A 57,671-nucleotide genomic window follows, 5' to 3' on the forward strand; every position below is an offset into this window, starting at 1 on the left:
TGAACCGCGCTGCTTCAGCGCTGTGTTGTACGAAGGCCAGTTCCTGGTCTTATACGTCGTAGGGGACCAACTGCTCATAACATCCAGCTATCACGCTGGATTCACGAGATGAATCCCCTCAGGCGATTTGTGCAACAAAGCCCATGCAACCCGATCAACAGCTTGCGAATGTAGCGATCACCTTGCTTCGTGATCTTGCCCAGACGCTCCTTGCCACCGCTGGATTTGTTGATTGGGGTCAGTCCGAGCCAGGCCGCCAGATCGCGCCCGGTCCGGAACTGTTTTGCATCACCGATCGTTGCGACAATCGCTGATGCCGTGATCGGCCCAATGCCAGGCATGCGCATCAATCTACGCGCATCTGCATTCAGCAGAGCATGTTGCTCGATCATCTTCGAATAGCCGTCGATGCGCTCGTTCAGGCCGAGGAACTGATAGCACTGTATGCCGAGCATGCCGTTGGCGATCTCTGGCATGTCCGGGTGATCTCCTGCCAAATGACGCTTTGCAAATGCGGTGACCGCCTCAATTCCGATCGGCAGGATATGTCCAAACTCGCGCAGCAAGCTGCGGATCATATTGGCCATCTGCGTGCGTTGCCGGACGGCAAGATCCCGTGTCCGGTGGATTGAGAGAATGGCTTGCTGTTCCTCCGTCTTGATCTCGACGAAGCGCATGGTGGGGCGTCGAACGGCTTCGCAGATTGCCTCGGCATCAACGGCGTCGCTCTTACCGCGCTTCACGTAGGGTTTGACGTATCCGGCGGGCATGAGCTTCACGTCGTGACCCATTGTGCGCAGCTGACGACCCCAGTGATGGGACGAACCGCAGGTTTCCACACCAACCCTGCACGGTGGAAGCGTCTCAAAGAAACGGAGCAGTTTCGCTCGCTTGATGGCCTTGTTGAAGATAACCCGACCATTCTCCGAAATGCCATGCACTTGAAAAACATCCTTGGCCAAATCCAAGCCGACTGTCTTTACTGTCATTGGGTGGCTCCTTTCCTAGCAGTCGATGATAACTGCTCTTTGGCACATTCGATGCCGGTGGAGCAGGAGCCACCCACCTCATCCGCTTTAACGCACCCGCTGGCCCCGCCGTGCCACAGTGGATGTGTGGCTTGATGTTAAGACAAGCGAGCGGAGATGAGGCTCTGCCTCGGCTTTTTGTCCGGCGACTCGATCGCTTGTATGGCTGCCATGGCCAGAAACGCCCCAGCGTTCTGAACGTCTTCTCTCACAACTTTGATGGCCTCTCGAAAGTGCTGCAGGAACGGCACGGCCTCTTTAGCGAAGATATCCAGATCCTTACCAATCACGCGGCCGGCGCGTTCGGCGCCGACGCTGGCGAATATGGCGGAGGTGGAGGAGGGCGCGATGATGCCGTCAATGTCGGCACGGTTTTGTAGAAAAGCCGCGATGCCCTGTTTGATATCCTCACCGATCACATCGCTAGTGATACCCGGAACGACCTCGAAACTCGCATCGGTTCGCGAAATCACCTCTCTGGCGCCCTTGAGCATGTCCTGCGCGTAGTTCTGGTTCAGGGGCGGTGTCAGCATCGCTATGTTCTTGCGCCCCGAACCTATCAGGTCTTCTACCGCGAGGTGACCGAATGACGTGTTGTCGAAGTCGAAATAGGGGTGCAGGTCGCGCCATTTCGACCGCCCATAAGTGGCAAAGGGAAACTTGCGCTCAAGCAGGTGGGCAACGCGCGGGTCATCGACCTCGATACGGTTCAGGATAAGCGCATCCGCCGACCCGGTTTCCAGGATGTAGCGGACGGGTTGCATCGGATCTTCATCGGGAAAATAGGGAGTGACGATAAGGTGATAGCGGGTGTCCCGCAGCGCGTGCGCTATCGACGAAACAAGCTGTCCGGTATGATCCGTCACTTCATGGTCCGAGCAGAGAACAAGAGAAATTACGTTGGTTTTGCCAGTGCGCAGGCGCAGTCCTGCCCGGTTCGGAATGTAACCGATCTGGGCCGCGATGGCGCGCACCTTCTCTTTGGTCGCCGTCCCGATATCGGGCGCATCGTTGAGCGCGCGCGACACGGTGGGCACCGCCAGCCCCGAAAGCTCGGCAATGGTGCGCAATGTTGGTCGGCTTTTCCCGGATTCGGGCATTGAACAGCTGGCCTTTCTGCTGGTCCCGGCCTTTGCAACTTAGGTTTTGTGCGGCACAGCCCCAGCTTTGTCTCAGACAAATTAGTCCGCTCAGCTGTGAGTGTAAATCCGTTGCAAGAAGTTTCTAAATCGTTATAGTCACGATCTATATCGATTTAGATTGGGAGAAATCAATGAATCGCCTAGCAAAGATGCTTGCTGGAACAATCCTGGCGGGAGCTGGAACAGCCCATGCGGCCGATCTGGAAGTCACGCATTGGTGGACATCCGGGGGAGAGGCCGCTGCCGTTTCTGAATTTGCGAAAGCCTTTAACGAGAACACCGATCATAGCTGGGTTGATGGGGCTATTGCGGGCTCAGGTGGTACAGCGCGTCCGATCATCATCAGTCGCATCATTGGTGGCGATCCGATGGGAGCGACACAGTTGAACCACGGGCGTCAGGCGGAGGAGCTAATCGAGGCGGGGCTGCTGACCGACCTGACCGAACTGGCGGAGCAGGAGGGCTGGAAAGACTTGGTGAACCCGTCCTCGCTGCTGGAGGCTTGCACCTTCGAGGGACGCATTTACTGCGTGCCCGTCAATATTCATTCCTGGCAGTGGATCTGGCTCAGCCATGGGGCATATGAAAGCGCAGGTATTCCGGTTCCCGGCGATTGGAATGAATTTGTTGAAACCGCCCCCAAACTGCAGGAAGCGGGCATTGTGCCACTTGCGATGGGTCAGCAAAGCTGGCAGCAGAACGGTGCGTTCGGTGTCCTGGCGATAGCGATTGCTGGCGTCGATGCCTGGCGTAAAGTCGTCGTAGAGCGCGATGCGGATGCCGCGATGGGCCCGGAGTACCAGCAAGTCTTTGAAGCAATTGAGACGGCCCGCCAACTTGCCGCAGATTCAAATGTGCAAGACTGGAATCAGGCAACCAACATGGTCATCACCGGTAAGGCCGGGGCCCAGATCATGGGGGATTGGGCGCAGGGCGAATTCCAGATTGCTGAACAGGTGGCTGGAGAGGACTACACCTGCTTGCCCGGCCTTGGAATGAACGAGATTCTCGATACTGGCGGCGATGCCTTTTACTTCCCGGTCATCGACGATCCTGAAGTTCAAAAGGCGCAGATGGCACTGGCCTCGACATTGATCGCTCCCGAGGTTCAGGTAGCCTTCAATCTGAAGAAAGGGTCGCTGCCGGTACGCGGTGACATTGATTTGTCTGCCGCAAATGACTGCATGCAGAAGGGATTGGACATTCTCAAGGCCGGTGGTGTTCTGCCCTCGGGTGAGATGAATCTGACACCCGACACCCAGACCCAGATCGAAGACCTGATGGCCGAATTCTGGTCGACCGATATGTCCGCTGCGGATGCGCAAGCCCGCTACGCCGACGTCATCCGCTCCGCCGAATAAAGCGCAGTCACTCGCGCGCCTGTCCGGGGTCATTGCGGCCTCGGGCAGGTGAAATATGCGCAGAAGGAGTTCCATGGCAGACCTGTCCTCATACGAGCCACGCGGCAGTAAGCGCGCGAAGAGACCGGTGTCACTGTTCCGCAATCTCTCGGCCAAGATCGCCTCGATCCCGATGATCCTAACGGCTTTGGTGGTCTTTGTGGGGGGCACTGCCTGGACGGTGGTGCATTCCTTTACCTCCTCCAAACTTCTGCCAAAGCTGAACTTCGTCGGGCTGGATCAGTATGAGCGGCTTTGGACAACGCGTCGCTGGCTGGTGTCGATCGAGAACCTGGCGCTTTATGGTATCCTGTCTCTGGTTTTCACTTTGGTAATCGGCTTTACGCTGGCCGCGCTGCTGGATCGCAAGATCAGGGGCGAAAACATCTTCCGCACGATTTTCCTTTACCCTTTCGCGCTCAGCTTCATTGTGACCGGGTTGGCTTGGCAATGGATATTGAACCCTGATCTGGGTATGCAACATGTGGTGCGCGGGTTGGGCTGGGAAAGCTTCACCTTCAACCCGCTCAACGATCCCGACATCGTGATCTACGGCATTCTGATCGCAGGACTGTGGCAGGGCACGGGGCTGATCATGGTGATCATGCTGGCCGGGCTGCGTGGCATCGACGAAGACATCTGGAAGGCCGCGCGGGTCGACGGGATCGGCACGATCAAAACCTATATCGTGGTGATCATCCCGATGATGCGCCCGGTTTTTGTCACCGCGCTGGTTCTGATCATGAGCGGGATCATCAAGCTTTACGACCTGGTGGTCGCGCTGACCAATGGCGGGCCGGGCATCGCCTCGGAGGTGCCAGCGAAATACGTGATCCAGTACATGTTTCGCGCGCAGAATCTGGGGCAGGGCTTTGCCGCTTCGACAATGATGCTGGTTTCAGTGGCGATCATTCTGATCCCATGGGCCTATCTGGAATTCGGAGGGCGCAAACGTGGTTGACCTGACCTCCTCTCGCTATGTCGAGGGGCCGCGCGGCCCCAAGCCCCGGCGCAGCTTTAGCCGAGCGAATATCTTTCTCTATGGCACGTTGATCGTGGTGTCGGTCTACTATCTGCTGCCGCTCTATGTGATGGTGGTGACCTCGCTCAAGGGCATGCCGGAAATCCGGACCGGAAACATATTTTCGCCGCCGCTTGAGATCACCTTTCAACCTTGGGTCAAGGCCTGGGCGCAGGCCTGTACCGGCATCAATTGCGATGGGCTCAGCCGGGGCTTCTGGAATTCGGTCAAGATCCTGATCCCGTCGATTGTGCTGTCCATCGCGGTGGCCTCGGTCAATGGCTACGCATTGGCGCGGTGGAAATTCAAGGGCTCGGAAGTGTTCTTTACGATCCTGATCGTGGGTGCCTTCATTCCCTATCAGACGATGCTCTACCCGCTCGTGATCATTCTGCGCGAGATCGGGTTGATGGGCGACCTTTCGGGATTGGTCCTGGTGCATACGATCTTCGGCATGCCGATCCTGACACTGTTGTTTCGTAACTATTTCGCCTCAATCCCCGAAGATCTGCACAAGGCTGCACGGGTCGATGGCGCGGGGTTCTGGAGCATCTATTTCCGCATCATGTTGCCGATGTCCCTGCCGATCTTCGTGGTGGCGATCATCCTGCAAGTCACTGGTATATGGAATGATTTCCTGTTCGGTGTGATCTACACTAAGCCTGAAACCTACCCGATGACCGTGCAGCTCAACAACATCGTCAACTCGGTGCAGGGCGTGAAGGAATACAATGTCAACATGGCCGCAACCCTGCTGACCGGCCTTGTTCCACTCGTCATCTACTTTGTCTCCGGCAAGCTGTTCGTGCGTGGTATCGCCGCCGGTGCCGTGAAGGGATAAACATGCATTCTGTCGAAATTCGCGATCTGGATTTGAGCTTTGGCGCCATTGAGGTGCTCAAGGGTCTAAACCTGAATATTGAAGACGGAGAGTTCCTTGTTCTGCTCGGATCGTCGGGATGTGGGAAATCCACATTGCTGAACTGCATCGCCGGGTTGCTGGAAGTCACCGATGGCCAGATTTTCATCAAGGATCGCAACGTGACGTGGGAGGAACCCTCGGACAGAGGCATCGGCATGGTGTTCCAATCCTATGCGCTATATCCGCAGATGACGGTCGAGGGGAACCTGTCTTTCGGGCTGAAAAACGCGCGAATGTCCAAGGACGAGATTGCGAAGCGCGTGGCGCGGGCGGCCGAGATTTTGCAGATCGAACCGCTGCTCAAACGCAAACCCGCAGCTTTGTCGGGCGGGCAACGACAGCGCGTGGCCATTGGCCGGGCGCTTGTGCGGGATGCGGATGTATTCCTGTTCGACGAGCCGCTCAGCAATCTCGACGCCAAACTGCGCGCTGACCTGCGGGTCGAGATCAAGCGCCTGCATCAGCAGCTGAAAAACACGATCATCTATGTGACCCATGACCAGGTCGAAGCCCTGACGCTCGCCGACCGGATTGCGGTTATGAAGGGCGGCCAGATACAGCAATTGGCCTCGCCGACAGAGATCTATAACCGACCAGGCAACCGATATGTGGCTGACTTCGTCGGCTCGCCGGCGATGAATTTCATCGAAGGGCTGCTGATCGAGGATCGGTTCGAAGCCAGGGATCAGGTGCTGTCGCTTAGTGGCTACCCTTTTGCCAAGCAGCCCGGCGGCCCAGCCACTATGGGTATCCGGCCCGAACATGTGGCAACAGCCGCCGCCGCCGAATCTTTACCGTTCAACGCGGATGTCCCGGTTGAAGTCGTTGAGCCGATGGGATCGGACACCCTGGTCTGGACGCGCATTGCGGATGAGCCGTTCCGGGTTCGGCTTGATGGGCAGACCAGCATTCAGCCCGGCGACCGGTTGAAGGTCGGCATCGACCTGTCAAAAGCCTCGTTCTTTGACGCAGAAACCGAGGTGCGCCTTTGAAGGATATCGTCGGTGACAGATCCATTGACCTGACCGGGCCATGGCGGATGCATGACGCAGAGTGTGTGCACGATATCATGATCACGCTTCCGGGCGACGGGATCACCGCATTGCATGCTGCTGGTGCGATCCCTGAGCCGTATTTTGGCCGCAACGAATATGATCTGCGCTGGATCGCCGAGCGGGACTGGGTGTTCGAGCGGCGGTTTCATCTGGAAAACTCCGCATTTTATCTGTGTCTGTCCCAGGTCGACACCGTCGCCGAGATCACGCTGAACGGGACGCTGGTTTTGCAAACCGACAATGTGTTCAGGAGCTATCGCGTCGATGTGTCGGATGCAGCGCGTTCGGGTGAAAACACCCTGCAGATCACGATACGGTCCAGCGTGAAAGAGGGCGCGGCACGCCAAGGGGCGTTGCCTTATCCAGTGCCCAGCCATCCCCGGAATTGTCCGATCCCCAACGGTAACACGCTGCGCAAGGTGCAATGCGATTTTGGCTGGGACTGGAACATCGCGCTGGCCCCGTTCGGCATCTATGGCGAAATGCGGCTGGTGCCCAAGGACACACCCAGCTTTTCACAACTCCAGATCACTCAACGCCATGCTGAGCAGCACGTTACCCTGACCCTTGAGGCGCAGCTTGATGGGGCTGATGAGGCCGATGTGACCTTCGCCGGGGAAATGCAATCCCTCTCATCCGATGCTGCTGGCAGGATCACTGCGGAATTCGTCATCACCAACCCGGAGCTTTGGTGGCCGGCGGGGCTCGGCGCGCAAACCCTGCATGAGTTGACACTCACCTCCGGTCCCACGACCGAGACCCGCAAGATTGGGCTGCGGGAAATAGAACTCATCACCGAGCCAGATGAGATTGGCACCAGCTTCAAACTGCGCGTGAATGGCATTGACGTGTTCTGCCGCGGCGCGAACTGGATACCCGCAGACGCGTTGCCGGGCAGGATCACGCCCGAGAAGACCCGTGATCTGCTGCAATCGGCGGTCGACGCCAACATGAACATGCTGCGCGTCTGGGGCGGCGGACGGTACGAGCCGGCCAGCTTTTACGAGGCCTGCGACGAGTTGGGGCTGATGATCTGGCAGGACGCGATGTTCTCGTGCAACCTCTACCCGGCACATGATGCGTTCTTGAACGCTGTCTACAAAGAGCTCTCCGAACAAGCTGCCCGCCTATCAACCCATGCCTGTCTTGCGCTCTGGTGTGGTGACAATGAACTGGTTGGCGCGCTGGGGTGGTATGAGAAAAGCGTCAAGGATCGCGACCGGTATCTCGTTGCCTATGATCGGCTGAACCGTACGATTGAGCGCGCGATCAAGGACACGCTGGGCGAGGATGTAAACTGGTGGCCATCCTCCCCGTCTCTCGGACCGCTCAATTTCGGCGATGGCTGGCATGACGATCAGGCGGGCGACATGCATTTCTGGTCGGTCTGGCACGAGGGCCGCGATTTCGACCATTACCGAGATGTGGCGCCAAGGTTCTGTAGCGAGTTCGGGTTCCAATCCTACCCGTCGATGGATGTGATCCGCAGCTTCGCCACCGAGCGGGACTTTAACATCGCCTCGCCAGTTCTGGAAAGCCATCAGAAGAACGCAGGCGGCAATGCGCGGATCGCCGAGACCATGTTCCGCTATTTCCGGTTCCCCGAGGGGTTCGAGAACTTCGTCTATCTCAGTCAGGTTCAGCAGGGGCTGGCAATCAAGACCGCCGTGTCGCATTGGCGCGCGCAGAAACCGCGCTGCATGGGCACGCTCTATTGGCAATTGAACGACACGTGGCCGGTGGCGAGCTGGTCTTCGCTGGATTACGGCGGCGGCTGGAAGCTGTTGCATCACATGGCGCGCCGTTTCTATGCACCGGTCGTTGTGACCGTGGTGCCGACGAGTGATGGATACAATTTAGTGGCCGTCAACGATACGGCGGCGCCGGTGAATGTCAGCTTGTCCGTCGCGGCCCTCTGCCTTGATGGCTGCGAGCGACCGGTTGGCAAGGCCAGGGGCGGCATCGCGACAGATGCTGCGGCTAACCTATTGCAAATCCCAAGGACCGAGTTGGCGGCGGATGAACTCCTGATCTATCGCTTGACCTTGCCGGATGGGTCGGTGCAGACCGACCATCACGCGCCGCTGCCCTATAAGTCCTACGATCTGCGGCAAACGGGCCTGCACCTGAAAACACAGCGGGCAGGCGATCAGTTCGAGCTGACGCTGAGTGCCGACCAGCCGGCGTTTTTTGCCAGCGTAGAGGCGGATCAGCCTGGACGCTTTTCTGATAATGCTCTGCTGGTGCTGCCGGGTGCGCCACGGCACCTGATATTTACACCATCGATATCCGAGGCGGCTCCCCAATTCACCCTGCGCGATCTCCACTCGGCCACCTATGGCGAGACCCTAAAAGGATAACTCATGACCGCTTTCGGCTATCAGCTTTATAGTTCCCGGAACTTTCCGCCCCTCACAGCTACGCTGCCCTTGCTGGCTGGGCTTGGGTACGAAGAGATTGAGGGGTACGGGGCGCTATTTCAGGACGCGAACCTGCTGCGCGAGTTACGCGTAGCAATGGACCAAACTGGGTTGCGTATGCCAACCGCCCATTTCGGGGTGGACTTTGTCCGACAATCGCCGACCGAGGTAATCGACCTCTGCCGTCAGATCGGCATCGAGACGGTGTTTTTCCCGTTTCTGATGCCCGAGGACCGGCCGCGGGACCCGCAAGGTTGGGAGGCCTTCGGCAAATCCCTGTCCGAGGTTGGCAAGCCATTGCTGGACGCCGGATTGACCTTTGGCTGGCACAATCATGACTTTGAACTGGCCGATCTCGGCGTGCCGGAGACCCCGCTTGATCTGATTCTGCAAGCCTCGGACAATTTGCTGCTGGAACTGGATGTTGCATGGGTCGCGCAGGGCGGGCGCGATCCGCATGGCTATATCAACCGGTACGGGAACCGGATTCGCGCCGTGCATATCAAGGATATCGCTCCGGATGGTACCTGCGCAGACGAAGACGGTTGGGCCGATGTTGGCCACGGAACGCTGGACTGGGTCGGCCTCTACGCCGCCCTGCAAGAAACCGCAGCACAGCATTTCATCATGGAACACGACAACCCTTCCGATCATGTCCGTTTCGCAACGCGGTCGTTGGCGACCGCCAAGTCATTCGGGGAGGGTCGGTGATGGAGATACTGGGCGTAGGTATTATCGGCGCGGGGAACATTTCGGCTGCGTATCTTCGGCTGGCCCCGCTGTTCCGAGGCTTCACAATCCGTGCGATTGCCGATTTGGATATGAAAGCGGCCACCGCACGCGCGGTGGAGTTCGGGATCCGGGCGGAAACAGTCGACGCCTTGCTGACGGCAGACTATGTTGATGTCGTGGTAAATCTCACGATCCCGGCGGCGCATTTTGAGGTGACCAAAGCAATCCTCAAAGCGGGAAAACACGCATATTCGGAGAAGCCCATAGTTCTGACCAAATCCGAGGGCGAAGCCCTGTCTGCATTGGCCGCAGAGCGCAATCTGCGTGTCGGCGCGGCACCTGATACGTTTCTGGGTGGCAGTCACCAGCAGGCCAGACACCTGATTGATAGCGAGGCCATTGGCAGAGTCGTCTCGGGGTCAGCCTATGTGATGGGCCCAGGTATGGAGCATTGGCACCCCAATCCCGACTTTTTCTTCCTGCCCGGCGCAGGGCCGGTCCTTGATGTGGGGCCGTATTACATCACCAACCTGATAAATCTACTTGGTCCAGTGCGGCGGGTGGTAGCTCTGTCGCAGACGGCATTTACTGCGCGCACAATCACCTCGGAACCGCGCCGCGGGGAAACGGTACCTGTCAAGACGCCGACAACGCTCATGGCGTTGCTGGAATTCGAAAGCGGTGCCGTCATTACACTGGGTGCAAGCTGGGACGTGAAGGCGCATACTCATAGTAATATGGAACTCTACGGCAGCCATGGCTCGCTGCTTTTACCGGACCCGAACTTCTTTGGCGGTGCGCTGAGCATGGCGGGCGAAGATGGCCAGTTTCATTCCATTGACCCCTGGGGCCACCCGTTCGGGGTTCCCAACGAAGATGTCGAGGGTACCAAACCGCGCGCAAACTACCGTTGTGCAGGGCTGGCCGATATGATCGCCAGCCTCCAATCTGACACGCCCCATCGTTGCGCGCTTGAGCTAGCGGTGCATAGTGTTGATGTGATGACGGCAATCTTGAAGTCGGCAGAGAGTGGTGGATTCATCGATATGACTACAACCTGCCAGCGGCCTGCACCGCTGCCGCCAGAACTGGCTTCGAGGATCCTAGAGTTAGAAGGATATTCAGCAAGTTCTGTTTGATCTAATCGGCCTACTCGTCGAGATGTGGCGGGCAATGCAATTTTGAAAACCGGAAAAACGTTGCAGTTAATGGATTTTTTTTGGATGTTGAAACCCTGACGCGCGTTCCTTCGAAAGATCGAACCCGGAAGCGCTGCGTGCGAAGCAGTCAACATTTGTGAGACCGGGACGACATGTCGCTTGAGGAGCCCTTCACTGACCTCAAAATAGAAACGCAATCGTCCGGGTTCTACAAAGGATATAGCCTACCGATTGCCCTGGTCAGCAAACTGTCTGTGTCGCTGTTGGTCCTTTGGGCGCTGGTCTGGCCATTTTCGGCAAATGACACTTTGCGATCATGGAAGTCGGGGTTGTTGATTGAGTTCAACACATTCTACGATGTTTCGGTCGGCCTGTTTGCATTCTTCCTGTTGCTCATCGCGCTCATACCTGCAACCGGTCGAATGCGGCTTGGGGCTGAAGATGAACAGCCCGAATTCTCGAACTTCTCATGGTTTTCGATGATGTTTGGCGCGGGTCTGGGCGTGGGCCTGATGGTCTATGCAACGGCCGAGCCGCTGGGCCTGTGGGAAACAAACCCGCTGACCGTATCCGGTGAAGTTGCGCCCAGGAGCGAGGAGGCGATAGAGGGGGCCTACCGCTACACGTTTCTGCATACCGGCTTCCACGCCTGGGCCATCTACGTGGTCACCGGTCTCAGCCTGGCATATTACGCCTATACTCGCGACATGCCGCTCACGATCCGCGCAGCGTTGACCCCACTACTCGGAGAATATGCCAACGGGGTTGCAGGTCATGTCATCGATATCCTCGGCGTCGTGGCAACGATACTGGGCGTGGCTGTGACGATCGGGTATGGCGTGTCTCAACTGGTGGATGGTGCGTTTCTGATCACTGGCATGCAATGGCTTGTGGACAGTGCCGAAGCCACAGCGAACCCGTCGACCGCCGGGCTGATCGCTGCGCTGGCCCTGGTTATGATGATGTCGACACTGTCAGCTGTTTCCGGGGTAGGGCGCGGCGTCAAATACCTGTCAAATATCAACCTGGTTTTATCTTTGGTGTTGCTGGCGGTCTTTATTGTCTTCGGCTCGTTTTCTTTTGCAGTGACGACCTATGCTGCTGCTTTGGTGGATTACATCGCCAATTTCATCCCGCTGAGTTTTCAGGCTTACAGTCCGATGTCTAAGGCGGAATTCGCGTCCGTTCTGCCTGCCGAGGCGGTACCTTTTGTCGGGGAATTGTTCACGGGCGCAACAGATGCCTGGGGAACGAAAGAGACCTTTCTGGACGGGTTGAGCGCAGATGCCGCCAGTCTCTCCGACGAGACCAAAGCTGTGGCTTATGAGGCGGGCACACAGGGGCGGTTGTTTGAGTGGCAGGCCGGGTGGACGACATTCTACTGGGCGTGGTGGATCGCGTTTTCACCTTTTGTTGGTCTGTTTCTGGCGCGTATCTCCAAGGGACGCACAGTGCGCGAATTCATAATCGGGGCGGTCGTTGCGCCGTCCCTGGTGTGTTTTGCTTGGATGACGATTCTTGGGGGATCGGCCATCGATCTGGAGTTGAATGGAGGGGCCAATGGGGCAATCCTTGCCGCGTCCACGACCGCCACATTGTTCGTCACGCTGGGCGAAATGATCTCGGGTCATTTTTTGACGATCATAAGCATCATGTGTGTCCTGTTGACCATGACATTTCTGGTCACCTCGGCTGATTCCGGCATCCTGGTTATGAACACGATCATGTCCGGTGGATCAGAGGATACCGGCCTGGTGCATCGCGTCATTTGGGGCGTCTTGCTGACGCTGGTCATTGGGACACTGCTGATCGCTGGCGGCGGCGGGTTGGAGGCGCTGACAAACTCGATGATCATCGGCGCATTACCATTCAGCGTTGTTTTGCTGCTCATGTGCGTCTCGCTTGCCAAGGCGATGATCAACGACCTGCGCAGATCGAGTAACGAAGAGCATTCGGACACGTCGTCGAATTGATCGGGTATTGCCGAATTGTTAAGGTTGGCAGGGTTTTTCTTAATCTTTGACGTGTGCTTGTCTTAATCTGTTATCTCTAAGTCTGTTGGGACCGTCAAAGACCTAAGCTGCATCTCGTTCGCGATAACGGATACCTACCTTTGCGGCCACACTGAATAGCAAACGGTTCTAACGCCACGATCCCGCCAAGCAGGCATTGGCATGTTCGGACGTCGAGAGTGCAACGCACTCACAATACAGCCAAAAAAGGGCGCATGATGTTTGACGCACAGGTTTACGCACCGCTTTTTGAACCGATCCGGCTGGGGCCGGTCACTGCAAAGAACCGCTTTTACCAGGTGCCGCATTGTACCGGGCTGGGTCACGTGCGACCACGGGCCGAGGCCGCGCTGCGCCGCGTGAAGGCCGAAGGCGGCTGGGGTGTCGTCTCAACTCAGGAAACCGAGATTCATCCGACCTCGGATTTGTCGCCTTATGCCGAAGGCCGTCTGTGGGACGCGCGAGATGTTCCGGCATTGCGCTTGATGACTGACGCGGTTCACGAACATGGCGCGCTGGCTGCCATTCAACTGGTTCACAACGGCAATCACGCAACGAACCTGCTGTCACGCGCGCCGGTTCTGGCACCTTCGGACATGGCGATCAGCACGGCGCAGCCAAAACAGGCGCGCGCGATGGACAAGGCCGATATCCGTGCGCTTCGGCGCTGGCATAGAGACGCGGCGCTGCGCGCAAAAGAGGCCGGATTCGACATCGTCTATGTCTATGCCGGGCATGGGATGACGCTCGCACAGCACTTCCTGCTGCCGCATATGAACAGCCGCAGCGATGAGTATGGTGGATCATTGGAGAATCGCGTGCGCCTGACCCGCGAATTGTTGGAGGACACGCGCGATGCCGTCGGGGATACTTGCGCGGTCGCCCTCCGCTTTGCCATAGACGAGATGCAGGGCCCCGACGGGATGCAGGCCGCCGAGGAAGGCCGCGCTGTGGTCGAATTGTTGGCCGATCTGCCCGATATCTGGGACGTGAATGTCTCTGACTGGTCCAACGATTCCGCAACCACGCGCTTTCAGCCGCAGGACGGATACCAGAACGAATATCTGTCCTTCGTGAAGCAGATCACCAACAAGCCGGTTGTGGGTGTTGGGCGGCTGACATCGCCGGACATGATGGTTTCGATGCTGCGCAAGGGCATTGTCGATCTGATCGGCGCGGCACGCCCCTCGATTGCTGACCCGTTCATTCCCCGCAAGATTGAGGAAGGGCGCATTGACGAGATTCGCGAATGCATCGGCTGCAACATCTGCGCCGCCTCCGACGCGCTCGGCGTTCCGATCCGCTGCACCCAGAACCCGACAATGGGCGAGGAATGGCGGCGTGGCTGGCATCCCGAATACATTTCACCCCGCAAACGCGAGGCCGAAACACTGGTCGTCGGGGGTGGCCCGGCAGGTCTGGAATGCGCGCTGCAATTGGCGCGGCGCGGCTATGACGTTACGCTGGCCGAGGCAGGTCCTGAGTTCGGCGGCAGAGTCCTGCGTGAGAGCAGACTGCCGGGGCTCGCAGCCTGGTCACGGGTTGCGGATTATCGGCTGAACGAACTGCAGCAGCGCGCCAATGTTCAAATGTTCACCAACAGCGCGCTCGACGCCGCCCAAGTGGCTGAGCTTGGCATCCCGCACGTGTTCCTTGCGACCGGTTCGACATGGCGTTCTGACGGGTTGGGCCGCAACACGCGGCGGCGCCCGCCCCAGATCGCGCCATCGGCCAAGGTCTTTACACCAGACGACATCATGTCGGGCATTGTCCCTGACGGGCCTGTCATGATTTATGACAACGATCATATCTATATCGCTAGTGTCATCGCTGAAAAGCTGGCGCTGACGGGGCGCAAGGTGGTGTTCGTAACACCGGAAAGCCTTGTGTCGAGCTTTTCTGTCAACACACTGGAACAGCATCGCATTCAGGCTCGGTTGATTGAGCTGGACGTTGACGTTCGATGCAATCAAGTGCTGAAAATGGTGGGCGATCAAGGGGCAACCGTGGCCTGCGGTTTTTCGGCACGGCAAAGCGAGATTGACTGCGCCTCTGCCGTGCTTGTCACCGAGCGGCATCGAAACACCACGCTGTTCGAAGCGCTGCAGGGTACGGGTCTGGAAACCCTCGAACTTTTTGGCGACGCGGCGGCTCCGGGACTGATCGCGGATGCCGTCTTTGCCGGCCACCGCGCTGCGCGTGACTTTGAACGCCCTAAATCCGAGGCCGAGCAAGACTGGTTCCGCCGGGAAATCACTGATCTGCGGGAGGACGCGATATGACGGATACATTCGAGACCGGAAAAAACGCCCCTGACACAAGCCGTCGCCGTCGCGGCGGTGGCCGCGCCGCGCGTATCGCGCTGCAAGAGAGCACAACGGGCAACGAAGCAGTGCATGGCGGGCTGGCGGGCGGTCGTTATCGCCCATTGTCGCAGACGGATGTGGAGAACATTCACCGTTCCGCTCTGACCGTGCTGGAACAAACCGGGCTGGCTGATCACTTCCCTGAATTGCTGGACCTCGTTCTGCCGAAGGGCGCCGTTCTAAACGAACACGGCCGTCTGTGTTTTCCGCGCGCGTTGATGGAGGATGTCCTGTCAAACGCAGCCAAGGAGTACTATGTTTTCGCGCGCGGCGAGCGGGCGGGCAAGGACGACATGCACTGCACGGCCGAGAGCGTCTATTTCGCGAATTCCGGCACGGCTGTCACCACATTTGACGCGAAAACAAAGTCTTACCGGCCCTCCGATCTGCGGGATATCTATGACTTCACCCGGCTTGTCGACAAGCTGGACAACATCCACATGCTGGGGGCCACTGTGCTGGCCACCGACGTCCCTGACGATTTCACTCATGACATGAACATGGTCTATGCCATGCTCTCGGCCAGCCAGAAACCGGCCTGTATGGCCTTTCGTGATCGCAGTCACATTCCGCATGCCATCCGGATGTTTGATCTGGCATCCGGTGGCGAAGGTGCTTTCATGAAAAAACCTTCGGTGATCTTTGGCGGCTGCCCTATTGTCTCGCCTCTGCGGATCGGGCGGGAGAACATGGAAATCCTGATCGACACGGCTAAGTTGGGGCTAACCGTCGATCTGGCTGTGCCGCCTCAAGCGGGCGCTACTGCACCGGCGACCTTGGCGGGCACTCTGGTTCAGGCGGTTGCCGAAACTCTGGCCTGTGTCACCATCGCAAACCTGATCTCCCCTGGCTGCCCGGTTAGCTTTGCCGCTTGGCCCTTCATCACGGACCTGCGCAGCGGTTCTTTTACCGGTGGCAGCGGTGAACAGGCTTTGATCGGGGCAGCGGCGGTTCAGATGGGCAACTACTATGGCCTGCCCACATCGGTGGGCGCGGGAATGACCGACGCGAAACTACCTGATGCGCAATACGGGCTGGAAAAGGCGCTCACCTTCGCGCTGGCCGCCCATGCCGGAGCCAACCGGGTCTGCGAATTCGGCGGAATGCTGGGCAGCCTTATGGGGTGCAGCTTTGAAAGTATGGTCATCGACAACGAGGCCGGCGGTATGATCCTGCGCTCGCTGCGCGGTATCGAGGTGACAGATGAGACCATGGCTGTAGATATCATCCATAAATGCGCAATCGAGCCGGGGCATTTCCTGGGAAACCCGCACACGCTTCAGTTCATGAACTCTGAGTTCGTGTATCCGCAATTGATGGATCGCGAACGCACAGACACTTGGGAAAACCAGGGTCGGGTAGATTTGCTTGAGCGGGCAGGAGAGAGCGCCGACGCCATTCTAACGGATCATTTCCCGAATTATTTTGGATCGGCAGACCGGCAGATCCGCGAGGAGTTTCCCATTATCCTGAGTGCAGAAGAAATGCGAACCTTCAGAAGGTGAAGCGGGTTCTGAAAGTGTAGACTCCCGCTGCACGAAATAGATCAGGCAGGACATGCTGCTTTGCGGATGAACCTTCGCAGGTGTGGTAGAGCTTTTCGCTCTGGCATTCCTGCTATCCTATGCCCTGGCAACGCTGGCCTTGTCAGTGTGTGCAGTCCTATTCGCTAGAATCTCCGCCCTTGGCTCCGGCATTTGCCAACATGACCTAGTCACCGGAATCTAGAGTTCACGGCATAGGTTCTGCTGAGTTCGTTGGCAGACCCGTTTGACGGATGCGAGGATTTCGTCGGCGGACTTGACCCATTTAAAGGGTTTGGGGTTTTCATTGTGCGCCTCGATGAAGGCCGCGAGGTCGGCCTCCAGTTCCGCAGTGGAGCGATGCACGCCGCGTTGCAGTTGCTTTCGGATCAGTTCGGCGATCCAGCGCTCCACTTGGTTGATCCAACTCGCCGAGGTTGGGGTGAAGTGGACGTGCCAGTGCGCGCGGCGCGCGAGCCAAGCCTTGATCTTCGGCGTTTTGTGGGTCGCATAGCTGTCCATGACGATGTGCACGTCCAGTCCGGCTGGCATGGCTGTGTCGATCCGTTTGAGGAAATCCAGGAACTCGGTCGCCCGGTGGCGCTTGTAGCATTTCCCGATCACTGCGCCTGTTGCGATATCAAGCGCGGCAAACAGCGAAGGTGTCCCGTGTCGGAAATAGGTGTGGGTTCTGCGCTCGGCGACGCCCGGCGCCATCGGCAGCACCGGCTGCTCTCTGGCCAATTTCTGGATCTGGGATTTTTCGTCCACGCACAACACGATGGCCCGGTTCGGCGGCAACATGTAGAGGCCGACGATGTCCTGCACCTTGTCAACGAACAGCGGATCGGTGGAAAGTTTGAAGGTTTCGCTCCGATGTAGCCGCAGGCCAAAAGCGGTCCAGATCCGGCGGATCGTGGTGTGCGACAGACCTGTCTCGGCAACCATGGAACGGATCGACCAATGGGTGGCGTCCTTCGGGGTGGTGTTTAACGTTCGTTCGATCACCCTGGCCACCTGGGCGTCCGACACTGCGCGCGGCCGACCGGGGCGGTACTCGTCGGTGAGACCCTCGATCCGATCCTTCACGAAACGCCGACGCCACTTGCCAACCGTGTGCTCATGCATACCCAACTGGGCGCCAACTCCCTTACTTTGCAGCCCTTCCGCACAGAGCAGCATCATGCGGCACCGGTCCGAAAGCGATCGCGCCGCCTTTTGCTGCAGAACCTGTGCTTCCAGAAAGGTCCGCTCCTCATCGCTCAGAACCACCTCGTCCGCCACACGCCCCACCACCGCATCACCTCTTGATATCCTTCAGCGAAAGGATACGAACTATGGTTCCGGGTGAATAGAAAAGTGCTGGACACGGTGTCAGACTAGATGACCCTGGACAAAAAAAGGCACGCTGAAATGGTCCAGTTGATCATTCACCAAAAAGGATAATCGTCTGAAGTCACCAACCGTCATTGCCGCGCGCGATCTGCTAAAAAATGTCGATGGGCGTCGATGAAAGGTGGTGTGGCATGGGCAGACCTGACGAAGTTCTTGTATTTTGGTTTAATATTATTAAAAACAGCTTACGTAGAGAGACCTTATGCAAGGTGCGGCCGCAGTGAAATCCCAGACCCCAATCATGCAATTCGGCACGAGCCGTTTTTTGCAGGCTCATGCTGATTTGTTTGTCTCCGAAGCGCGGGCTGAGGGGCAGGATGTAGGGCCGATCTGTGTCGTGCAGTCGTCGGGGGATGCCAGTCGCGCTAAGCGTGTCCAGGCGCTGGCCACTCCGTTCATGGTCAGAATCGAAGGGCTGGAAAACGGCCTGCAACTGAAAAAGGACGTAGAGGTCAGCAGCATCACGAAGGGTTTGTCCACGGCCGAAGACTGGGCGGAGGTATCGCGCATCTTCGTGCATGAGGCCCAGATTGTTCTGTCCAACACTGGCGATGCCGGATTTTCGCCACAGCCTGCGGATGAGGGGGATGTTTTTGATCAGGCGATGTCTTACCCCGCCAAGTTAACACTGCTACTGCGCGCCCGTTTTGAGGCGGGCGGAGCACCGATTCAAATCATGCCGATGGAGCTGGTGTCGGGCAATGGTGAGGTCCTGAAGGCCCGGGTGGTGGAACTGGCCCAAACGGATTCGCCCGCTTTCATCAGATATCTTGAGGATGACGTCCTCTGGGTCAATTCGCTGGTCGACCGGATCGTGTCGCAACCACTTGAACCAGCTGGTGCTGTCGCAGAACCCTACGCTCTGTGGGCGATCGAGGATCAAGGCAGATTGGTCATGCCTTGCGTCCATCCAGCAGTGCAGGGCGTCGAATCGCTGGCCGATATCGAAGCGCTGAAATTGTTTGTATTGAATCTCGGCCATACCGTTTTGGCGGATCGCTGGCTGGCTGCGAGGGGTGCGACGTCAGTCATGGTGCGGCACCTCATGGATACACCTACGGAGCGCGAACACCTACAGACCGTCTACATGGCCGAAGTCCGGCCCGGTTTTAACGCAGCGGGCTTGGCAGAGGATTTTGCGGCATATGTGGCCACGACGCTTGAACGGTTCGCCAATCCGTTTCTGGACCATGCCATCGCCGATATCTCTCAAAACCATCGCATGAAGGTCGACCGGCGCATCGCAGCGTTTCTGAAATTTGCTCGGGACCATGGGGATAACTCCCCCAAGCCCATACTTGAAGACATCTGTGCCCGCTGGACGGATACCAACTGATGACATTTGCAACCAAACAGGTAGGGGCGACCGATCTTCAGGTTACGTCGGTTTCGCTTGGCGGGTCCAGCATCGGCAATATTGGGCGCGAGATCAGCGATGATGACGCGTTTGCGGTCCTGAATCACGCGTGGTCGCAAGGCATCCGCGATATCGATACGCCCCCCCCTATGGGCGCGGACGGTCGGAGGCCCGGATCGGTGCTTGGCTCAAGGGCAAGCCGCGTGACCACTATGTGCTGTCCTCGAAAGTGGGGCGCGTTTTGTCCCCCGGCGAGCCACTGGACGAGGTCGACGGGTTCATCAATCCCCTGCCCAACTCCGTGCGCTATGACTACACCGCCGACGGTATTTTGGAGAGTTTCGAAGGCAGCTGCGAACGCCTCGGCACCGCTGAGATCGAAATCCTTTTCGTCCATGATATCGGTGTCTTCACCCACGGGGTGGAGGCAAATGGGAACCGTTTCGACGACCTTATGGACTCTGGCATGCAGGCGCTCCATGACCTCAAGCAATCGGGCCGGTTCAAGGCGATCGGGTTGGGCGTGAATGAAACGCAAATCTGTCTGGATGTCATGGCGCGTGAGAAGTTGGACGTCATTCTTCTGGCTGGGCGCCTGACCCTTATGGACCGCGATGCCGGAGACGGCCTGTTGCAGGCCTGCGCCGAACAGGGCACAAGCCTTGTCCTGGGAGGTATCTTCAATTCCGGTATCCTTGCCACGGGCCTGAACCCGGCGCTTGGTTCAACTATGAACCGGCACCGGATTGCATCCTGACACGGGCTCGGGACTTGCAAGCGCGGGCCGGGGCGGTGGGCCTGACTCTCGCTGAAGCCGCCGTCCAATTCGCCCTGCGCCATCCGGCAGCATGTTCGGTCCTGATCGGCATCGGCAAGGTCAACTCGCTCCAGCGCAATCTGGACGCGGCTAGCCTTGACTTGTCAGACGACGCCCTGGCCTTCGTTTCGACCTAGGCCAGATGATCGTGCGCCTTGAGTGATCTGACCAGCGTCTGGGCCGACGTTGCCAAATGCCGTTTCGCAGCCTTTTCGGCGCGCATCACATCCCTGCTGCGCAGCGCCTCGATATAGTCCAGATGTTCATGAATCGCCGCCTCGTTGCGGGTGCGTTCATCCTCTTTGTTCCATTGAAAATGATAGTGGAAAATCAACGAGATGATCTTTTGGAATTCCCGCACGAACCGGTTATCCACCACGCTGTTCACGGTGAAATGAAATGTCTCGTCCAGCTTTGAGAAGTCGTGATAATCGGTCTCGATCCGTGACAATAGCCGCATATGGTCCTGTTCCAGCGCGGCTAGCTTGCCCCAGACCGCGTGATCCGCAGGTAAATGTATCAGATGGCGGACGGCGTTCAATTCAAGCACGCTGCGGAACTCGGATAGTTCAAGCGCAAAATTCTCGGTGAAACCTTCCAACAGCCACCCCCCGCGCGCGCGCCGTTTGACGATACCGTATCGGCTGAGCGATGACAGGAACTCCTGCAAGGTGTGGGTTGCAACATGAAAATCCTTGGCGATCTGGGCGACGTTTAAGACCGTGCCCGGCGGCACATCCATGCGCAGCACCCAGTCAAAGAAGCGGTTCTCCAACTCATCTATGCTCAGAAGGGTCGATGGCTCCTCCATATAGTCGGATGTCTTGACCGCCCTCTGAATGGTTTTCTCACGCCCATTCAGGAGGATAACCCCCGATTGCGACAGGCGATCCAGTACCCCGCGCACCACCGTTCGGCTGACTTGGAGGTCCCGCGCAATCGCATTCTCGGATGGAAGGGAATGGCCAATTTCCATATCTTTACAGGTGCGCAGCATCCTGTTGAAGGATTGAACAAATCTGACATTTGTGCGGGCCAAAGCGCGTCCTTCCTCACTAAGTGCTTTCCGGTTTATCGGGTTTTTACGGCATGTCTAGATTAATTAAAAACACTTGACCGCAAGAACGCTACTGCGATTGTATTAAATAATAAAAGACCGATATGGAGTCCGTGGGAGGAACATAGGTGGCAGGCAATGCACCAGAAAAGAGGCGTCAGCGACGCTTTCTGCCTGAGGGGTCGTCGCTGCATAAGCTGTCGGCGATTGCCACGCTTGTGGTGCTAGTCATCGCCTTCTCCTTTACCTCTCCCGCGTTCCTGAGCGTGAACAACGGCCTGACGATTTTACTGCAGACCTCAGTGATCGGATTGCTGGCGATTGGCCTGACGATGGTTATTATCACCGGTGGCATTGATCTGAGCGTGGGTTCGATCCTGGCGCTTGCAGGGGTGGTTGCCGGCCTGACGATCAAAATGGGCCTTCCGGTTGTGCCCGCCATGGGGCTTGGTGTTCTGACTGGGGCGGCCTGCGGTTTCGTCAATGGCATGGTGATCGCGAAGATGCGCATCACGCCCTTCGTCGCAACCCTTGGCATGATGCTGATTGCCCGGGGGATCGCGTTGCAACTGACAGGCGCGGCCCCGATCAGCCGACTAGGGGATGCCTTTGGTGTGCTGGGCAATGGCGCATTGTTTCGTATTGTCGAGATGCAGGCCAACGGTTTTCCGAAAGTCATCTTTCCCGGTGTCCCTTACCCGGCAATCCTTCTTTTTGTGATGGCGGTGCTGGGTTGGTACCTGCTGCAAAAGCGTCAGATCGGACGGCACATCTTTTCCGTCGGCTCCAACGAAGAGGCCGCGCGCCTCTCCGGCGTGAATGTCGACCGGACCAAGATCTGGGCTTACACCGCTTCCGGCGCACTGGCGGGACTTGCGGGCATGGTGCTGATGTCGCGCCTTGTCACCGTCCAGCCGAACGAAGGCGTGATGTATGAACTCGACGCCATCGCAGCCTCTGTCATTGGCGGCGCATCTCTGATGGGCGGCGTGGGCAGTATTTCTGGCAGCATGATTGGTGCGTTCATCATTGGCGTGCTGCGTAACGGGCTGAACATGGCCGGAACCTCGGCCTTCATTCAGATGATCATCATCGGGATCGTGGTGATCGCAGCGGTCTATATCGACCAAATTCGCAACAAGAACTGACGTCTTCAATCTGGGAGGAAACCATGAAGAAACTACTTGCAACCGCACTTGCAGCGAGCGTTCTGGCCGCGACTGGATCTGTCGCTGCAGCCGGAGAGATCGCCGTCATCGTGAAGACGACAAACTCCAATTTCTGGCAGAACGTCAACAAAGGCGCGGCTGCAGCAATCGCGGAACACCCCGAGCACACGATGACGTTCAACGGTCCGGCGTCCGAGTCCGCCGTGAACGATCAGGTGGCCCTCGTCGAGAATGCCATCAACCGCAGTGTCGCCGGTATCGTCCTGGCGCCGTCCGATCCCGAGGCACTGGCCCCGGTCGTCAAGCGCGCATTTGAGGCTGGCATCCCCGTCGCCATCATTGACAGCGGTCTCGCCGAAGGAAACGAGCAATACTATCAGGCATTCCTGTCCACGGACAACTGCGCTGCCGGTGAACTGGCCGCAAAGATGATGATCGAAAACGCTGGCACTTCCGGCAATGTCGCTGTCATGTCTTATGTCGCGGGCGTCGGCTCTGAAATCGGTCGCGTGGGTTGCTTTGTCGACTATATCGGCGCGAATTCCGATCTGGAAATTATCGGCCCTCTTTACTCTCAATCGCAAATGGCCACTGCGTTGAATCAGACCACTGACGTTCTGGCAGCTAACGAACTTGTCGGCATCTTTGGCGCCAACGAGCCCACCGCCATCGGCATGGGCCGCGCGTTGGAACAGGCCGGTAAGGCAGGTGAGATCACCGCGATTGGCTTTGACGGCAATGCCGACCTGCAGGACATGGTAAAAAGCGGCACGCTTCTGGCAACCGCCGTGCAAGGCTCGTTCCAGATGGGTGAGCTTGGCGTCGATGCCGTCGCCGCAGTCATCGCTGGTGACAGCGTCGAAAGCTTCATCGACACCGGTGTTGTCATGGTGACAAAGGACAACATCGACTCCAACGAAGCGCGGAACGTTCTCTACTGATACGTCCCTGGGGCTGGCGCATGTTGCGCGCTGGCCCAACCTTTTCTGCCAGAGGGATCCCCATGCTCGACTCTGCACAGACCAGACAGCCACTGGTCCAGATGGGCAACATCGTCAAAACCTTTGGCGGCATCCACGCCGTGGAGGGTGTATCAACCGACCTCTATCCAGGCGAGGTTGTTGGCGTTCTGGGCCACAATGGAGCCGGTAAGTCCTGCCTCATGCGCATCCTGTCCGGGGCCATGCGCGCCAATGCAGGCGAAATCCGCGTCAATGGGCAGCCCGTTGAGATGAAATCTCCGCAAGACGCCCGCGAATTCGGCATCGAGACGATCTATCAGACGCTGGCGCTTGCCAACCATTTGGACGCACCGGCCAACCTCTTTATGGGGCGGGAACTCAAGACCCGCTTTGGCAATCTCGATGAACGGCGCATGCTGTCCGAGGCAACCGTCGCCCTGCGCCAGCTGAACCCGAATTTCAAAAACCTGCGTGATCCGGTGGCCCGCCTGTCTGGCGGCCAACGTCAGGTCATCGCGATCGCCCGCGCGATCTATTTTCAGGCCAAGATCCTGATCATGGATGAACCCACTGCCGCCCTTGGCCCGTCGGAGACGGCTATGGTTGCGGATCTGATTATGCGACTGAAGAACGACGGTATCGGCATCTTTCTGATCAGCCATGACATGCATGATGTGTTTGAACTGTGCGACCGTGTCATGGTCATGAACAAAGGCCGTAATGTCGGTGCGTTCCGCATCGAGGAAGTAGATAAGGACGACATCCTCAGCCTCATCATCAAGGGCACTTTGCCCGACGGCTGGAAACCTCGTGGGGGAACGTCATGAATGCGCCCATGCAGCCGCACGGTGTTGTTGTAGAACCGGGGACGTTCATCATCGAAGACCGCGTGCGCCAAACCGCAGTTCCTGACGGCTGGGCGCTGATAGATGTTTGCTCGGTGGGGCTGTGCGGCACCGATTATCACATATTCGAGGGCAAACACCCGTTCCTCGAATACCCGCGCGTGATCGGGCATGAACTTAGTGGCCGCCTGGCGTCCGACACGGGCGGGTTTACAGCCGGTGATCTGGTGGTCGTCAACCCCTATCTATCCTGCGGTACCTGCCATTCCTGCAAACGAGGCAAGCCGAATTGCTGCGCCAATATCGAAGTGCTCGGCGTGCATCGTGATGGCGGGATGACACCACAAATTGCTGTGCCCGTTGGCAACCTGATCCGTGCCGAGGGGCTGAGCCCCGAACAGGCCGCAATGGTAGAATTTCTGGCAATCGGCGCACATGCTGTGGGACGTTCCGGCGTCGGTCCGGGGGATCGTGTTCTGGTCACAGGAGTTGGTCCCATCGGAATCGGCACGGCGTTGTTTGCTCGTCTCAAGGGGGCAGGCGTGTCTTTGTTGGACCTGAGTGAAGAGCGTCTGACATCAGCGCAAGATTTGTTCGGATTCGCACAGTCCCATGCCTCGGTGGAGGCCGCGATGGCCGGTGGGGATGGATACGACGTTGTATTCGACGCAACCGGCCATCGCGGCGCCATCGAGGCGGGCTTTGCCGCCGTGGCTTTTGGCGGCACTTACGTGCTGGTCAGTGTGGTCAAAGAAACCGTAACCTTTAGCGATCCGGAGTTTCACAAGCGCGAAATGACCCTGATGGGTAGCCGCAATGCTCTGCAGGCGGATTTCGACTTGGTCATGTCGGCCATTCGCGCGGGCGACATCGACACTGATGCGCTGTGTTCGGTCAAGATGTCGCTGAGTGACCTCCCACGCCAAATGAAGACCCTCGCCGCTGATCGTGGAGGGCTGATCAAGGTCATCGTGACTTTGGGGGAATAACCGTGGTCGCAGGAACGCAGCGTCTGCATGCCAACGACAAGATCGCGATTGCCGTGCAGGGGCTCTCACGATCTTGATGCTATACCGTCCATTGCCGCCATGCACCATCCCAAGCCGAGTCGCCAAACTCCCTCGGACGCCTTGGGCAAACGAAATTTGCATCCAATCAGAGCCTCCCGCAGCAAGGAAACAAGGCATCTCCGCAAAAATCGACGAATTTTTAGTCAATTCGCTGCTTGTGGCTTGCCCAATACCGCCCGCAATCTTGCCGATCTCGCGCGGCTTGGCGTGTGATTTCCCCGCAGGGTGCTTAGGGTTCCGTTGTCTTTCCTCGACAAGTCTGGTCCGAGAAGCGCCACCTGGACGGCAAATTCCGACCAGGCACACGGCGGGGCAAAATCCCGGGAGGTTACTGCGCTGGTTTCAACCGCGCCCGATCTCATTGTTCCGCCAGCGGACCTGAAACCGACCATGACTTCGGCGGGACGTGACAACGGGGAATGACATGAACCTGAAAAAGATAATGTCGGCGATCGCCATTTCGCTGGGTGTTTTGACCGCTGCCGCCGCACCGCTCGCCGCGCAAGAGAAAACCGAGTTTAAACTGGCCTGGTCGATCTATGTGGGGTGGATGCCCTGGGGCTATCTGGAAGACAGCGGCATTATGGACAAATGGGCCGACAAATACGGCATTGATGTCGAAATTGTTCAGTTCAACGACTATGTCGAATCCATCAACCAATACACTGCCGGTGCTTTTGACGGGGTGTCCGCGACCAATATGGACACGCTGTCCATCCCGTCAGGTGGTGGCGTGGATACCACGGCCCTGATCATCGGCGACTACTCCAACGGCAATGATGCTGTGATCATGAAAGGCGCCAAAAGCCTTGAAGATCTGAAGGGCAAGCCGGTCAATTTGGTGGAGCTGTCGGTCTCGCACTACCTGCTGGCGCGCGGGCTGGACACGGTCGGACTGGAAGAGGCTGATCTGGGCTCGGTCATCAACACGTCGGACGCCGACATGATTGCGGCTTTTGCTACCCCGGATGTCGAGGCGGTGGTGACATGGAACCCGCTTGTGTCGGAAATTCTGGGTTCGAACCCGGAGGCGGTGAACCTGTTCGACAGCTCCAAGATTCCGGGTGAAATTCTTGACCTGATGGTGGTCAACACCGAAACGCTGGCCGACAATCCCGCCTTTGGCAAAGCGGTGACCGGCGCGTGGTACGAGGTCATGGCTCTGATGGCTGCGGGTGACGAAGAGGTGCTGACCGCGATGGCCGAAGCCTCGGGCACCGACCTTGAAGGCTACAAAGCGCAACTGGCCGCGACCGAAATGTTCTTTGATCCGACCAAGGCAGTTGAACAGGCCAGCGCTGGCGACTTACCCGAGACAATGACCAATGTCGCAGAGTTTCTGTTCGACAAGGGCATTCTGGGCGAAGGCGCCCCCAGCGCGGATTTCGTGGGCGTCGCTTACCCGGATGGAACGGTTACGGGGGACGAAAACAACGTCAAGTTCCGCTTTGACACGACCTACATGCAGATGGCCGCCGACGGCGCGCTCTGATCTCGTGCGCGGGGTGTGTGATCGCACCCCGCGGCGACTTTCCCCGTACCGAGGACTTCGTCGACATGCGACTGATCAACCACATTCCTGGTCGTCCGGGTTCGGTTATTCTGGCCGCCTTGCCCTTTGTTGCGCTTCTTGTAGCCTATTCGGTCGCGTCTGATCTGAGGCTCGAGGCGAACCCGCAGGACAAGTTGCTGCCCGCACCCGGCACCATTCTGGAAACCGCGCAGCGGCTGTTCACGGAACCTGATAAACGGTCCAAGGAAATCCTGCTGTGGAACGACACCTTCGCCAGTCTGGCCCGACTTCTGGGTGGTGTGGGCATATCGGCGCTGCTGTCGCTGCTGCTGGGCCTTGCCATCGGCCTGTTGCCCTATGCCCGGTCGGCGCTGTCCAGTTTCATTGCGGTTCTGTCGATGGTGCCACCTCTGGCCCTGTTGCCGATCCTGTTCATCATGTTTGGACTGGGCGAGCTTTCAAAGGTCGTGCTGATTATCATCGGGATCACACCGTTCATGACCCGTGATCTGGCGCAGCGGGTAATGGAAATCCCGAAAGAGCAGATCGTCAAGGCGCAGACGCTGGGGGCCTCAAGCGCCGTGATCGCCCTGCGCGTGGCACTGCCGCAAATCCTGCCCCGCCTGATCTCAAACGTTCGCCTGTCGCTGGGGTCGGCCTGGCTGTTCCTGATCGCGGCCGAAGCGGTGGCCTCAAATGTCGGGCTGGGCTATCGCATCTTTCTGGTGCGCCGCTATCTGGCGATGGATGTGATCCTGACCTACGTGATCTGGATCACGCTGCTGGCCTTTGTCATCGACTGGTTGCTTAAAACCCTGTCCCGCCGCGCCTTTCCTTGGATGGAGGCCGGGCTATGAGCTTCGTCAGTGTCAGAAATGTATGGCAACGCTATGGGGACCGCTCGATCCTGGAACGGGTCAATGTGTCGGTTGACGAGGGCGAGTTCATCTCGATCGTCGGGGCATCGGGATGCGGGAAATCGACCTTTCTGCGGATGTTGCTGGCCGAAGAACGCCCCTTCAGGGGCGAGATCAGCATCGATGGCGGCGAAACGGCGGTTGAACCCAACCGCGAACGGGGCGTGGTTTTTCAGCGCTATTCCGTGTTTCCTCACCTGACGGTGCGCAACAATCTGATCGCCGGGGAGAGCTTTGCAAATCCCCTTGGTCGTCTGCGCGGTGCAGCGCGCAAAGAGGCGGCGGACCGCGCAGACAGAATGCTGGAACGCATCGGCCTGAACCATGTGGCCGACCAGTACCCGGCTGCCCTGTCCGGCGGGATGCAACAGCGTCTGGCCATCGGCCAAGCCATGACCGCCAAACCTCGCATCCTGTTGCTGGATGAACCCTTTGGCGCTTTGGACCCCGGCACGCGGGTGCAAATGCATGATTTCCTGATGGAACTGCGGGCCGAGACCAACATGACCGTTTTCATGGTCACCCATGACCTGCAAGAGGGTTTCAAACTGGGTGACCGGGTTCTGGTCTTCGACAAGCCCCGATGGGATCCCCAGGACCCCGGCCTGTTCGGGGCCACCGTCACGTATGACTTTGACGCCAGCAATGACGGCGTCCCGTTTCAGGACATTCTGGATCAATACCCGTCCCTTGCGGCGGGATGACCCACCCGCAGTATGCGCCGCCGGGCTCCGCATGCTGCGTTCACCAAAGCTCGGAAGCGTTCCGCCACATGCGGGATAATGATTTGGGAGACATACCGTGTATTCGGATCCAAAGCGGACAAGGTCACATCACCCGACCGACCTGCGCCAAACTCTGGAACGGCGCGAAAAGCGCCAGCACCATCCTGACCTGACCAAACTTGCTGGCTGGAAAGCCATGCAGAAAGAGGCGGACCTGCCCGAAGGCCGTTGGGATGAAGAACGCCGCTGGGCGTTGCGCATGGGCCTGACCGGTGCCGACAGCATCGATGACAAATCCATCCCGACCTTCGCGCGCGGAGAACTGCCACATTTCGCCGGGATCAACACCTTCCTCAAAGCGCCTTATGCCGAGGATGTTCTGGAAGTAGCCGACTATGATGCCACCGTTCTGGGCATTCCCTTCGATGGCGGCACCACCTATCGCCCCGGCACACGGTTCGGCCCGCAGGGTGTGCGCAAAATCTCGGCCCTCTACACGCCGTACAATTATGAAATTGGTGTCGATCTTCGGGAACAGATGACGCTCTGCGATGCAGGGGACGTCTTTACCATCCCGGCCAATATCGAAAAGAGCTTTGATCAGATCAGCCGAGCAGTCAGCCATGTGTTCAGCTCGGGCTCTCTGCCGATCATGATCGGCGGCGACCATTCGATCGGTTTCCCCTGCGTGCGCGGGATTGCCGAGTGTACGTCCAAGAAAATCGGCATCGTGCATTTCGACCGCCACGCCGACATTCAGGAAAAAGACCTGGATGAGCGGATGCATACCACCCCGTGGTTCCATTCGACCAACCTGCCAAATGTTCCGGCCAAGAACCTTGTGCAGATCGGCATCGGTGGCTGGCAGGTCCCGCGCGAGGCCGTGAAAGTGGCGCGCGAGCGCGAAACCAACATCATCACCATGGGCGATATGGAGAAGATGGGCGTCGACAAGACCATCGAAATGGCTTTGGAGATGGCCTGGGACGGGGTCGACATGGTCTATATGTCCTTCGATATCGACTCGATCGACTGCGGGTTCGTGCCGGGCACCGGCTGGCCCGAGCCGGGCGGGTTCCTGCCACGCGAAGCGCTGGCGTTGGCCTCGGGCATCGCCGCCGAGGGCATCTGCGGCATGGAATTGGTTGAGGTCTCTCCGCCCTACGACACCTCGGACATCACCGCCCTGATGGGCACCCGTGTGATCGTGGACGTACTGGGTGCGCTGGTGTCCAACGGCAATATGGGGGCGCACAAGAAATTGATCGACAAGCCGGTCTCGATACCTCACGGCGAGTTTGAAGGGCGGAGGTGGTCCAATGCCACATGATCACCACCCGCATGACCATGCCCATCACGGGCATGGCCACAACCACGCGCATGGCGACCATCTGCACAGCCACATGCATCATGAGGACGAGGCTGCAGATTTGCAGGTTCTGGCCACCCAGTTCATCGACGGCTTTCTGCAAGCCTCGGACAAGACCAGCTATCTGAAACTGGCCGGTGTCCCGTTCGAGCGCCCGTCCAAGGATGGCGACAAGGCGCTGAAGCTGATCGATGTCGAACTGAAAACCGACTGGCAGGTCGGCACCGCTTCGCCGTCTTTTGGCTCGCGCGAACTCAGCTATCTGCCGTTTCCGGGTCAGATGGTCCAGGAACGCACCAACATGTCGCTGGTCTATGTCTCGGTGGATGAAAAATCCGTCCTGGATATCCGCGACTTTCTTCATCAACGCAAACAGGAGATAGAAATATGAAAACCCCTCTTTCCACCTTGGTAGTTATTGCGTCCGCGACCCCGGTCTTCGCCCACGCAGATGGCTCCGTGCATTCGCACGGGGCGGAACTGTTCTTAGCGATTGCCGCTATCGGTGTGATTGGTGCGTTGATGTATAGGTCATAAGGCTGACGGCCATACTGTGGCGCGTCGGTCTGCCAGCGCGCCACCAGTTTCGGCTTTGGTCCTCAAAAATTGCTATGTTGCACGGATAGTTCTTGGTTGCGCACTTCGTCGGGGCAAACTGCTCACGCCTGACGGCCATAACACTGGATTCAACGAGTTCCTGGCCTGATTTGCACAACAAATCCAGCATGCGTAAAAAACAGGCTAGGCAAATGTTTGCGCGCCCAACCTCTGCGTCTATCGTGGCGCCATCCGTTTTGCGGTCGAGGCTCGTTTCACGAGCGAGGCCGGAAGCCGTTCGGATCCCGGCGCCTCTTGATGTGCTACCCATCGCGCCAGCGCCTCCGCCGCGCGCTTGCCCATGCGGGTGACCGGCAGATGCACCGTGGTCAGCGCGGGCACCGCAACTGCTGAGCTTGGCAGATCGTCGATCCCCATCAGCGACACATCGTTGGGTGCCGCGATGCCTCGTCCCTGAAGGCCGAAGAGCGCACCCAGCGCCACCACGTCCGACAGGCACAGGATCGCGTCCGGACGGGGATTGTCTGCAAATATATCTTCAACAACGGCGGACCCGCCGCGCAGGCTGATCTCGGTCTCGAAACGGCTCAGCTCCAGTCCGAGGTCCAGCGCGCGCAGCCCGCTCAGCCGCGCCTGTGTGCGATCATTGCCGCGGGCGGGACCATGGACAACAGCAATTCGGCGATGGCCAAGCTCGGCCAGGTGGGTCAGCGCAATCTGCGCTGCGGCGGCATTGTCATAGCCGATTGTGGGCATCTGGCTGGCAGCATCGTAGTAAGAGGTGCTGATGGTGGGCAGCATGGTCCGCTCTATCAGCGCGTGAAACTCCGCGCTGTGGGACACGCCCGTCACAATAAGCCCCTCGGCCCCGATATCGATCAGCCCCTTTGCCTTGGTGGCCTCGATTCCGGGGTCGGTTTCGGTCGTCGCCACCACCAGCGACAGCTGATGCGCGCCCAGCGTCTTTTCCAGCGCGGCGAGAAAGCGTGCAAAGATGGCATTGTCCAGCGTCGGCACCAGCGCGCCGACAAAGCGCGTGCGCCCAGAATTGATCGCCCGCGCCGCCGCGCTCGGTACAAAGCGTAACGTGCGGATTGCCGCTTCGACCCGTTCCCGCGTCTTCGGGCTGACCGCATCCGGCGCGTTCAGCACCCGCGAGACGGTCGCAACCGACACCTCAGCCGCTTTTGCCACATCGCGCAGATTCGCGCGTTTCTTATCCTGGGTGCCTGCCATGTGGCGTGCGCTTTTCCACTATTTTTGCACAATCAAGAAAATCTTGACACATGTAACTAGTTACATCAACCTGTGTAACTAGTTACAAAACAACAAATGCCCGATTCCATGACACGTCCAATTGTCCTGCACGATTTCACAAACGTCGGGTTCCATGGGCCGGGACGTCGCTTTCCGGGCTTCCCGGCGAAGGCGAGCGGCAGAACGCAGGTGCTGGCCGCGCGCGAAACCGCTTCGATTGATCTCGCCAGCGGCGATTTGATTTCGATCGAGGGTATGTCGGCGCAAACCCCTCTGAGACTCGTAGCTTTCGCCAAAGACGGCTCCTGCGCTCTTGCGGCCCTGGGCCTTACCGCAGATGAAACGCTTGCTACCGACGCGTTTGACGACGCGCGGTTCATCGGCTGGCTGGTGGCCCATGGTGGTTACCGGGACGGACCGGTTCGCTGTTGTGGCCTGACGGATGACACCTCTCCTCTCATTCTCAAGGCCAGCCAGTCGATATGTCTTTGGTTGATCCGGCCCGCCACTGCCGCCACGCTGATCGCAGGCGACAGCGGCGGCAGTATCACGGTGACGCATCAGCCTGCTCGGACGGGAGATCTGCTGTTGCCTGACCCTCTGGGCGATGTTCGTGACGAGTTTACGGTGCCGCGCGGCACCGGTTTTGCTTATCAGGTCAAGGCGGGTGAGATCCTTCAGATCATCGATGTCGAGGGGCAGCAATGCTCTGACTTCATGGCGTTCCGCGCCGACGGGCTCGACCGGGGTGATGAATGGATGATCGATTCCACAGCGACACGGTCGATGGTGCGCCGCGCCTTTCCTGGCCCCGGGCTGTTGGACAAGTTCTATGACCGCGAGATGCGGCCTATCCTGAACGTGGTTCAGGACACTTGCGGTCGGCATGACACGTTCGGGCTGGCCTGCACCGCGCGCGGCTATGAAGAGCGTGGCTTTCCCGGCCATGTGAACTGCTCGGACAATATGTCCGAAGCGCTCGCGCCCTACGGCGTGGCGCGCCGGTCGGCCTGGCCTGCGATCAACTTCTTCTGGAACACCTGGATCGATCCGACGTCCCTGCACCTGATGACAGCGGAATCCCATTCCCGCCCCGGGGACTATGTGGCCATGCGCGCGCTTGAGGATTTGGTCTGCGTCTCGACCGCCTGCCCCGATGACATCGACCCGATCAATGGCTGGAACCCCACGGATGTGCATGTGCGCATCTACCGCCCCGATACCCCTGTTCGCCGCGCAATTGCTTATCGCGAAAAGGAAGACGCTCCCATGTCGATCAGTCAGGAATCCGCGTTCCACGAGCGTCTCGCGCCGCTGACCCAGCATTTCGCGCCCGCGCGCGATCTTTGGGCGCCGGTCAGCTATCCCTCGCACGGGACGCTGGGTGAATACTGGGCCTGCCGCGAGGCGGTGACCTTGCAGGATATGAGCGGGTTGCGGAAATATGACATTGTCGGGCCGGACTCCGAAAAGCTGCTGCAATTGGCGACCACGCGCAACGTGGCGAAACTACCGGTCTGGCGCGGGTCCTATACGCTGATCTGTGATGAAAGCGGCACCGTCATCGATGACGGCACCCTGTTCCGCCTTGCCCCCGACCTGTTCCGCTGGTGTTGCGGCAGCGAGGAAAGCGGCCGGGTGCTGAACGCGCTGGCCGAAGAGCGCGGGCTACAGGTGCGCGTGCATGCCATGCGTGGCGCGCTGCCGAACCTCGCGCTGCAAGGGCCAAAGTCACGCGAGGTGCTGCGCAAGCTCGCCTTCACCCAGCCTCATGTGCCCGCTCTCGATCACCTGAAGTGGTTTGGCGTCACGGTAGCGCGGCTGAACGACCGCGAGGGCGCGCCTTTCATGCTGTCGCGCTCAGGCTATACGGGCGAGCTGGGATACGAGATATTCTGCGCCAAGGCTGATGCACTCACGATTTGGGACGCGCTGATGGAGGCGGGTGCAGAGTTCGGGATCACCCCCATGGGGTCCGCCGCGCTCGACATCATCCGGATCGAGGCCGGTCTGGCTGCCGGGAAAGCCGAGTTCGCCCCGGATGTGGATGCGTTCGAGGCCGGGCTGGGTTTTGCCGTGGACCTGAAAAAGGTCGAGTTCACCGGCAAACCCGCCCTGGAACGCAACGCACGCGACCCGCGGCGGGTTCTAAAAGGCCTGAAACTCGCCTGCGATGACGTGCCCGCCCATGGCGCGCCGGTTTTTGCGGGCGAGCGGCAGGTTGGCACCGTAACCTCGGCCACCCGCTCACCCATGCTGGAATGCGCCATCGCCATGGTGCGGTTGTCGGTCGAACATGCGGAAGTAGGCAAGGAACTGGAGATCGGCCAGCTCGATGGGCGGATGAAACGCCTGTCCGGCACGATCACCGACATCCCCTTCATAGACCCGCAACGCAAGCGGGCCCGCGCCTGAGCGCGCAGACAGAAACCTCAACAGGAGAGAGTATATGCAACATTTCAAGACATTGACCGCAACGCTCGCACTGGCCATCGGCGCCACCGGCGCTCTGGCACAGGACAAGGTGATGGTGGGTGAGCCCAGCTGGCCCGGCGCCAAGATCATGAGTCGCGTGATCGGCCAGGTGATCGAGACGCGCTTGGGTGGCGAAGTGGGCTATGCACCCGGTGCCAACGCGGTGATCTTTGCTGCGATGGATGGCGGGCGCGGTGATATCGACGTGCACCCGGATGTCTGGCTGCCGAACCAGTCCTCTTTCACCGATGAATATGTCGATCAGAAAGGCACGGTGGCTCTGTCCGAAGGCAGCTATGAGGGCCGCGCTGGCATCTGCGTGCCCAATTACATGGTCGAGGATCACAACATCAAATCGATCTACGATCTGGCCACCCCCGCAGCGCAGGAACTGTTCGACTCTGATGGCGACGGCATGGGCGAGGTCTGGGTCGGCGCCTCTGGCTGGGCCTCGACCAACACGTTCAAGGTGCGGGTGCGTGACTACGGGATCGAAACCTTCCTGACGCCCACCACCGAGGATGAAACCGTGTTCTACTCTCGGCTTAAGGATCTGGTGGATCAGGGCAAGGGCGCAGCCTTTTACTGCTACGCGCCGCATTACGTGCACGCGCTTTATGACGTGACCATTCTGGAAGAGCCCGAGCATGACGCGGCCACCTACAAGATGGTGCAGCCTGATCAGGACGCGGACTGGTACAACAGTTCGACCGTCAATACCGGCGAGCCGGTCAAGACAGTGACGGTGGCACATTCCAAATCGCTGGAACAGCGCAACCCCGCAGCGGCCTCTTTCCTGGCCAATATCGATATGGATGCGGGCCAGCTTAGTGGGCTGACCTACGAGGTCGTGGTCAAGGGCCGCGAGATTGACGAGGTTGTGGCCGAGTGGATCGCCGCCAATGGCGACATCGTTGATGGCTGGCTGGGCCTGAACACCAACTGAGCCGACTCTGACCCCGGCGCGGGTGCGCCGGAGTCCAACACCACCAAACCAACTGCAGCGGGGCCAGTATGACAGCGGATATCGCAATCGACGCGCGTGGCGTCTGGAAAGTGTTCGGCGACCGGGCACAGGAAGCGTTGAAGGCCATTCACGCCGAGGGTCTCAGCAAGGCCGAAGTGCTCGACCAATATAACTGCGTCGTCGGCGTGGCCGATGCCAGTTTCGAGATCGAGCGCGGTGAGTTGTTCTGCGTCATGGGCCTGTCGGGCTCGGGTAAATCCACCCTCGTGCGCCATGTGAACCGCCTGCTGGAGCCGACGGATGGGCATATCTATCTGGATGGCGATGATGTGATGGGTCTCAACGCCGAAGGGCTGCGCGATCTGCGCAATCGTCGCGTCGCGATGGTGTTCCAGAACTTTGGTCTGATGCCGCACCGCACCGTGCGCGACAACGTGGCCATGCCGCTCGAAATTCGCGGTACCGGTAAGGCGCGGCGCTGGGAAGAGGCCGATCGGGTGCTGGAACTGGTCGAACTGAGCGGCTGGGAAGACAAATACGCACATGAACTGTCGGGCGGCATGCAGCAGCGGGTCGGGTTGGCCCGCGCCATTGCCTCGAACCCCGAGGTCCTGCTGATGGACGAGCCGTTTTCGGCGCTCGACCCGCTGATCCGCAAGCAGTTGCAAGACCAGTTCATGGAGCTTTCCCACAAGCTCAACAAGACCACCATGTTCATCACCCATGATCTGGACGAGGCGATCCGTATCGGCCACCGAATCGCGATCATGAAGGATGGCCGCATCGTGCAGATCGGCACGCCCGAAGAGATCATCCTGAACCCGGCCGACGACTACGTGTCTGATTTCGTAGCCGGGATTTCCAAGCTCAACATGATTTTCGCCCATTCGGTGATGAAACCGGTGGACGAGTTCGAGGCCCATCACGGCGAGGTGCCCGAGGACGCGAAAGAGGCGCATCCGGAAATGGACCTGTCGGACCTGATGAACCTCTGCGTCGACGGCCACGGCGTCGTCGCTGTGACGCAGGGCGGCAAGACCGTGGGCGTGATCAACCGCGCGGGTCTGATCCGCGCCATTCAAGACAGCCAGGCATAAGGAGGCGGACATGCAACATGTTGACGAACAACAGATCAAACCGGAAACCGCCGACCGCTTGAACGGGCTGATAGCGAATTTTGCGGGAAGCGGGCGGGAATATTACCAGCAAACTTTCTCATACATGATGCAAGCGCCGGGCTATCGCTTCACGCTCAACAAGGCAGCGGCGCTTTTGGGGCCGATTTGGTTCGGCGCGCGCGGCTTGTGGTCGTGGTTTCTGAGCTTCCTACTGCTGGAAACTTTGGCCTATATCCAGATCGGACTGGGTCTGTTCGGTGATCTGGGCCGCGATTTCCGCGAACGCGCTGCGCAGATCGAACAGACGCTGGAACTGCGGCGACAGCAGATCGCGGCGGCGGAACAATCCGGTGCAGCCTCGCTCGACTCGTTGAAACGTGCGGCGGAGTCGCTGGAAGGTGCGTTGGCGGGTGCCCAGGACGCTGCCAAAAGCGCCGATTCCACCGGGCTCACCTATCTGGTCATTGGCATCGTGCTGTTGCTAGCGGTGAAGTTTCTGGCGGCGTCGCTTGCCAATTGGACGCTTGAGGGCCAATTCGCGCGCTGGCGCTCCGATCACTCGGTCGCCCATGGCTGGTCTCAGCCACGACTGATTGTCTCTTCAATTCTGACATTTGCAGTGGTGGTTCTGACCACAATCAAATTTGCCCAGCCCGACGCGGTTGCCGTGCTCAAGACCTTCCCCACCAACCGCGACTGGCGGCTGAATGTGGGCGACGGGGTGCAGGCAGTGTTCGAATGGACCAAGACTGCCGGGCGCGGGTTCTTTGACGGTCTGACTTATGGGATGCGCACCTTGCTTGACTGGATCGAGGTGGTGCTGGTCGACACGCCATGGCCCGTTGTGGCGCTGGTCATCATCATGCTGGCCTATCTGTCGGCAGGCGCGCGCGTGGCAATCTTTACCGGTGCCGCTTTGGCCTATCTGGGACTGCTAGACTTCTGGGAAAAGGCGATGACCACCATCGCTCTGTTGGGTGCGGCTGCGCTGATCTCGATCACGCTGGGCATTCCGCTAGGCATCTATTGCGCCCGCCGCCCGCGCGCCTTTGCCATCGTGCGGCCCATCCTGGACTTCATGCAATCGATGCCCTCTTTCGTCTATCTGATCCCGGTGGTGGCCTTCATCGGTTCGGGCAAGCCCGCAGGCGTGGTGGCCACGATGATCTTCGGCAGTCCGCCGGTCATCCGCTTCACGGTTCTGGGCCTGCAACAGGTGCCCGAGACGGTGCGTGAGGCGGCGCTGGCCTTTGGCGCAACACCTCGCTACCTGCTCTGGCGTGTGGACCTGCCGCTGGCGCATAAGACAATCATGGCGGGTGTGAACCAGACCATCCTGATGTCGCTGGCCATGGTTGTCGTCGCCTCGCTGATCGGCGCCAAGGGGCTGGGCGAGGACGTGCTTGAGGCGCTGCAATACGCCGCCGCTGGTCAGGGCATTCTCGCCGGCCTCGCGATCCTATTCTGCGCGCTGATCCTGGACCGGATCGTGGCGGGCAAGAAGTAAGCCCTCCGACGATTATACCAAAGCGGAAGGCCCGGATCAGCGGATTCGGGCCTTTGCCTTTGCTTCGCGGCTTACAACAGGCTCAATCCACCAGCGCATATTCATTTGAGAGGCGTTGTCTATTTGGGTCGGGTGGCGGCGACCCAAGAGCGCCTTTCGCAGCTCCAGCTTTACTCCTTCGAAAGTTGCCAGATCTGATTGGACAAATGCGCCAAGGTCTGCAGCACGGCTTTGTGATGCAGCCGCCCGCCCGGCAGGTTACGATCGAAAAGACCCCAGATGGGTGATAATCTCTTGCGCGAGCCATGATAGCCTTGGCTCATTGGGATCCCGCTGAGCTTCGACGCGCAGTGCATTGATTTGAGATTGAAGCCACATTGCCAGCTTTTCGATATCGGTTTCGGCGTCCAACTCGCCAGCTTGCACCGCTTCGCGCAGGAGTGACGCAAATTCTTGTCGGATCGCGTCCAAATAGAAACGCGCCTTGCTGAAAACGGTTTTGTTGTCCGGTGACGTCGTAAGGACCGTTTTAAGCAAGAAACAAGGCGGGGACCTGTGGTCCCTCGAACCACCGGTCGCGATCGAGTTGATCATGGTGTTCAAGGCCTGCATCGGCGATTCACAGGTGAGCCGCGCATCGTTCAGCAAATTCAAGCTGTTGTGAAAGTAGCGTTCCATCGCAAGAAGGAACAGATTCTCTTTGCTTTTAAATGCAGCATAGATGCTGCCGGGCTTCATGCTCAACGCGCTTTCCAGGTCTTTCAGCGACGTTCCTTCATAGCCTTTTTCCCAAAAGATGCGCATCGCGGCCTCGACCGCCACGTCCCTGTCATATGGTTTTGCTCTTGTCATCGCCATAAATTGCATCGTCTTTTCTAACGCGAGCCTCGACGCCTTTCTTTTCACTTTTGAGTGATCACTCAAACGCAACCTTGAGCAATCGCTCAAATCTCACATATGCATGGCGCAAGTTCTGCGCAACCCGAGATAAAGAGGCGATTATGACTGAATTCAAACTTTATGACGAAGCAAACGCACCTGAGGCGAGCAAGCCGCTTCTTGCAGGTTCCAAGGAAAGACTGGGATTCGTTCCGAACCTGCATGCTGTGATGGCAGAGGCCCCGGGCCTGCTTGAGGCGTATCAAGTTGTCGGCGGACTGTTTCAGCAAAGCAGCTTCGACAAGGATGAACTGACCGTCATCTGGCAAACGATCAACGTTGAACACAACTGCACATATTGTGTTCCAGGCCACACCGCTGTCGCAAAGATGATGAAAGTCGACGATGAAATCAGCAACGCGCTGCGCGACGAAACTCCTTTGCCGACCGAGCGACTAGAAGCTCTGCGCAGCTTTACACTGAAAATGCTTCGTGGGCGTGGTAACGTCGCGGACGCCGACGTCGAAGCGTTTCTTGCGGCCGGATTTACCAAGCAACAGATTTTCGAAGTCATTCTCGGCATGGCTCACAAAGTGATGTCAAACTACACAAATCACATCGCAAATACGCCGATCGATCCGATGGTCGCGCCACTCGCATGGACCAAGGCAAGCGACGTGGAGCCTGCCGCCTAAGACGGTCTTCGATCTTCCAGGGTCGACCCGCCCGTCGTTCAGGCGATTGCGCGGGCGGGTCGGTTCCGGGTCGATCAAGAACACTAGCTTCTCGGTTTCGTGATCGAAACCATGCAGCCCTGATTTGATCGCACCAACTTTCAAGCCACTCAGCCCCATGGCCTAGCCGTTTCGGGGTAGAGGGCGCCCTATTTTTCTTAGGCTCAGGATCGTGCGCAATACTTCCCGTGCGATGAGTGCACCTGCGGCAAGAAGCAGGCAAAGCGCTATAGGGCTATGGAGAAAGGCGACGAGGCTTTCGTTTGTCAGGATAAGCCCTTGTCGCAGCGACAATTCCAGCCGTGCGCCAAGTATCAGACCGATCACAATCGGGGCGAGGGGAAACTCTGCCTTGCGCAAAAGATATCCGACCGTTCCTGCCACCAGCATTGTCATCAGGTCGAAGTAAGACTGTCGTAGGGCGAAGGTTCCTGCGACCGAGAGGAGTAGAATTGTCGGGACGAGAAATGATTTTGGTACCCGCAAGATCGACGAAAAAGCCGGTATGCAGAGAAGCCCGATTACAAGCATCACAAGGTTGACCACCGCAAGCGACCCCATGATGTTCCAGACCAGCGCCGTGTTCTGCTCGAAGAGTTGAGGTCCAGGGGCGACACCATGGATCATGAGTGCGGTCAGCATAACGGCGGTTGCGGCATCGCCGGGAATGCCCAGCGAGAGTGTCGGGATCATCGCGCCGCCGGTGACGGCGTTGTTGGCGGATTCCGACGCGATCAGACCTTCCTCGGCGCCGTGTCCGAATTTTTCCGGTTCAAACGATGATCGCTTGGCCTCCGAATAGGCGACAAAGGATGATATGAGGGCGCCGGGACCGGGCAGCAGACCGAAGAATGATCCGATGCCCGCAGATTTGAGAAGTGTTTTCAGGTGTTTGAGCCAATCGGACGGGCCGGGAACAAAAATGGCCAACCGGCCTGTTTGGCGTTGTTGGGTTTGTTTTTTGCGTTTGCTGACAAGAACCAGAACCTCTGAAATTGCAAAAAGACCGACGAGCACCGGGATGAACTGAATCCCGGCGGATAATTCAAAGAAACCAAATGTATAGCGAATGTCCCCGGTCATTGGATCAATGCCGATCATGGCGAGAAACAAGCCGGCCAGAACCGCGACAAGCCCTTTCATGGACGATTCTCGGGACGCGACCGAGACACATACAAGTGCGAAAATCAGCAGAGCGAAGATTTCGACCGGACCGAAGGATTTCGAGATCTTTGCGAGTTGCGGCGCCAGCAGAACAAGCAGGACGACGGAAACCAACCCGCCAAATGCCGACGCGGATGTGACCCAGCCAAGTGCGATGTGAGCCTTTCCCTGCTGGCTGAGAGGATAGCCATCCAGACAGGTCGCCGCGGATTGCGGTGTGCCAGGCGCATTGATCAGAACGGCCGAGATGCTGCCCCCATAGATGGAGGACGCATAGATTGCCAGCAGCAGCGCTATTGCGGTTGAAGGTTCCAGCGCGAAGGTAAACGGAAGCGCGAGGGTAAGCGCCAGAATTGTGCCCACGCCGGGCAGCGCACCCAGAATGGCCCCGAAGAATACGCCAATTACGATCACGAGGAGGTGAGAGAGCGAGAAAACGTTCAGGATAGTTTCCATCGCTACGATCCCTCAAACATCTGGCCCATCGGTAGCCAGATGCTGAACAACAGCCCAAAGGCCAGATAAATTGCAACGGGAACAATGAGTGCACCGATCACGACGGTCAGCGGCTTGGTCTGGCCTGCCAGCAACGCAGCGCAGACAGACAGAACGACGCCGGTCGGGACATACCCGGTGAGCGGGATCAGAAGCACATAAGCGATCGATAATCCCAGAAATCCCATAACGCGAACCCCCGCCTTTAGCGCGTGGCCCGAGGGCGGCGAACGCCGAAGTTTGAGAAAGTCGGTGACGGCCTGCGCAAATGAGATCAGCGCGACAATCACCAACAGCCCGAGGGGGACACGAAACGCCTGCTGATTAAAGTCGTTCAACTCCAACCAGGTGTCATAGATAAGGACCACCGAAAGCAGGCAAACGCCCAGCGAGACGGCCAGGGAAAAGGGCGAGGAGGCATGCTCCCCGCCAGTCAGGTCGCCCGGCGGCGCCGTCTCGGGTCCGCTCATTTTTTGAGGCCAGCCTGTTCGAGAAGGCTTCCATTGGTGTTGTATTGCTGCTCGACAAAGGCAGTGAATGCCTCGTGATCTTTAAAAAGCAAAGGAATATTGCTGGCCGTCATCTTCTCGACAAAGGCGTCGCTTTGCATGGCCTGCCCGCAGGCGTCGGACAGTGCCTTGACCACCTCTGGCGGTGTTCCTGCGGTAGTCACGACACCCCACCAGATACCGAACGAGGGTACATCATGGCCAAGTTCCTTGAATGTCGGGACGTCCGGCAGCTTTTCGAGCCGTTCCTCGGAATAGGCGGCGATGGGCGGCAATCCGGATCGTGCTGAAACCGCGAGGTTGTCTGACAGCACCTGAACGACGTTTTGGACCGTGTTTGCCATGCCATCCTGTGGCACATGTTTGACGTCAATCCCCAGCGAGTTGACCAATGCCAGACTGGCCACATGCGGGATCGATCCGGGGCCTGCCGAACCGTAGGCCAGCGCGCCGGGCTCGGCCTTGGCTTTTTCGATCAAGTCATCGACCGAGCTTATCCCCGAATCCGTGTTTGTCATCAGCACGACCGGCGAGTGCGCAATCTGACAAACATATTCGAAGGATGTGTTGTCATAGGGCAGGTTGCGCAGATGGGGCTGCGTGGTCAGCGGTCCGATCGGCGCGATCCCCAATGTGTGGCCATCGGGTTTTGCGGCTGCAACCTGCGAGGTTCCGATTGTGCCTGACGCGCCATTCACATTGCGCACGATTACGTCGCTTCCAAAGGTGGTTTTCAACTCTTCCGCCAACAGGCGTCCCGTCAGGTCCGTTCCGCCGCCGGGGTTAAAGGGCACGATGATCTCGATCGTGCGCGCAGGGTAGTCCGCCGCAACCGCCTGCGTCGCCAGGGTCATGCCGGCAGCTAAGGCGATGGATAGTTTGGTAACTTGTTTCATGTTTCGTCTCCTCCTGATGAATCTCGAACTTGGCCCTACGGCACCGGCGCAGCGGATGGTGGATGTGCAGCCTCTGCCGCGTTCACGAGGTCATCGAGACCGTGAACAACGATGTCGCAAAGGGGATTGGGTTCCGGGTCTGGGGGAGCTTGGTGTCCCCATTCCTGCGGGCGTCGTACAAAAGCTGTCCTGAAGCCGACCGAACGAGCGGCATCCAGATCGAAGTTGTGCGCCGCAACCATGCAGCACTCAGACGGATCGAGCTGCAGAAAGCGGGCGGCGGTCAGATAGACTTCGGGATCGGGCTTGTAGCTGGCCATACCTTCGCAAGACAGGATGGCATCCCAGTTCAATTTGTTTGCACGGGCGGTGTCCATCACGATCCGGTAAGACAGGATTGTAAGAGACACACAGCTGAAGTGGGACTTTAGTTGCGGCAGCGCGCCCGGAACTTCGGGCCAGCACCGAAACCGATGAACCGCATCATAAGCGATCTGGCGCTTTTCATCGGGCCCAAAGGGCAGGGCGTATTTGTCGACAAGGTCCTCGACCGCTTCAGCATGCGCGACATCGAAGTTATCGGGCCGGTTGGCCGCATCCCGCATGCGTGCGATACTAAAGCGGCGCAGTTCATTCGCGAGGCTCGCCCAATCCTGCGTGACTCCATGCCGATCCCCGACCGTCTGCAGGGCGTTTCGAAAGCCCGAATGCCAGTCGAGGATTGTCCCCCCTGTGTCGAATGTGAGCGCTTTGATCGCGTGAAACATGTTGCTGCCGAAACCCGCCAAGGCGTGGTCATTCCCCTGATTTTTGGTTAGACCAATTTTGCAGACTTATAGAAAATTCACAAGAATTTTCTGGGAAACTTGTCAATAGGTGCCGATTGTCATGAAGTGGCCTATGTCGAACGCCGGTCAAAACAACCAGAAATATGGGTAAAATGGTGCTTTGGTGGACCTTCTAGCCGGGTTTTGCTCTTTTGAGTTGCGATGCTGTCTTGGTTGGTCCAAAATGTGAAAGCCTCAAGGGTCTTTGGATTTAACGACCAAGGAACGGGCAGCTTCTTGTTATTCGAGGCTGATGGGAGGCGTTGGTTTTTTGTGCGATTCCCGTGGGTGAACAGCTTGGAGTCCAGCCCTCCCGAGTCGCCCGCTCAAAGAAGCTGCGGCGAGCGCGAATCGCAGCGATGCGGACGCCGCACTGCGATGTCGGTGCTGCGATCAATGGCTGAAAATGGGTCACCCCGGCGCGAAGGCTATGGCAAGCTGCGATCACATTCGGGCGCGTCATTGACCAGCACCGCCTGAAGGCAGGATAGAAGCGTTTTCAGCGACGCAAGGTCTCGCCCGTTTTCACCATAGGCCGCAACATAGCGATAGCGGATATGTGGCTGAAACTCGCGAACCACCACACCATGGGGGCGCCAGATTTTAGCGGCAAATGGTTCGATCAGGGCAATCGCCAATCCCGCCGCTATTAGGCTATAGCCGGTGTGAGAGTTTTGGATGCCGAGATTGGACTCGAACTGGATTCCTGCGTTAACCAAGGTTTGTTTTGTTTGCTCCCAGTTGACAATGCCAACGGGCAAGATGCGGATGACATTTTCCCCTTCAAGATCGGAAGGACGGATTACTTCTTTGCGTGCCAATGCGTGATCCTCGGGCATCGCACAAACATGTGCAGCCTCCACCAGAGTTTCTTGAATGACGCCGCTAACCTCTGGAAATGAATGGGAAACACCAATATCCGCACGCATGGATTTTAAGCTGCGCGCAATTTCGGACGAGGTCACATTTTCAATACGCAGACCGACATTTGGATGTGTCTCTCTAAACGCCTTGATCGCCCTTGGCATGACATAGGTTGAAATTGAGGGAGTCGCGCAGATCGTCAGATCATCCGGCTCGCTTGCCCGGATTTGGCGGGCGGCTTTGTCAAGCTCTCCCAGGCTTACATACACCTTCTCGACACTGCGCATGAACCGCCGGGCTTCATCGGTTGGCTCCAGCCGCCCCCGTATCCGGTCGAAGAGCTTGAAAGCAAGATCGATCTCGAGATCCGAGATAAGCCGACTAATGGCTGGTTGTGAGACGGACAATGCGTCTGCCGCACCGATCGTGGTGCCGGTCAGCATGACCTGCCGAAAGGCTTCGATTTGCCTATGTTTCAATCTTCCCTCCCCAGCCAGTATATAACATTTCAGCATTAACTGATGATTTAATATGATTTGATATGATCATAGGGCTTTCGCAATCTTGTCGTCAAACCTGACGAGGAGTTGCTGATGAGCCGCGCACCCAGAATTGTCGTTGCCGGATACGGTCGCTGGATCAAAGCGGAACGAAACCCGGCCGCACAAATCGCGGAGCTGCTAAAAACCGAGAGCGTCGCGGGATGTGAGCTCACGTCGGTTGTCATTCCAGTTTCAAGTGTCGAACTGCCGGATCACGTTTGCAGCATCCTGCGCGAGGAACGTCCCGACTATTGGCTTGGCTTGGGCGTCAACACGGCTGGTACAGTGATCCAACCCGAGATGATTGGTATTAACTGGCGCCATTTTTCAGTGGCCGATGTCGACGGTGCGCAGCCGGAATGCCGCCCGATTTTTTCCGGCGGTCCCGATGCCTACAACTCGGGCCTGCCGAACCGCGAGATTGTTCAAGCACTGTGCACCGAGGGTATCCCCGCCCAAGTGTCATTTCACGCCGGCACGCATCTGTGCAACCAGATGCTCTATTCGGTGAATCATCTTAGCCGCACTCTGGATATGCCAATCCGCAGCGGTTTTATTCACGTCCCCCAAACCCCCGAGAATGTTGCGGACGCAGAAGATGAGGAACGGACCTGCGGATCCATGAGCTTGGCGATGATGGCGCAGGCCATCCGCATTGCCATCGGCGTGATCTGCGATGGGTTCACTCCCTCCACCAGCAAAGCGGCATAAAGGACATTTCGCGATGGCAACCCTATCCAAATCTACCACCGAAACCCTTCTGTCCGTTCAGAACCTGACCGTGCAATTCGGGCAGGGGGATGTTGCCGTCAAAGCGGCTGATGCGCTAACTTACACGCTGGACCGCAACAAGACCCTGGCCATCGTTGGCGAATCAGGCTCGGGAAAGTCGGTCTCATCGCTCGCGGTGCTGGGTCTGATCAAATATCTGGGCGGGCGCGTCACCAGCGGGAAAATTCTGTTCAAAAGCGATGTTCTGGGGCGCGAGGTCGATCTTTGCACCCTGGGCGAAGAGGACATGCGCACGATCCGCGGCAATGAGATCGCGATGATCTTTCAGGAGCCGATGACCTCGCTCAACCCGGTTTTCACCATCGGCTCGCAGATTGTCGAGACGTTGGTGCTGCATCAGGGCATCTCGCAACGTGCCGCCCGCCAGAAGGCAAAAGATGTGCTGGAGCTTGTGCGGCTACCAAATGCCGCCCGCTTGCTGGATTCCTATCCGCATCAGCTGTCCGGCGGGATGCGTCAACGCGCAATGATCGCCATGGCGCTGTCCTGTCAGCCTAAGATTCTGATCGCGGATGAGCCGACAACGGCGTTGGACGTGACCATTCAGGCGCAGATTCTGAATATCATTCGCGACCTTCAGGCCGAGTTTGGGACCTCGGTCATTTTCATCAGCCACGACATGGGCGTGGTTTCGGAAATGGCGGATGACGTGCTGGTGATGAAGGCCAGCAAGCGAGTCGAAATCGGCTCGGCGAAAGAGGTATTGGGTTCTCCAAAAGAGCGCTATACGCAGGCGCTGTTGGCCGCCGTCCCCAGAATTGGCAGCATGACGGGCATCGCATCGCCTAAATTGTTCGATATCCCGGGCCAGGCGCCTGCAGAAGACAGCCCAGAACCGGTCGAATTTGACAAGTCAGAGCCAATCATCGAAGTCGACAAGCTGACGACACGGTATGACATCCGGGGCGGATTGCTGAACCGGGTCACCCATAGGGTTCATGCCGCCGAACAGGTCTCTTTCAATATCCATCCCGGTGAGACGCTGGCGCTGGTGGGTGAATCCGGGTCGGGCAAGTCGACCGTAGGCAAGACCATTCAGCAATTGGTTGAGCCTGTTTCGGGCGCTGTGCGTTTTCGCGGTAAGGACATCTTTTCCCTTCCGAAAGAGGAACGCACCGCGTTTCGCCGCCAGTCGCAATATGTGTTCCAGGACCCCTACGGCTCTCTCAACCCGCGCAAAACCGTGGGGGACAGCATTCTGGAACCCGCGCTGGTCCACGAAATTGTCGGTGCAGGAAGCGAAGGGCGCGACTATGTGTGCGACCTGCTGGAAAAGGTGGGGCTGAACCCCAATCAGGTTGACCGTTATCCGCATGAGTTCTCGGGCGGGCAGCGCCAGCGTGTCTGCATCGCCCGGGCGCTGGCCTGCAAACCCAGCCTTGTCATCGCCGATGAGGCCGTTTCGGCGCTGGATGTGTCGGTGCAAGCGCAGGTTGTCAATCTGCTTATGCAATTGCAGGCCGATCAGGGCCTGGCCTATCTGTTCATTACTCACGACATGGCCGTGGTTGAGCGCGTCAGCCACCGCGTGGCGGTCATGTATCTGGGCCAGATCGTCGAGATCGGCACCCGTCAGCAGATATTTGAAAACCCCCGGCACCCCTATACGCGGCGGTTGTTATCGGCGGTTCCCGTGCTTGATCCCGGAAACCGGCCCAACCGCAAGCCGCTGGAGGGAGAGATTCCAAGCGCCACCCGCGCCGTGGGCGATGAACCTCCGATCCTGACCCTGGAAGAAGTCGGCAACGGCCATCTCGTGGCCCGTGGAACCGAAGGGTTCGAGGGGCTGCAACTGGCCTGACAGAAATCTGACATCCCGCAGGTGTCACCGCGAAAAAATCACATAACAGGAGAGATTGAATGACCTCTTATCTTGCCAAGTTTCTGGGAAGACTCCGCAGGCACGTTATTCCGCTAGCCGCAGCACTTGCCGTCGTGCCGGTTGTTGCACCCGGCCAGGCCGACGCACAGACCGTTCTGACCGTTGCCCAATCGCGCGATCCGCAGAACCTTGATCCAATCGACACTTTCCGCGTCGCCTGGGGGTCCGTCGCCAGCAATATTTTCGACGGCCTGGTGCTCCGCAATGAAGAGCTCGAGCTTGCACCGGGCCTGGCCACAAGCTGGGAGTTCCTGGACGATGACACCCGCATCCGGTTCCACCTGCGTGATGGTGTTGTGTTCCACAATGGAGAGCCCTTCAACTCCGAGGCCGTGCGATACACATTCGAGCGTCTCTTGGGGGAGGCCGGCGCCGCTGGCCCGCAGCGGGCCAACTACACCTCGATCGAGGCGATCGAAGTGGTCGATGAATACACGGTCGATTTCGTGATGAACCAGCCCGATCCGGTGCTGATTACAAAACTGTCGGGCTATGGTGCCATGATCGTGCCGCCGCAATACATCGAAGAGGTCGGCGAAGAGACCTTCGACATGCACCCTGTCGGCACCGGCCCCTTCCAGGTGGTTGAATACACGCCCACAGTTGGCCTGCATCTTGAGCGTTTCGATGGCTATTGGGACGGACAGCCCCAGGTTGATGAGGTCAATATCCGCTTCATCCCCGAGGCCGCGACCCGCATGTCGGAGCTTCTGTCTGGCGGGGTTGATATCTCGCTGGATATCGAGACGACCTCGGTCGATACGATCCGCAACAGCGCGAATGTGGACTTGGTGAGCACCGATGGGCCAAGCGTCAGTATCCTGCGGTTCCACACCAATGAGGGCATCACCCAGGATCCGCGCGTGCGGCGGGCAATCACCATGGCGATTGACCGGCCCACCATCATCGAAGCGATGCTTGGCGGTCTGGCCAGCCCCATTGCCAGCGCACAAGGTGCCGGGTCCTTTGGCTATGACCCGGCACTTGAGCCCTATCCTTTCGACCCTGAAGCCGCACGGGCGCTACTGGCCGAGGCCGGTGTCGAGCCAGGGACGCAGATCACCCTGGACATGACCAACAACAACGCGGCGTTCCGCGAGATCAGCCAGGTGATTGCGTCCTATCTGCTCAATGTCGGTCTGGAGCTGAATATCCGCAGCCATGAGACCAGCATCTACTTCAACGACATTCTGGCCAATGGGCGCACCGGTGAGATGTACCTGTTCGGCTGGGGTGGCTGGACCTTCGATTTCGACAACACCGCCTACCTGATCTACCACACGGGAGAGCGCAACAACCCCTATATCGACGATCCGGTTCTGAACGAATTGCTGGAGCTTGAACGCTCGACATATGATGTCGAAGTCCGCGAGCAGGCGCTTCGGGATGTGGCAGCCTATGCCCATGAGCACGCATTGGATCTGCCGCTCTACAACACATCCACGCTTTATGGCGTCAATCAGAGGGTGCAGGGCTTTGTTCCGGCCCCCGATTCCAGAATGCGCTACATGAACATCTCCGTCGAATGATGGGGGTCCGAGGCCGCCTTTGCCCTGCTCAAAGCGGCACATGTCGGCCTCGGACAAGGTCACCGGGCGTATCAGATCGCCTGCAGCCCCTCTATTTCCTTTGAAAAGGACAGGAGCAAACCATGCCCGTCATAAGGTTTATCACCGTGCGGCTCTTGCAAGCCATATTGGTTACGCTTGCCGTCACGCTCTTTGTCGCATTCGCCATCCGGCTGACCGGGGATCCGGTGGTCATGATGACCTCGGAATCCAGCAATGTGACCGAGGATGACCTCAACCGAATTCGTGAAGCCCTTGGCCTGAACCAGCCATTCCTTGTGCAATATTACGAGTTCATCAAAAGTCTGGTTACCGGCGACCTCGGGAATTCGTTCTTCCGTGGCCCGGTCCGTGATCTGGTTGCCGTCGCCATGCCTGCAACGCTGCTTCTGGCCGCTGCTTCGATGCTTGTCTCGATCGTGATCTCGATCCCGCTGGGCATCTATTCGGCCATCCACAAAGGCGGGTTTTCCGATCAGGTGATCCGTGTCTTGTCGCTGGTGGGGCTGTCGTTTCCCAATTTCTGGCTGGGCATCATGTTGGTGCTGCTTTTTTCCATTACGTTCCCGATCTTTCCGGCCAGCGGATATAGCGGGCTGTCTTCGCTGGTGCTGCCGGCGGTGACGATTGGCATTATTCTAACAGCCACCAATGTACGGCTGGTGCGCACGACGATGCTTGAGATCCTCTCGGCCCAATATGTCATGGTGGCGCGCGCCAAGGGACTGAGCGAGCGCAAGGTGATTTACAAACACGCGCTCAGAAACGGGGCCATTGCCCTGGTCACCTTCATGGGTTTGCAATTCGGAAACCTCATCGGTGGGCTGGTCGTGGTCGAACTGGTCTTCAACTGGCCCGGCATGGGCACGCTCTCGGTCGAAGCCATCGCTCAGCGGGACTATCCGCTGCTGCAGGCCACCGTTTCAATCCTCGCGATCATGATCGTCGGCGTGAATCTGGCGGTTGATCTGATCTACGGCCTTATTGATCCACGTATCCGGGTTGCATGACATGACTGATCAAACACAGACTATGAAACCGCAGATGGGCTTTCGCCAAAAGTATCATCGCTTTCTGAAATTCGAGTTCATTGCAGGGGTTTTGCTGACGGGCACTTTGGGCGCGCTGGTGCTGTTTTCGCCAATACTCTTCCCCGAGGGTGGGCGCACTGTTGATCTGCTTGCACGCTTGACCCCGCCGTTTCTGACGATGGAGCACCCGCTGGGCACTGACCCGCTTGGACGCGATATATTGGAGCGGGTCATACTGGGTGGCCGGGTGTCGTTCACAGTTGGTATTTTCTCAGCCGCCGGTGCTGTGGTGCTTGGCACCGTGATTGGCCTGTTGGCAGGCTATTATCGGGGGCTCTGGGACACGCTGATCATGCGCTTCGCCGATATTCAGCTGGCGCTGCCATTTATCCTGATGGCAATTACCGTGATTGCGATTGTGGGGCCTGGGATCGACCGGATCATCATTTTGATGATTGTCTCGCAATGGGTGCAATATGCCCGACTGGTGCGTAGCAGCGTATTGTCGCTGCGCGAGCGTGAATTTGTTCAGGCGGCGCGCAGCTATGGGCTACGCGATCGCAAGATCATCTTCGGGCACATCCTGCCCAACGCGTTGGGGCCGCTGATCATCCTGCTGACGCTCAACGTTGCCAACAACATCCTTTTGGAAAGCAGCCTGACCTTCCTCGGTCTGGGTGCCGATCCTCAGACCCCAACCTGGGGCGGTATGCTGTCTGAGGGGCGCAACTATATCCAGACGGCCTGGTGGGTGACGGTGTTCCCCGGCGTCACGATCATGCTGACCGTGCTGGGGCTCAACCTGCTGGGGGACTGGCTGCGCGATGAGCTGGACCCGTTGGGCCGCACCTCGCGCTGAACGGTGCCTTGTTGAAGACGCTGGCGACCGCTCACAGACCGGTCGCCAACCCATTGCGGTCAGGATGCGCAACATGGTTGAGACAGGTATGAAGTTTGATCTTGGGGAAGGGAGCCACCATGCTGCCCCTTAGGCGGGGGGATGCCGGGGATCTTTTGCAACTGATTGAGATTTGCGCGAGTGGCTTGGTTGGCTGGACATGACCAAAACGGTCGAGGATAGCCGATCCTCGATTGACAGGTGGCAGATCGAGATCGCAGAGGGGTGCGAACTGACCTGCGATGTGTTTCAGGATGGGACGTTGGCGGGGCTTTGCTGTCTGCGCAACATTACCGGTGGAAACGGCGCTACGGATATCGGTTATTGGTTGTCGACCGGTTTTAAGGGCAGGGGATCGCCACCCGCGCGGTGTGTGCGCCCTCATGTCTTATGGGTTGGACATGTTGAATCCGAAAGAAATCCAAATCTCCGTTGCCGAAGGCAACAGCAAAAGCCGCGCGACCTTGCGCCCTTTCATCACATCAGGCGGATGCAATCGCCATCACGTGAGCGGACCGATCAGATCGGTCCGCTCAAACAACTCGCTGAGATGGCCGCCTAATTCCTGTGGGATTGCTGAAAGTGCTCGGCGCGCTCAAAACTCCGCAACAGAGCCGCATCTTTTACAAGGATCAGGCCAGGCTGCTGCAGCACCAATCGCAATATTGAGATTGCAAGGCGGTGACCTGCTTTGACATTGGTGCCGCGTTCGGTCAGCCTGAAGTCAAGCCCGCCGATTTCGGAGAGAGTGTCTTTTAAACCAAGCTTTTCGGCTGCTTGCAGGATAGATGCGTCTGACGGCCTGGGGCGCAGGCCCAAGGTGATGGCGCGCCGCAGGCTTCCTTTCAGGATCAGGGGGTTTTCGGTCACAACACCAACCGACCGGCGCAGGCTGCCTGGTGTCAGCTCCGCGACATCCTTGCCGCCCAGCTTGAGCGAGAAATCCTTGGTAACAGAATTTCCTGTCAGAACATTCTCGATCTCATCCATCAAGGAAGCCGGGATAACGGCGGACTCTCCGGCAGCCAATTTCAGGGTAGGACCCTCGACGGGTGTTATCTCAATTGAATGCGGTTTCCGGCGCAGACGCGCTTTTCTGCTGCTCTTTGCGGCCAACGGGCGTTGCAACGCGCGGGTGAGGTTGCTGTGGGCCGCGCAGAACTTCGCCGCCTGGTCGGTTGAGGACATCAGGTTGCGTAGGGGGCGTATCATCAGGCCAAGCGCGGCAAGCGCAGCTGCGATTGTGCTTGTTGGAAGCCCGTTCAGGCTGCCAAGCAACATGATCGCGCTGGCCGCGAAAGCCGCTGAAAGATCTGGGATCGACTTTCTGGTTTCAGAAATACGGCGGCAAAAGCGGGCGGATTGCATCACCTCTGTGGCGCGCCGGTCCAGTATGTTCCTCTCGACCTTCCGGCGCCCCATCGCGGCGAGTTTTGGCGCAACCGGGAGGCGCTCTGTGACATCCGCAGCAAGCCGGGCGCGATGCTTGCGCAGATGGCGATGCGCGTTCAAGAGTTTGCGTTGCGTGAGGGCGAGCCAGAGGGCGGAGGGCAGGATCACACATAGCGCCACCCAGACGAATTGCACATTGAGATAGATCAGGACAGCGGTCGAGGCGGGCAACAGAATGGCCGCCTGGACCAGACGGGGTAAACCGAGGCCGGGCCAGCCTGTCAATGCCGTCAGGTCTCCAGTAAATCGCAGAATATGGTAGCCCATGCGCCTCTGGTCGAGGTCCTTTTGGTCGCTGCGGCTGGCGTGATCGAACAGGCTCAGGCGAATGTCCCTGGCGTAGTCTTGCCCCAGATGCTCGGCGAGGTTCCGGAAAATTAGCTGCATGAGAGCTGCACAAGCTCCTGCTAGGCTGACGCTCAGGATATAGAAAACGGGGAGGCCTGTTCCGGCGTGGTGGGCAATAAAGACGTTTCGCGTTGCTATGGCTACCGCAGCAAAAGCGGCGGCCTGCACCAGAGTGGAACAAATGATCCACCCTAGCAGGCGACCTCGTTGTGCGGCAAAGAGGCGGGGAGGTTTCATGCCGCTTGCGGGGCGCGACGTACCCCAGTTCTGGCCGCCAGAGTGTTCGCATAGGCCGGATCAAGCAACTGGCCCTTGGTCAGAACTTGAATGCCTGTGGCGGCCTGGGCCTCGTTCACCGCCATCGGCGAGCAAGACAACATTCCTGTTAGCGCAATCGGGCGGATCCCGTTGCGCGCCAGTTCTGCCACGCCCCCGGCCGCAGCGACGGCATCGGCGCAGGCAAACAGATACTTGGTAAATCGGGCCCTTGCCTCCGGGTCGGCCAGAAGGGCAGCGGTTTCCTGCTGGAACACCCCGTCCGCCAGCTCCATCACCGCGATATCACAGCCGCGCGTCTCTGCCTCGCCCAGCAGGGTATCAATTCCAGAAATGATCCGGGGCAGGGGTTCGAGATAGGTCGTCACCATACCCGCGTCGGTGAAATCGGCCACAAAAGACGCTCCGGCATCGACATAGGCATTGTAATCACCAAAGGCGCCGGTGCCGGTGCCCTTGAGCACCGCAGCTCTCCAGCCAGCTTGTTTCAGGCCGTGGGCCAGTGCTGCTGTGGCGGTGGTTTTCCCGGAATTCATCGAGGTGCCCACAACACAGATCACTGGTATCTGGGGTGGCGTGGTGGTCGTGGTCAGCGCAAAATCGCCGGTATTCAGGACCATGCCGTTCTGAGATGTGATACGGCCCAGAGGCTGGATGCGGGTTGGTGGCTTGATGCGTTCGTTGCGTTGGACCATGCGCCCGATGCAACCACCGCCCGCCAGCATGTCGCTACCTGCGGCGTCTAGCTCCGCCAGACCTTCGAATTGGTCGGGTGCATACCGCGCACCGCAGGGCAGAACCACGAGGTCGCCGGGGTAGAGCATCGAAGGGCGTCCGGTGGGCAGTTGAATGCGCCGATGGTTGCCAATGGACATCACCCGCCCCAGAATGAGGTCGCCGGGCATTGTCATCGATAGGTCGTGGCACAACCCCCGGGCAAGGTCCGGATCGATCCGGCGCGTTGCAAAGCACCATTTTGCGTCTTTGAAGTTACAATTTTCCATCGTTAAGCTCCTGTGAATAGGGGATTTCATGAGTTGCAAACAAGCGTGGTCAGACCCGCGCGGGCGCAGTCGGAAAAACTGTGCACGCAGTTGGGGATTTCGGTGAGAGTCAGGTCCGGGGTGATCCCGCGCGCCGTGGCCGCGTTACGGAAGGCATCGCAATAGTGACGCGCGCGCGCCAGTCGGTGACGACCCTGAACATCATCGACGTCTGGGTCTTTGCGCAGCGCCTCATCGCGATGCCGATCCTCGGTGCCCACATAGACCCGAAGCTTCAGGTCCAGGTAGTTGCGCAGTTGATTATGCGCCAGGGCAGGTACATTTGCCTTGATCTGTTTTGTTGAAGGCGCAAGACCCATCGGGAAGGCGTGTTTCAGATCGGGCAGGCAGTACCACCCGGCGGCTGCAAGGTGCAGCTCAGCAACCCGCTGCGGATAGAGCATCGCAAACCTATGCGCGAGCTGCGCGCCACCGGAATACCCAAAGACGTCAACCTGTTCGGTCGACACGAAGCCCATTTGCTGCACCAGGTCGAGCAGCGTCAGGATCGCGCGATCCGGGCGATACGCTCCGATCTGCTGAAAATGCCGCCAGTGCTTGCGGGAGAAGTGCGGCGTGATCAGGATTTGCCCTTTTGCGTCGCAGGGACCTGAGAACGCATCAGCAATGCTCTTTGCCTTACGCGAAATCCCGTGCAGGGCAAGAAGAGGGGGCAGGCCGGGGGTTGTGATTTTCGGTATGCGGATTTCGGCGGACAGGATCCGTCCACCAACAGCAACCGACAATTTGTGGACCGTCATGGGTTTGGTGACAGGCACGACATCCATAGCTGCATCAAACATTTTGAACTCCCAATTTGTGCTGTCTTGCGAGGACAACGCGGTAGCTCGGGATCTATTCCAAATTTTTTTGAGATACGGGTTCTGGCGGGCGGGAGATGCGAGGTCTTACATAAGAGAGGATGTGGAGGAGTCAGTTCACCATGACTGGCGCCGGTTCCGCCCAAAGGGTCGCTGGATACAGATCGATATCGGCCAAACCCGTCACCCGGTATTTCGGTGCGCTTGCTATATTGCATCATATTTTGGAATAAACCGGCGGGTAATCCGTTGTTGCGGTAGATGACGCGAAACAGGAGTTGCGCAATGACGGATCGGTTTCGGCAGGATTTGGTGGCAATTGTCCCAAAGCTGCGCCGTTTTGCCTTATCTTTGGCGGGCAACCAGCCCGACGCGGATGATTTGGTTCAATCCGCCTGTGTCAAGGCGCTGAAGAACGCGGCACAGTTTCGCGAAGGCACTCGGATGGACAGCTGGATGTACCGCATCATCCAGACTCTCTGGATCGATGATCGTCGGCGCAGCAAAACGCGCGGCGCTCAAGTTGATCCAGAGGTGGCGGGGTTAAGCGATGGAGGTCGCGCCGCGCGTTTGCCCGAAGATCGGATGATGCTCGACATGGCGCGCGACGCCATGGGTGCGTTGCCCGAAAAGCAGCGTATCGTGTTGTCGCTCGTTGCCATCGAGGGCTTGAGCTACAAGGAGGCATCCGACGTTCTGGAGGTGCCTGTAGGAACTGTTATGAGCCGTCTGTCGAGGGCCAGAGATGCCCTGCTGCCACAACTCGGCATGTCGAAAGGACCGATGCAATGACCGCAGAAACCGTGATGGACAAAACCCGTCTGGCCGCCTTTGCCGATGGAGCGCTTTCGCCGGAAGAGGCGGCAGAGGTGGTCTTGCATCTGGCCGATCATCCGCAGGATCAGGCCTATGTGGACAACGTGATGGCGGCAAACGAGGCCCTGTCGCAGGCATTTGCGGCGCCGCTGGATGAACCCGTACCCGAAGCGATCGAAACCACGATTCTGGGCAAGCGGCAAACCGCAGAGATCGTGCCTTTTCCCAAGCGGCCTGCTGTCTGGGTGGGGACGGCCTTGGCAGCCGCGTTGGCCCTTGCGGTTTTCACAGGCCCGTCCTTCTTCACACCGGCACAGCCGCCCAGGCTGGCCGTCGGGCCGCTCACGGGCGGATCGAGCTTGTCTGAGGCGCTGAACAGCTTGCCCTCGGGCGTTGTGTTGTCACAGGACGCGGATCGGGATCTTATGATCCTGGCGACACTTCCAATCGCCGAGGGGTTTTGCCGCGAGTTCGAGGTCATCGACCATACAGATGAGCGCATCGATCTGGGTATTGCCTGTCGGACAGTCGACACATGGATGGTCGAGGTAACGCTGTCCGAACCGCTTGCTTCATCGGGCACCGAAGATGGGTTCGTGACGGCCAGTGGCGCGGAAATGCAGGGGCTCTTGCCGTTCCTGGACCGGCTGGGGGCAGGCAGTGCGCTTGCCCCCGATGACGAAGCCGCGCTGATTGCGCGCGGCTGGACGCGTTAGCACAGGTTGCTTGTGTTCAGCAGGCCATGACCAAAGATCTCGTCATAGCCCGGTGCGCCCAGGTCTCGGGCGGAACCTATCAGCTTTGCACGGACCTGTTCGGGGGTTAGTGTTGCGTCAGTTGAGAGCATGATCGCCACCGCTGCAGTGACGAAGGGGACAGCAAAAGAGGTCCCGGATTTCAGCCTTGCGCCACGGATTGAGGTCGCCGACAACATGTTCACCCCCGGCGCGGTCAGATCTATATGCGGCCCCCGCTGCGCCTTGCGATAGACGCGCGCGCGGGCATCCACTGCAGTCACCGCAAGCACGGTGTCAAATGCCGCCGGGTATGCTGGTTCGCCTTTGGGACCTGCATTGCCTGCCGCTGCCACGACGACGATCCCGTCCTCTTGCACCAATTGCGCCACGGCCTGTTCGAGCAGGCGGTTGCCCGGTCCGGCAAGCGAAAGGTTGATCACCCGCACTCCGCGCGCTTTCAAGGCATCGAACCCTCGCAGCAGCGAAACCAGGTCCGCGCGTTCGTCGGCGCCATTGCGCGAAAACGCATCCACGGCAATGATCTCTGCCCCATGTATCAGGCCCGGAACCCGGCTTTGAGGATCGCCGGTCATAAGCGAAGCAACGGCGGTGCCATGAATGGCTTTCGAGGGCGCAAGCGACGCATCCGAAAGCTGTATCAGTTCCAGCCGGGCACCGGCCATGATTTCATGCTCCGAGTTTATCCCGGTATCGATCATACCCACCGGAACCCGCACCGAACATGTACCGCTCGCCTGTGTCAGTTGAGGCCATTCGATCATCTCCCATGCCGGGCAATTCTCGTGCAAACATGCGTGAGAGGAGGCTTCGAGCCCTTCTTTCTGTTCAAACCGGTAGTAATGATTGAAATCAGCGACATTCCCGGACGGCAGAGCACGGACCCGATCCCGTGCGGCCTCCAGCGACAGCCCCGGCGGTGTTGTCAAACGGGTCAGAACCCGGTTCAGGTTGTCAAGATTTACGGTAGCTTCGATCACGAAGCCCTCCGATACAAGCTGTGCCAGATCTTCAGCGGAGGCATCCGAGACAACAACCTCGGAGGGCGCGCGCGTCGGCAGGACAACCGGCGCACGCGGCCTTGTCGCTTGCGGAGCGGCATTGGCCGGGCGTCTTTGACCGGAGCGTGATGGCCGGTCGCCTGAGCCGCCCCTTTCGGTCCGTGAACCGGGGCTACTGCGCCGGTCATCATCGTCTCGGTCGTCATCACGATCGTCATC

The 57,671-nt window shown here is 58.6% G+C and carries 49 protein-coding genes, 1 pseudogene and 1 riboswitch (1 of these 51 running past the window's edge); of the genes and pseudogenes, 35 read left to right on the forward strand and 15 right to left on the reverse strand.

All coding sequences use genetic code 11. From position 1 onward, the window contains the following. Positions 1–140: 140 nt before the first annotated feature. A pseudogene (locus AB1E34_RS09940) lies at positions 141–989 on the reverse strand (IS110 family RNA-guided transposase); the annotation flags it as partial. A 137-nt stretch (positions 990–1,126) separates the two neighbouring features. After that, a complete protein-coding gene (locus AB1E34_RS09945) occupies positions 1,127–2,098 on the reverse strand; it encodes a LacI family transcriptional regulator (protein ID WP_372572186.1) in 972 nt (323 codons plus the stop codon). A gap of 203 nt (positions 2,099–2,301) precedes the next feature. Between AB1E34_RS09945 and AB1E34_RS09950 the strand changes: the two genes are divergently transcribed. The 10 genes from AB1E34_RS09950 (at position 2,302) to AB1E34_RS09995 (ending at position 16,763) form a co-directional block, all read left to right on the forward strand. Next, positions 2,302–3,531, forward strand: coding sequence for an ABC transporter substrate-binding protein (locus AB1E34_RS09950; protein WP_372572187.1), 1,230 nt, complete (start codon positions 2,302–2,304; stop codon positions 3,529–3,531). A gap of 73 nt (positions 3,532–3,604) precedes the next feature. Then, entirely contained in the window at positions 3,605–4,531 is a 927-nt protein-coding gene (locus AB1E34_RS09955; RefSeq protein WP_372572188.1) for a carbohydrate ABC transporter permease, read from the forward strand. After that, on the forward strand, positions 4,524–5,432 hold the full coding sequence (locus AB1E34_RS09960) for a carbohydrate ABC transporter permease (RefSeq protein ID WP_372572189.1): 909 nt from the start codon (positions 4,524–4,526) through the stop codon (positions 5,430–5,432). The genes AB1E34_RS09955 and AB1E34_RS09960 overlap by 8 nt, the downstream gene beginning before the upstream one ends. A gap of 2 nt (positions 5,433–5,434) precedes the next feature. Continuing rightward, complete coding sequence (locus tag AB1E34_RS09965; protein ID WP_372572190.1) at positions 5,435–6,505, forward strand: ABC transporter ATP-binding protein; 1,071 nt, start codon at positions 5,435–5,437, stop codon at positions 6,503–6,505. Positions 6,506–6,552: 47 nt separating this feature from the next. Then, the gene (locus AB1E34_RS09970) at positions 6,553–8,928 is read left to right on the forward strand and encodes a beta-mannosidase (protein ID WP_372572191.1); all 2,376 of its coding nucleotides are present in this window, start codon (positions 6,553–6,555) and stop codon (positions 8,926–8,928) included. Positions 8,929–8,931: 3 nt separating this feature from the next. Then, on the forward strand, positions 8,932–9,699 hold the full coding sequence (locus AB1E34_RS09975) for a sugar phosphate isomerase/epimerase family protein (protein WP_372572192.1): 768 nt from the start codon (positions 8,932–8,934) through the stop codon (positions 9,697–9,699). Then, positions 9,699–10,859, forward strand: a complete 1,161-nt coding sequence (locus AB1E34_RS09980) for a Gfo/Idh/MocA family protein (protein WP_372572193.1) — start codon at positions 9,699–9,701, stop codon at positions 10,857–10,859. Before AB1E34_RS09975 ends, AB1E34_RS09980 begins: the two co-directional genes overlap by 1 nt. A 173-nt stretch (positions 10,860–11,032) precedes the next feature. Next, a complete protein-coding gene (locus AB1E34_RS09985) occupies positions 11,033–12,853 on the forward strand; it encodes a BCCT family transporter (protein WP_372572194.1) in 1,821 nt (606 codons plus the stop codon). A 257-nt stretch (positions 12,854–13,110) separates the two neighbouring features. Then, positions 13,111–15,174: an FAD-dependent oxidoreductase gene (locus AB1E34_RS09990; protein WP_372572195.1), complete on the forward strand. Its 2,064-nt coding sequence runs from the start codon at positions 13,111–13,113 to the stop codon at positions 15,172–15,174. After that, complete coding sequence (locus AB1E34_RS09995) at positions 15,171–16,763, forward strand: trimethylamine methyltransferase family protein (protein WP_372572196.1); 1,593 nt, start codon at positions 15,171–15,173, stop codon at positions 16,761–16,763. Before AB1E34_RS09990 ends, AB1E34_RS09995 begins: the two co-directional genes overlap by 4 nt. Before the next feature lie 219 nt (positions 16,764–16,982). Here AB1E34_RS09995 and AB1E34_RS10000 read toward each other — a convergent pair whose 3' ends face one another. Next, positions 16,983–18,074, reverse strand: a complete 1,092-nt coding sequence (locus AB1E34_RS10000; protein WP_372572197.1) for an IS630 family transposase — start codon at positions 18,072–18,074, stop codon at positions 16,983–16,985. 322 nt (positions 18,075–18,396) lie between these two features. Between AB1E34_RS10000 and AB1E34_RS10005 the strand changes: the two genes are divergently transcribed. The 3 genes from AB1E34_RS10005 (at position 18,397) to AB1E34_RS10015 (ending at position 20,487) form a co-directional block, all read left to right on the forward strand. Continuing rightward, positions 18,397–19,512: a mannitol dehydrogenase family protein gene (locus tag AB1E34_RS10005; RefSeq protein WP_372572198.1), complete on the forward strand. Its 1,116-nt coding sequence runs from the start codon at positions 18,397–18,399 to the stop codon at positions 19,510–19,512. A gap of 130 nt (positions 19,513–19,642) precedes the next feature. Continuing rightward, positions 19,643–20,290 carry an aldo/keto reductase gene (locus AB1E34_RS10010; RefSeq protein ID WP_372572199.1) on the forward strand — a complete coding sequence of 216 codons (648 nt, stop codon included), beginning with the start codon at positions 19,643–19,645 and terminating at the stop codon, positions 20,288–20,290. A gap of 35 nt (positions 20,291–20,325) precedes the next feature. Next, positions 20,326–20,487, forward strand: a complete 162-nt coding sequence (locus AB1E34_RS10015; RefSeq protein WP_372572200.1) for an aldo/keto reductase — start codon at positions 20,326–20,328, stop codon at positions 20,485–20,487. Here AB1E34_RS10015 and AB1E34_RS10020 read toward each other — a convergent pair. Further along, positions 20,484–21,347, reverse strand: coding sequence for a GntR family transcriptional regulator (locus tag AB1E34_RS10020; RefSeq protein ID WP_372572201.1), 864 nt, complete (start codon positions 21,345–21,347; stop codon positions 20,484–20,486). The genes AB1E34_RS10015 and AB1E34_RS10020 overlap by 4 nt on opposite strands. A gap of 188 nt (positions 21,348–21,535) precedes the next feature. On the opposite strand from AB1E34_RS10020, the gene AB1E34_RS10025 reads away from it, so the two are divergent. From AB1E34_RS10025 to AB1E34_RS10065, 9 genes are all read left to right on the forward strand, one after another. Then, positions 21,536–22,555: an ABC transporter permease gene (locus AB1E34_RS10025; RefSeq protein ID WP_372572202.1), complete on the forward strand. Its 1,020-nt coding sequence runs from the start codon at positions 21,536–21,538 to the stop codon at positions 22,553–22,555. Positions 22,556–22,578: 23 nt separating this feature from the next. Then, positions 22,579–23,517, forward strand: a complete 939-nt coding sequence (locus AB1E34_RS10030; protein ID WP_372572203.1) for an ABC transporter substrate-binding protein — start codon at positions 22,579–22,581, stop codon at positions 23,515–23,517. A 62-nt stretch (positions 23,518–23,579) separates the two neighbouring features. Next, positions 23,580–24,365: an ATP-binding cassette domain-containing protein gene (locus AB1E34_RS10035; RefSeq protein WP_372572204.1), complete on the forward strand. Its 786-nt coding sequence runs from the start codon at positions 23,580–23,582 to the stop codon at positions 24,363–24,365. After that, on the forward strand, positions 24,362–25,372 hold the full coding sequence (locus AB1E34_RS10040; RefSeq protein WP_372572205.1) for a zinc-binding alcohol dehydrogenase family protein: 1,011 nt from the start codon (positions 24,362–24,364) through the stop codon (positions 25,370–25,372). The genes AB1E34_RS10035 and AB1E34_RS10040 overlap by 4 nt, the downstream gene beginning before the upstream one ends. A gap of 299 nt (positions 25,373–25,671) precedes the next feature. Next, positions 25,672–25,782, forward strand: a riboswitch (guanidine-I (ykkC/yxkD leader). 95 nt (positions 25,783–25,877) lie between these two features. Further along, complete coding sequence (locus tag AB1E34_RS10045; protein ID WP_372572206.1) at positions 25,878–26,945, forward strand: putative urea ABC transporter substrate-binding protein; 1,068 nt, start codon at positions 25,878–25,880, stop codon at positions 26,943–26,945. 65 nt (positions 26,946–27,010) lie between these two features. After that, positions 27,011–27,823, forward strand: a complete 813-nt coding sequence (locus tag AB1E34_RS10050) for an ABC transporter permease (RefSeq protein ID WP_372572207.1) — start codon at positions 27,011–27,013, stop codon at positions 27,821–27,823. Further along, positions 27,820–28,587, forward strand: a complete 768-nt coding sequence (locus tag AB1E34_RS10055) for an ABC transporter ATP-binding protein (protein ID WP_372572208.1) — start codon at positions 27,820–27,822, stop codon at positions 28,585–28,587. Before AB1E34_RS10050 ends, AB1E34_RS10055 begins: the two co-directional genes overlap by 4 nt. A gap of 97 nt (positions 28,588–28,684) precedes the next feature. Next, on the forward strand, positions 28,685–29,938 hold the full coding sequence (locus AB1E34_RS10060; protein WP_372572209.1) for an agmatinase family protein: 1,254 nt from the start codon (positions 28,685–28,687) through the stop codon (positions 29,936–29,938). Then, positions 29,928–30,368, forward strand: a complete 441-nt coding sequence (locus AB1E34_RS10065) for a hypothetical protein (protein WP_372572210.1) — start codon at positions 29,928–29,930, stop codon at positions 30,366–30,368. Before AB1E34_RS10060 ends, AB1E34_RS10065 begins: the two co-directional genes overlap by 11 nt. A gap of 383 nt (positions 30,369–30,751) precedes the next feature. Here AB1E34_RS10065 and AB1E34_RS10070 read toward each other — a convergent pair whose 3' ends face one another. Then, positions 30,752–31,771, reverse strand: a complete 1,020-nt coding sequence (locus AB1E34_RS10070) for a LacI family DNA-binding transcriptional regulator (RefSeq protein ID WP_372572211.1) — start codon at positions 31,769–31,771, stop codon at positions 30,752–30,754. Between the two features lie 108 nt (positions 31,772–31,879). Here AB1E34_RS10070 and AB1E34_RS10075 point away from each other — a divergent pair, with 108 nt between their 5' ends. The 4 genes from AB1E34_RS10075 to AB1E34_RS10090 all read left to right on the forward strand — a co-directional run bounded on the left by AB1E34_RS10075 (position 31,880) and on the right by AB1E34_RS10090 (position 37,859). Further along, entirely contained in the window at positions 31,880–34,207 is a 2,328-nt protein-coding gene (locus tag AB1E34_RS10075) for a DUF1989 domain-containing protein (RefSeq protein ID WP_372572212.1), read from the forward strand. A gap of 34 nt (positions 34,208–34,241) precedes the next feature. Beyond that, a complete protein-coding gene (locus AB1E34_RS10080) occupies positions 34,242–35,213 on the forward strand; it encodes an ABC transporter substrate-binding protein (RefSeq protein WP_372572213.1) in 972 nt (323 codons plus the stop codon). A gap of 68 nt (positions 35,214–35,281) precedes the next feature. After that, positions 35,282–36,331, forward strand: a complete 1,050-nt coding sequence (locus AB1E34_RS10085; RefSeq protein ID WP_372572214.1) for a quaternary amine ABC transporter ATP-binding protein — start codon at positions 35,282–35,284, stop codon at positions 36,329–36,331. Positions 36,332–36,341: 10 nt separating this feature from the next. Continuing rightward, positions 36,342–37,859, forward strand: a complete 1,518-nt coding sequence (locus AB1E34_RS10090; RefSeq protein ID WP_372572215.1) for an ABC transporter permease — start codon at positions 36,342–36,344, stop codon at positions 37,857–37,859. Between the two features lie 258 nt (positions 37,860–38,117). Here AB1E34_RS10090 and AB1E34_RS10095 read toward each other — a convergent pair whose 3' ends face one another. Further along, positions 38,118–38,783 carry a TetR/AcrR family transcriptional regulator gene (locus AB1E34_RS10095; protein WP_372572216.1) on the reverse strand — a complete coding sequence of 222 codons (666 nt, stop codon included), beginning with the start codon at positions 38,781–38,783 and terminating at the stop codon, positions 38,118–38,120. A 77-nt stretch (positions 38,784–38,860) separates the two neighbouring features. On the opposite strand from AB1E34_RS10095, the gene AB1E34_RS10100 reads away from it, so the two are divergent. Beyond that, the gene (locus tag AB1E34_RS10100) at positions 38,861–39,433 is read left to right on the forward strand and encodes a carboxymuconolactone decarboxylase family protein (RefSeq protein ID WP_372572217.1); all 573 of its coding nucleotides are present in this window, start codon (positions 38,861–38,863) and stop codon (positions 39,431–39,433) included. A 162-nt stretch (positions 39,434–39,595) separates the two neighbouring features. On the opposite strand, the gene AB1E34_RS10105 is transcribed toward AB1E34_RS10100, so the two are convergent. The 5 genes from AB1E34_RS10105 to AB1E34_RS10125 all read right to left on the reverse strand — a co-directional run bounded on the left by AB1E34_RS10105 (position 39,596) and on the right by AB1E34_RS10125 (position 44,742). After that, positions 39,596–41,092 carry a tripartite tricarboxylate transporter permease gene (locus AB1E34_RS10105; protein ID WP_372572218.1) on the reverse strand — a complete coding sequence of 499 codons (1,497 nt, stop codon included), beginning with the start codon at positions 41,090–41,092 and terminating at the stop codon, positions 39,596–39,598. 2 nt (positions 41,093–41,094) lie between these two features. Next, positions 41,095–41,601: a tripartite tricarboxylate transporter TctB family protein gene (locus tag AB1E34_RS10110; RefSeq protein ID WP_372572219.1), complete on the reverse strand. Its 507-nt coding sequence runs from the start codon at positions 41,599–41,601 to the stop codon at positions 41,095–41,097. Beyond that, positions 41,598–42,536 (reverse strand): Bug family tripartite tricarboxylate transporter substrate binding protein, encoded by a 939-nt coding sequence (locus tag AB1E34_RS10115; RefSeq protein ID WP_372572220.1) that lies wholly within the window; start codon positions 42,534–42,536, stop codon positions 41,598–41,600. The genes AB1E34_RS10110 and AB1E34_RS10115 overlap by 4 nt, the downstream gene beginning before the upstream one ends. 35 nt (positions 42,537–42,571) lie before the next feature. Next, on the reverse strand, positions 42,572–43,303 hold the full coding sequence (locus AB1E34_RS10120; protein WP_372572221.1) for a haloacid dehalogenase type II: 732 nt from the start codon (positions 43,301–43,303) through the stop codon (positions 42,572–42,574). Between the two features lie 488 nt (positions 43,304–43,791). Beyond that, positions 43,792–44,742, reverse strand: coding sequence for a LysR family transcriptional regulator (locus AB1E34_RS10125; protein WP_372572222.1), 951 nt, complete (start codon positions 44,740–44,742; stop codon positions 43,792–43,794). A gap of 78 nt (positions 44,743–44,820) precedes the next feature. Here AB1E34_RS10125 and AB1E34_RS10130 point away from each other — a divergent pair, with 78 nt between their 5' ends. From AB1E34_RS10130 to AB1E34_RS10155, 6 genes are all read left to right on the forward strand, one after another. Continuing rightward, positions 44,821–45,480, forward strand: a complete 660-nt coding sequence (locus AB1E34_RS10130) for a pyroglutamyl-peptidase I (RefSeq protein ID WP_372572223.1) — start codon at positions 44,821–44,823, stop codon at positions 45,478–45,480. A gap of 13 nt (positions 45,481–45,493) precedes the next feature. Beyond that, complete coding sequence (locus tag AB1E34_RS10135; protein WP_372572224.1) at positions 45,494–47,362, forward strand: ABC transporter ATP-binding protein; 1,869 nt, start codon at positions 45,494–45,496, stop codon at positions 47,360–47,362. 59 nt (positions 47,363–47,421) lie between these two features. Continuing rightward, positions 47,422–48,972, forward strand: coding sequence for an ABC transporter substrate-binding protein (locus AB1E34_RS10140; protein ID WP_372572225.1), 1,551 nt, complete (start codon positions 47,422–47,424; stop codon positions 48,970–48,972). Between the two features lie 122 nt (positions 48,973–49,094). After that, positions 49,095–50,021, forward strand: coding sequence for an ABC transporter permease (locus AB1E34_RS10145; protein WP_372572226.1), 927 nt, complete (start codon positions 49,095–49,097; stop codon positions 50,019–50,021). A gap of 1 nt (position 50,022) precedes the next feature. Then, a complete protein-coding gene (locus AB1E34_RS10150; RefSeq protein WP_372572227.1) occupies positions 50,023–50,901 on the forward strand; it encodes an ABC transporter permease in 879 nt (292 codons plus the stop codon). Positions 50,902–51,100: 199 nt separating this feature from the next. Next, positions 51,101–51,502: a GNAT family N-acetyltransferase gene (locus AB1E34_RS10155; RefSeq protein WP_372572228.1), complete on the forward strand. Its 402-nt coding sequence runs from the start codon at positions 51,101–51,103 to the stop codon at positions 51,500–51,502. Here the strand turns inward: AB1E34_RS10155 and AB1E34_RS10160 are convergent. From AB1E34_RS10160 to AB1E34_RS10170, 3 genes are all read right to left on the reverse strand, one after another. Beyond that, complete coding sequence (locus AB1E34_RS10160) at positions 51,499–52,977, reverse strand: ABC transporter transmembrane domain-containing protein (protein ID WP_372572229.1); 1,479 nt, start codon at positions 52,975–52,977, stop codon at positions 51,499–51,501. The genes AB1E34_RS10155 and AB1E34_RS10160 overlap by 4 nt on opposite strands. Next, positions 52,974–53,921 (reverse strand): DUF1611 domain-containing protein, encoded by a 948-nt coding sequence (locus tag AB1E34_RS10165; RefSeq protein WP_372572230.1) that lies wholly within the window; start codon positions 53,919–53,921, stop codon positions 52,974–52,976. The genes AB1E34_RS10160 and AB1E34_RS10165 overlap by 4 nt, the downstream gene beginning before the upstream one ends. A 125-nt stretch (positions 53,922–54,046) precedes the next feature. Then, positions 54,047–54,862 (reverse strand): alpha/beta fold hydrolase, encoded by an 816-nt coding sequence (locus AB1E34_RS10170; RefSeq protein ID WP_372572231.1) that lies wholly within the window; start codon positions 54,860–54,862, stop codon positions 54,047–54,049. A 303-nt stretch (positions 54,863–55,165) separates the two neighbouring features. On the opposite strand from AB1E34_RS10170, the gene AB1E34_RS10175 reads away from it, so the two are divergent. Both AB1E34_RS10175 and AB1E34_RS10180 read left to right on the forward strand, forming a co-directional pair. Further along, positions 55,166–55,672, forward strand: a complete 507-nt coding sequence (locus AB1E34_RS10175; protein WP_372572232.1) for an RNA polymerase sigma factor — start codon at positions 55,166–55,168, stop codon at positions 55,670–55,672. Further along, a complete protein-coding gene (locus AB1E34_RS10180; RefSeq protein WP_372572233.1) occupies positions 55,669–56,412 on the forward strand; it encodes an anti-sigma factor family protein in 744 nt (247 codons plus the stop codon). The genes AB1E34_RS10175 and AB1E34_RS10180 overlap by 4 nt, the downstream gene beginning before the upstream one ends. Here the strand turns inward: AB1E34_RS10180 and AB1E34_RS10185 are convergent. Continuing rightward, positions 56,409–57,671, reverse strand: the 3' portion of a protein-coding gene (locus AB1E34_RS10185; RefSeq protein ID WP_372572234.1) for a S8 family serine peptidase. 111 nt of this gene lie beyond the right edge of the window; only the last 1,263 of its 1,374 coding nucleotides appear in the window; its start codon lies beyond the right edge, outside the window; its stop codon occupies positions 56,409–56,411. The two genes, AB1E34_RS10180 and AB1E34_RS10185, sit on opposite strands and share 4 nt — an antisense overlap.

Origin of the sequence: Ruegeria jejuensis, assembly GCF_041537905.1 — a bacterium.
Taxonomy (GTDB): domain Bacteria; phylum Pseudomonadota; class Alphaproteobacteria; order Rhodobacterales; family Rhodobacteraceae; genus Ruegeria_C.

Excerpts from the sequence above, each read along its gene's own strand:
- AB1E34_RS09980 (WP_372572193.1), top strand. The coding sequence starts at position 9,699 with ATGGAGATACTGGGCGTAGGTATTATCGGCGCGGGGAACATTTCGGCT.
- AB1E34_RS09985 (WP_372572194.1), top strand. The coding sequence starts at position 11,033 with ATGTCGCTTGAGGAGCCCTTCACTGACCTCAAAATAGAAACGCAATCG.
- AB1E34_RS10115 (WP_372572220.1), bottom strand. The coding sequence starts at position 42,536 with ATGAAACAAGTTACCAAACTATCCATCGCCTTAGCTGCCGGCATGACC.
- AB1E34_RS10100 (WP_372572217.1), top strand. The coding sequence starts at position 38,861 with ATGACTGAATTCAAACTTTATGACGAAGCAAACGCACCTGAGGCGAGC.
- AB1E34_RS10110 (WP_372572219.1), bottom strand. The coding sequence starts at position 41,601 with ATGAGCGGACCCGAGACGGCGCCGCCGGGCGACCTGACTGGCGGGGAG.
- AB1E34_RS10065 (WP_372572210.1), top strand. The coding sequence starts at position 29,928 with ATGCCACATGATCACCACCCGCATGACCATGCCCATCACGGGCATGGC.
- AB1E34_RS10030 (WP_372572203.1), top strand. The coding sequence starts at position 22,579 with ATGAAGAAACTACTTGCAACCGCACTTGCAGCGAGCGTTCTGGCCGCG.
- AB1E34_RS10040 (WP_372572205.1), top strand. The coding sequence starts at position 24,362 with ATGAATGCGCCCATGCAGCCGCACGGTGTTGTTGTAGAACCGGGGACG.
- AB1E34_RS09990 (WP_372572195.1), top strand. The coding sequence starts at position 13,111 with ATGTTTGACGCACAGGTTTACGCACCGCTTTTTGAACCGATCCGGCTG.
- AB1E34_RS10085 (WP_372572214.1), top strand. The coding sequence starts at position 35,282 with ATGACAGCGGATATCGCAATCGACGCGCGTGGCGTCTGGAAAGTGTTC.
- AB1E34_RS10070 (WP_372572211.1), bottom strand. The coding sequence starts at position 31,771 with ATGGCAGGCACCCAGGATAAGAAACGCGCGAATCTGCGCGATGTGGCA.
- AB1E34_RS09970 (WP_372572191.1), top strand. The coding sequence starts at position 6,553 with ATGCATGACGCAGAGTGTGTGCACGATATCATGATCACGCTTCCGGGC.
- AB1E34_RS09950 (WP_372572187.1), top strand. The coding sequence starts at position 2,302 with ATGAATCGCCTAGCAAAGATGCTTGCTGGAACAATCCTGGCGGGAGCT.
- AB1E34_RS10105 (WP_372572218.1), bottom strand. The coding sequence starts at position 41,092 with ATGGAAACTATCCTGAACGTTTTCTCGCTCTCTCACCTCCTCGTGATC.
- AB1E34_RS10160 (WP_372572229.1), bottom strand. The coding sequence starts at position 52,977 with ATGAAACCTCCCCGCCTCTTTGCCGCACAACGAGGTCGCCTGCTAGGG.
- AB1E34_RS09995 (WP_372572196.1), top strand. The coding sequence starts at position 15,171 with ATGACGGATACATTCGAGACCGGAAAAAACGCCCCTGACACAAGCCGT.
- AB1E34_RS10150 (WP_372572227.1), top strand. The coding sequence starts at position 50,023 with ATGACTGATCAAACACAGACTATGAAACCGCAGATGGGCTTTCGCCAA.
- AB1E34_RS09965 (WP_372572190.1), top strand. The coding sequence starts at position 5,435 with ATGCATTCTGTCGAAATTCGCGATCTGGATTTGAGCTTTGGCGCCATT.
- AB1E34_RS10090 (WP_372572215.1), top strand. The coding sequence starts at position 36,342 with ATGCAACATGTTGACGAACAACAGATCAAACCGGAAACCGCCGACCGC.
- AB1E34_RS10180 (WP_372572233.1), top strand. The coding sequence starts at position 55,669 with ATGACCGCAGAAACCGTGATGGACAAAACCCGTCTGGCCGCCTTTGCC.
- AB1E34_RS10075 (WP_372572212.1), top strand. The coding sequence starts at position 31,880 with ATGACACGTCCAATTGTCCTGCACGATTTCACAAACGTCGGGTTCCAT.
- AB1E34_RS10020 (WP_372572201.1), bottom strand. The coding sequence starts at position 21,347 with ATGCTGCGCACCTGTAAAGATATGGAAATTGGCCATTCCCTTCCATCC.
- AB1E34_RS10135 (WP_372572224.1), top strand. The coding sequence starts at position 45,494 with ATGGCAACCCTATCCAAATCTACCACCGAAACCCTTCTGTCCGTTCAG.
- AB1E34_RS10050 (WP_372572207.1), top strand. The coding sequence starts at position 27,011 with ATGCGACTGATCAACCACATTCCTGGTCGTCCGGGTTCGGTTATTCTG.
- AB1E34_RS10170 (WP_372572231.1), bottom strand. The coding sequence starts at position 54,862 with ATGTTTGATGCAGCTATGGATGTCGTGCCTGTCACCAAACCCATGACG.
- AB1E34_RS10130 (WP_372572223.1), top strand. The coding sequence starts at position 44,821 with ATGAGCCGCGCACCCAGAATTGTCGTTGCCGGATACGGTCGCTGGATC.
- AB1E34_RS10035 (WP_372572204.1), top strand. The coding sequence starts at position 23,580 with ATGCTCGACTCTGCACAGACCAGACAGCCACTGGTCCAGATGGGCAAC.
- AB1E34_RS10140 (WP_372572225.1), top strand. The coding sequence starts at position 47,422 with ATGACCTCTTATCTTGCCAAGTTTCTGGGAAGACTCCGCAGGCACGTT.
- AB1E34_RS10125 (WP_372572222.1), bottom strand. The coding sequence starts at position 44,742 with ATGCTGAAATGTTATATACTGGCTGGGGAGGGAAGATTGAAACATAGG.
- AB1E34_RS10055 (WP_372572208.1), top strand. The coding sequence starts at position 27,820 with ATGAGCTTCGTCAGTGTCAGAAATGTATGGCAACGCTATGGGGACCGC.
- AB1E34_RS10080 (WP_372572213.1), top strand. The coding sequence starts at position 34,242 with ATGCAACATTTCAAGACATTGACCGCAACGCTCGCACTGGCCATCGGC.
- AB1E34_RS09955 (WP_372572188.1), top strand. The coding sequence starts at position 3,605 with ATGGCAGACCTGTCCTCATACGAGCCACGCGGCAGTAAGCGCGCGAAG.
- AB1E34_RS10175 (WP_372572232.1), top strand. The coding sequence starts at position 55,166 with ATGACGGATCGGTTTCGGCAGGATTTGGTGGCAATTGTCCCAAAGCTG.
- AB1E34_RS10155 (WP_372572228.1), top strand. The coding sequence starts at position 51,101 with ATGACCAAAACGGTCGAGGATAGCCGATCCTCGATTGACAGGTGGCAG.
- AB1E34_RS10045 (WP_372572206.1), top strand. The coding sequence starts at position 25,878 with ATGAACCTGAAAAAGATAATGTCGGCGATCGCCATTTCGCTGGGTGTT.
- AB1E34_RS10165 (WP_372572230.1), bottom strand. The coding sequence starts at position 53,921 with ATGCCCGGCGACCTCATTCTGGGGCGGGTGATGTCCATTGGCAACCAT.
- AB1E34_RS09975 (WP_372572192.1), top strand. The coding sequence starts at position 8,932 with ATGACCGCTTTCGGCTATCAGCTTTATAGTTCCCGGAACTTTCCGCCC.
- AB1E34_RS10120 (WP_372572221.1), bottom strand. The coding sequence starts at position 43,303 with ATGTTTCACGCGATCAAAGCGCTCACATTCGACACAGGGGGGACAATC.
- AB1E34_RS10145 (WP_372572226.1), top strand. The coding sequence starts at position 49,095 with ATGCCCGTCATAAGGTTTATCACCGTGCGGCTCTTGCAAGCCATATTG.